At 71.5% G+C, this 45,537-nt stretch carries 46 protein-coding genes; 28 read left to right on the top strand and 18 right to left on the bottom strand.

Annotated features, from left to right (window positions below; translation table 11 throughout):
- The 8 genes from ABZ806_RS32275 to ABZ806_RS32240 all read left to right on the top strand — a co-directional run.
- Positions 1–942, top strand: a 942-nt coding sequence (locus ABZ806_RS32275; protein WP_500221227.1) for a branched-chain amino acid ABC transporter permease, incomplete at its 5' end; no start/stop codon positions are given.
- 3 nt (positions 943–945) lie between these two features.
- A complete protein-coding gene (locus ABZ806_RS32270; RefSeq protein WP_500221226.1) occupies positions 946–2,076 on the top strand; it encodes a branched-chain amino acid ABC transporter permease in 1,131 nt (376 codons plus the stop codon).
- Positions 2,073–2,918 (top strand): ABC transporter ATP-binding protein, encoded by an 846-nt coding sequence (locus ABZ806_RS32265; protein WP_500221225.1) that lies wholly within the window; start codon positions 2,073–2,075, stop codon positions 2,916–2,918. The genes ABZ806_RS32270 and ABZ806_RS32265 overlap by 4 nt, the downstream gene beginning before the upstream one ends.
- Positions 2,915–3,685 (top strand): ABC transporter ATP-binding protein, encoded by a 771-nt coding sequence (locus ABZ806_RS32260; RefSeq protein ID WP_500221224.1) that lies wholly within the window; start codon positions 2,915–2,917, stop codon positions 3,683–3,685. Before ABZ806_RS32265 ends, ABZ806_RS32260 begins: the two co-directional genes overlap by 4 nt.
- Positions 3,682–4,260 carry an NADPH-dependent FMN reductase gene (locus ABZ806_RS32255; protein ID WP_500221223.1) on the top strand — a complete coding sequence of 193 codons (579 nt, stop codon included), beginning with the start codon at positions 3,682–3,684 and terminating at the stop codon, positions 4,258–4,260. The genes ABZ806_RS32260 and ABZ806_RS32255 overlap by 4 nt, the downstream gene beginning before the upstream one ends.
- Complete coding sequence (locus ABZ806_RS32250; protein WP_500221222.1) at positions 4,257–5,384, top strand: alpha/beta hydrolase family protein; 1,128 nt, start codon at positions 4,257–4,259, stop codon at positions 5,382–5,384. The genes ABZ806_RS32255 and ABZ806_RS32250 overlap by 4 nt, the downstream gene beginning before the upstream one ends.
- The gene (locus ABZ806_RS32245; protein ID WP_500221221.1) at positions 5,381–6,961 is read left to right on the top strand and encodes an AMP-binding protein; all 1,581 of its coding nucleotides are present in this window, start codon (positions 5,381–5,383) and stop codon (positions 6,959–6,961) included. The genes ABZ806_RS32250 and ABZ806_RS32245 overlap by 4 nt, the downstream gene beginning before the upstream one ends.
- Positions 6,962–6,971: 10 nt before the next feature.
- The gene (locus ABZ806_RS32240) at positions 6,972–7,751 is read left to right on the top strand and encodes an IclR family transcriptional regulator (protein WP_500221220.1); all 780 of its coding nucleotides are present in this window, start codon (positions 6,972–6,974) and stop codon (positions 7,749–7,751) included.
- Between the two features lie 109 nt (positions 7,752–7,860).
- Here ABZ806_RS32240 and ABZ806_RS32235 read toward each other — a convergent pair whose 3' ends face one another.
- From ABZ806_RS32235 to ABZ806_RS32225, 3 genes are all read right to left on the bottom strand, one after another.
- Positions 7,861–8,241, bottom strand: coding sequence for a nuclear transport factor 2 family protein (locus tag ABZ806_RS32235; RefSeq protein WP_500221219.1), 381 nt, complete (start codon positions 8,239–8,241; stop codon positions 7,861–7,863).
- Positions 8,238–8,804 (bottom strand): VOC family protein, encoded by a 567-nt coding sequence (locus ABZ806_RS32230; RefSeq protein ID WP_500221218.1) that lies wholly within the window; start codon positions 8,802–8,804, stop codon positions 8,238–8,240. Before ABZ806_RS32230 ends, ABZ806_RS32235 begins: the two co-directional genes overlap by 4 nt.
- Positions 8,805–8,898: 94 nt before the next feature.
- On the bottom strand, positions 8,899–9,624 hold the full coding sequence (locus ABZ806_RS32225; protein WP_500221217.1) for a GntR family transcriptional regulator: 726 nt from the start codon (positions 9,622–9,624) through the stop codon (positions 8,899–8,901).
- 107 nt (positions 9,625–9,731) lie between these two features.
- Between ABZ806_RS32225 and ABZ806_RS32220 the strand changes: the two genes are divergently transcribed.
- The 3 genes from ABZ806_RS32220 to efeU all read left to right on the top strand — a co-directional run bounded on the left by ABZ806_RS32220 (position 9,732) and on the right by efeU (position 12,872).
- Positions 9,732–10,907, top strand: a complete 1,176-nt coding sequence (locus ABZ806_RS32220) for an enolase C-terminal domain-like protein (protein WP_500221216.1) — start codon at positions 9,732–9,734, stop codon at positions 10,905–10,907.
- A complete protein-coding gene (locus ABZ806_RS32215; RefSeq protein WP_500221215.1) occupies positions 10,907–11,848 on the top strand; it encodes a ketopantoate reductase family protein in 942 nt (313 codons plus the stop codon). Before ABZ806_RS32220 ends, ABZ806_RS32215 begins: the two co-directional genes overlap by 1 nt.
- A gap of 160 nt (positions 11,849–12,008) precedes the next feature.
- Positions 12,009–12,872, top strand: coding sequence for an iron uptake transporter permease EfeU (gene efeU, locus ABZ806_RS32210; RefSeq protein ID WP_500221213.1), 864 nt, complete (start codon positions 12,009–12,011; stop codon positions 12,870–12,872).
- A 6-nt stretch (positions 12,873–12,878) separates the two neighbouring features.
- Here efeU and ABZ806_RS32205 read toward each other — a convergent pair whose 3' ends face one another.
- From ABZ806_RS32205 to ABZ806_RS32185, 5 genes are all read right to left on the bottom strand, one after another.
- Positions 12,879–13,241 carry a hypothetical protein gene (locus ABZ806_RS32205; RefSeq protein WP_500221211.1) on the bottom strand — a complete coding sequence of 121 codons (363 nt, stop codon included), beginning with the start codon at positions 13,239–13,241 and terminating at the stop codon, positions 12,879–12,881.
- Positions 13,242–13,321: 80 nt separating this feature from the next.
- Positions 13,322–14,509: an ABC transporter permease gene (locus ABZ806_RS32200; RefSeq protein WP_500221210.1), complete on the bottom strand. Its 1,188-nt coding sequence runs from the start codon at positions 14,507–14,509 to the stop codon at positions 13,322–13,324.
- Positions 14,506–15,222, bottom strand: coding sequence for an ABC transporter ATP-binding protein (locus ABZ806_RS32195; RefSeq protein WP_500221209.1), 717 nt, complete (start codon positions 15,220–15,222; stop codon positions 14,506–14,508). Before ABZ806_RS32195 ends, ABZ806_RS32200 begins: the two co-directional genes overlap by 4 nt.
- Positions 15,219–16,259, bottom strand: a complete 1,041-nt coding sequence (locus ABZ806_RS32190; RefSeq protein WP_500221208.1) for a peptidoglycan-binding protein — start codon at positions 16,257–16,259, stop codon at positions 15,219–15,221. Before ABZ806_RS32190 ends, ABZ806_RS32195 begins: the two co-directional genes overlap by 4 nt.
- The gene (locus ABZ806_RS32185) at positions 16,256–16,534 is read right to left on the bottom strand and encodes a hypothetical protein (RefSeq protein ID WP_500221207.1); all 279 of its coding nucleotides are present in this window, start codon (positions 16,532–16,534) and stop codon (positions 16,256–16,258) included. The genes ABZ806_RS32190 and ABZ806_RS32185 overlap by 4 nt, the downstream gene beginning before the upstream one ends.
- Before the next feature lie 462 nt (positions 16,535–16,996).
- Between ABZ806_RS32185 and ABZ806_RS32180 the strand changes: the two genes are divergently transcribed.
- Complete coding sequence (locus ABZ806_RS32180; protein ID WP_500221228.1) at positions 16,997–17,422, top strand: VOC family protein; 426 nt, start codon at positions 16,997–16,999, stop codon at positions 17,420–17,422.
- 201 nt (positions 17,423–17,623) lie between these two features.
- On the opposite strand, the gene ABZ806_RS32175 is transcribed toward ABZ806_RS32180, so the two are convergent.
- The 3 genes from ABZ806_RS32175 to ABZ806_RS32165 all read right to left on the bottom strand — a co-directional run bounded on the left by ABZ806_RS32175 (position 17,624) and on the right by ABZ806_RS32165 (position 19,168).
- A complete protein-coding gene (locus ABZ806_RS32175) occupies positions 17,624–17,812 on the bottom strand; it encodes a DUF397 domain-containing protein (protein ID WP_500221206.1) in 189 nt (62 codons plus the stop codon).
- A 286-nt stretch (positions 17,813–18,098) separates the two neighbouring features.
- Entirely contained in the window at positions 18,099–18,287 is a 189-nt protein-coding gene (locus ABZ806_RS32170; RefSeq protein ID WP_500221205.1) for a DUF397 domain-containing protein, read from the bottom strand.
- Positions 18,284–19,168, bottom strand: a complete 885-nt coding sequence (locus tag ABZ806_RS32165) for a helix-turn-helix domain-containing protein (protein WP_500221204.1) — start codon at positions 19,166–19,168, stop codon at positions 18,284–18,286. The genes ABZ806_RS32170 and ABZ806_RS32165 overlap by 4 nt, the downstream gene beginning before the upstream one ends.
- Positions 19,169–19,493: 325 nt before the next feature.
- Between ABZ806_RS32165 and ABZ806_RS32160 the strand changes: the two genes are divergently transcribed.
- The 3 genes from ABZ806_RS32160 to ABZ806_RS32150 all read left to right on the top strand — a co-directional run bounded on the left by ABZ806_RS32160 (position 19,494) and on the right by ABZ806_RS32150 (position 23,269).
- On the top strand, positions 19,494–20,108 hold the full coding sequence (locus ABZ806_RS32160; RefSeq protein ID WP_500221203.1) for a TMEM175 family protein: 615 nt from the start codon (positions 19,494–19,496) through the stop codon (positions 20,106–20,108).
- 108 nt (positions 20,109–20,216) lie between these two features.
- The gene (locus ABZ806_RS32155) at positions 20,217–21,053 is read left to right on the top strand and encodes a hypothetical protein (RefSeq protein WP_500221202.1); all 837 of its coding nucleotides are present in this window, start codon (positions 20,217–20,219) and stop codon (positions 21,051–21,053) included.
- Positions 21,054–21,139: 86 nt separating this feature from the next.
- Positions 21,140–23,269 (top strand): CHAT domain-containing protein, encoded by a 2,130-nt coding sequence (locus tag ABZ806_RS32150; RefSeq protein ID WP_500221201.1) that lies wholly within the window; start codon positions 21,140–21,142, stop codon positions 23,267–23,269.
- Positions 23,270–23,303: 34 nt separating this feature from the next.
- Here the strand turns inward: ABZ806_RS32150 and ABZ806_RS32145 are convergent, their stop codons facing one another.
- Both ABZ806_RS32145 and ABZ806_RS32140 read right to left on the bottom strand, forming a co-directional pair.
- Positions 23,304–24,782, bottom strand: coding sequence for a CATRA conflict system CASPASE/TPR repeat-associated protein (locus tag ABZ806_RS32145; protein ID WP_500221200.1), 1,479 nt, complete (start codon positions 24,780–24,782; stop codon positions 23,304–23,306).
- Positions 24,766–25,101: a CATRA system-associated protein gene (locus ABZ806_RS32140; protein ID WP_500221199.1), complete on the bottom strand. Its 336-nt coding sequence runs from the start codon at positions 25,099–25,101 to the stop codon at positions 24,766–24,768. Before ABZ806_RS32140 ends, ABZ806_RS32145 begins: the two co-directional genes overlap by 17 nt.
- Positions 25,102–25,204: 103 nt before the next feature.
- On the opposite strand from ABZ806_RS32140, the gene ABZ806_RS32135 reads away from it, so the two are divergent.
- Positions 25,205–25,867, top strand: a complete 663-nt coding sequence (locus ABZ806_RS32135) for a response regulator transcription factor (RefSeq protein WP_500221198.1) — start codon at positions 25,205–25,207, stop codon at positions 25,865–25,867.
- Positions 25,864–27,072: a sensor histidine kinase gene (locus tag ABZ806_RS32130; protein WP_500221197.1), complete on the top strand. Its 1,209-nt coding sequence runs from the start codon at positions 25,864–25,866 to the stop codon at positions 27,070–27,072. Before ABZ806_RS32135 ends, ABZ806_RS32130 begins: the two co-directional genes overlap by 4 nt.
- Here the strand turns inward: ABZ806_RS32130 and ABZ806_RS32125 are convergent.
- Positions 26,999–28,804 carry an AMP-binding protein gene (locus tag ABZ806_RS32125; RefSeq protein WP_500221196.1) on the bottom strand — a complete coding sequence of 602 codons (1,806 nt, stop codon included), beginning with the start codon at positions 28,802–28,804 and terminating at the stop codon, positions 26,999–27,001. The two genes, ABZ806_RS32130 and ABZ806_RS32125, sit on opposite strands and share 74 nt — an antisense overlap.
- Positions 28,805–29,001: 197 nt before the next feature.
- On the opposite strand from ABZ806_RS32125, the gene ABZ806_RS32120 reads away from it, so the two are divergent.
- The 5 genes from ABZ806_RS32120 (at position 29,002) to ABZ806_RS32100 (ending at position 35,836) form a co-directional block, all read left to right on the top strand.
- A complete protein-coding gene (locus ABZ806_RS32120; protein ID WP_500221195.1) occupies positions 29,002–30,204 on the top strand; it encodes a thiolase family protein in 1,203 nt (400 codons plus the stop codon).
- Positions 30,201–32,288, top strand: coding sequence for a 3-hydroxyacyl-CoA dehydrogenase NAD-binding domain-containing protein (locus ABZ806_RS32115; protein ID WP_500221194.1), 2,088 nt, complete (start codon positions 30,201–30,203; stop codon positions 32,286–32,288). Before ABZ806_RS32120 ends, ABZ806_RS32115 begins: the two co-directional genes overlap by 4 nt.
- Before the next feature lie 184 nt (positions 32,289–32,472).
- Entirely contained in the window at positions 32,473–33,957 is a 1,485-nt protein-coding gene (locus ABZ806_RS32110; RefSeq protein WP_500221193.1) for an amino acid permease, read from the top strand.
- An 81-nt stretch (positions 33,958–34,038) separates the two neighbouring features.
- The gene (locus ABZ806_RS32105; RefSeq protein ID WP_500221192.1) at positions 34,039–35,388 is read left to right on the top strand and encodes an FAD-dependent oxidoreductase; all 1,350 of its coding nucleotides are present in this window, start codon (positions 34,039–34,041) and stop codon (positions 35,386–35,388) included.
- Between the two features lie 82 nt (positions 35,389–35,470).
- Positions 35,471–35,836, top strand: coding sequence for a hypothetical protein (locus tag ABZ806_RS32100; protein WP_500221191.1), 366 nt, complete (start codon positions 35,471–35,473; stop codon positions 35,834–35,836).
- Positions 35,837–35,875: 39 nt separating this feature from the next.
- Here ABZ806_RS32100 and dxs read toward each other — a convergent pair whose 3' ends face one another.
- Positions 35,876–37,819 (bottom strand): 1-deoxy-D-xylulose-5-phosphate synthase, encoded by a 1,944-nt coding sequence (dxs, locus tag ABZ806_RS32095; RefSeq protein ID WP_500221190.1) that lies wholly within the window; start codon positions 37,817–37,819, stop codon positions 35,876–35,878.
- A 150-nt stretch (positions 37,820–37,969) separates the two neighbouring features.
- On the opposite strand from dxs, the gene idi reads away from it, so the two are divergent.
- The 5 genes from idi (at position 37,970) to ABZ806_RS32070 (ending at position 42,452) form a co-directional block, all read left to right on the top strand.
- Complete coding sequence (gene idi / locus ABZ806_RS32090) at positions 37,970–38,545, top strand: isopentenyl-diphosphate Delta-isomerase (RefSeq protein ID WP_500221189.1); 576 nt, start codon at positions 37,970–37,972, stop codon at positions 38,543–38,545.
- Between the two features lie 107 nt (positions 38,546–38,652).
- Entirely contained in the window at positions 38,653–39,960 is a 1,308-nt protein-coding gene (locus ABZ806_RS32085; protein ID WP_500221187.1) for an ABC transporter substrate-binding protein, read from the top strand.
- The gene (locus ABZ806_RS32080) at positions 39,957–40,919 is read left to right on the top strand and encodes a carbohydrate ABC transporter permease (protein WP_500221186.1); all 963 of its coding nucleotides are present in this window, start codon (positions 39,957–39,959) and stop codon (positions 40,917–40,919) included. The genes ABZ806_RS32085 and ABZ806_RS32080 overlap by 4 nt, the downstream gene beginning before the upstream one ends.
- The gene (locus ABZ806_RS32075; protein ID WP_500221185.1) at positions 40,916–41,764 is read left to right on the top strand and encodes a carbohydrate ABC transporter permease; all 849 of its coding nucleotides are present in this window, start codon (positions 40,916–40,918) and stop codon (positions 41,762–41,764) included. The genes ABZ806_RS32080 and ABZ806_RS32075 overlap by 4 nt, the downstream gene beginning before the upstream one ends.
- Positions 41,765–42,038: 274 nt before the next feature.
- The gene (locus ABZ806_RS32070; RefSeq protein ID WP_500221184.1) at positions 42,039–42,452 is read left to right on the top strand and encodes an ASCH domain-containing protein; all 414 of its coding nucleotides are present in this window, start codon (positions 42,039–42,041) and stop codon (positions 42,450–42,452) included.
- A 27-nt stretch (positions 42,453–42,479) separates the two neighbouring features.
- On the opposite strand, the gene mug is transcribed toward ABZ806_RS32070, so the two are convergent.
- Genes mug through ABZ806_RS32055 form a run of 3 tightly spaced genes read right to left on the bottom strand, consistent with a single transcriptional unit; the run spans position 42,480 to position 44,738 of the window.
- Positions 42,480–43,052, bottom strand: coding sequence for a G/U mismatch-specific DNA glycosylase (mug, locus tag ABZ806_RS32065; RefSeq protein ID WP_500221183.1), 573 nt, complete (start codon positions 43,050–43,052; stop codon positions 42,480–42,482).
- Entirely contained in the window at positions 43,052–43,771 is a 720-nt protein-coding gene (locus tag ABZ806_RS32060) for a sulfite exporter TauE/SafE family protein (RefSeq protein WP_500221182.1), read from the bottom strand. The genes mug and ABZ806_RS32060 overlap by 1 nt, the downstream gene beginning before the upstream one ends.
- A 37-nt stretch (positions 43,772–43,808) precedes the next feature.
- Positions 43,809–44,738: an aldo/keto reductase gene (locus ABZ806_RS32055; RefSeq protein WP_500221181.1), complete on the bottom strand. Its 930-nt coding sequence runs from the start codon at positions 44,736–44,738 to the stop codon at positions 43,809–43,811.
- Positions 44,739–44,820: 82 nt separating this feature from the next.
- Here ABZ806_RS32055 and ABZ806_RS32050 point away from each other — a divergent pair, with 82 nt between their 5' ends.
- A complete protein-coding gene (locus ABZ806_RS32050; protein WP_500221180.1) occupies positions 44,821–45,441 on the top strand; it encodes a LysE family translocator in 621 nt (206 codons plus the stop codon).
- Positions 45,442–45,537 lie beyond the last annotated feature (96 nt).

Here is a 45,537-nt window from a genome sequence, read left to right as displayed (position 1 = left end):
GGGGCCGATCCGGCCCCCGCCCCCCGGCTCCACTCCCACACCCCGACCGAGGATTCCCAGATGACCCTCTTCCTCCAGCTCGGTTTCCAGGGCGTCGCCCTGGGGCTGGCCTACGGGCTGATCGCGCTCGGGTTCGTGATCATGTTCAAGGGCTCCCACACCTTCAACTTCGCGCACGGCCAGTTCGTGGCCATCGGCGCCTACGCCGTCCTCGTCCTGATCCCCCGGATGCCCTACGCGCTGGCCTTCCTCGGGGCCGTGGCGCTCACCGTCGGCCTCGCGCTGGTGGTCGAGCGGATGCTGGTCCGCGGACTGATCGGACGCTCGGTGACCGTCGTGGTGCTCGCCACCCTCGGCATCTCCACCATGCTGCACAACGCCATCCTGATGGTGTGGGGCGTCGGCACCCACGACTCGGTGGGGCCGATCGGCGCCGGCACCACCTCGGTGGGCGCGGTCGTGCTGCCCAACAGCGCCCTGGCCACCGTGGCCGTGTCGGTCGTCGTCCTGGCCGCCGTCGCCCTGTTCTTCCAGCGGACGCGCTACGGGCTGGCGCTGCGCGCGACCGCGAGCAGCCAGGAGGCCGCCATGGCCCAGGGCATCGACGTGGGACGGATGTTCGCGCTCTCCTGGGCGCTGGCGGCCTTCCTCGCGGTGACCGCGGCGGTCTTCCTCGCCTCGTTCCCCCGCGTGGTCTCCCCCGACCTCGGCGACCTCGCGCTCATCGCGATCCCCGCGATCGTCATCGGAGGCATGGACTCGCTGGTCGGAGCCGTCGTCGGCGGCCTGGTCGTGGGGCTCACCCAGGTCCTCGGATCCGGCTACCTCAGCGACATCGGCGGCGGGCGCCTGCACGACGTACTGCCCTACGTGCTCATGCTCCTCGTCCTCCTGGTCAGGCCCTATGGCCTCTTCGGCAGCCGCAGCATCGAAAGGGTCTGAGCCGTGTCCGTCCTCACCAGCCCGCCCGGCCCCCGCGACACCGCGGTCCCCCGGCCGCGCCCGAACGGCCTCCTCACCAGCGGACGCGCCGGCGTCGGCCTGGGGATCGCCGCCATGCTCGTGCTGCCGCTCGTGGTCCGCTCCGAACTGTGGCTCGGCATCGGCATCCTCACCCTGATCGCCGGCATCGGCGCCCTCGGCATGCAGGTGATCACCGGGCTGGCCGGCCAGATCTCGCTGGGCCACGCCTTCTTCATGGGGATCGGCGCCTACAGCTCGGCCTGGCTCGGCACCGACATGGGCCTGCCCTGGTGGCTCTGGCTGCCGGCGTCCGGCCTGGTGGCCGCCGCCGCGGGCGCCCTGGTCGCCCCCGTCGCGGTCCGCATCCGGGGCCTCTACCTGGCCGTCGCCACCCTCGCCCTGGTCTTCATCGGCCTCTACGCGTGGGAGACGTGGACGAGCCTCAGCGGCGGCGTGAACGGGCGTCCGGCGGCACCGGTCCTCTTCGGCGACCAGGACCTCAGCCTGGGCGTCATGGCCGGGGACCGGGTGATCCTCGACGCCTTCCAGGCCTGGTGGTACTTCGCGCTGGCGATCCTGCTGGTGGTCATGCTCCTCACCCACAACCTCAAGCACTCGCGACTCGGCCGCGCCTTCATGGCCGTGCGGGACAAGGACGTGGCGGCCGCGGTGGTGGGCGTCCCGGTGACCTGGACCAAGACGGTCGCGTTCGTCATCTCCTCCTTCTTCGCCGGCGTCTCCGGGGCGCTGCTGGTGTCCTACATGGGCTACTTCACCCCCGGCCAGTGGCACCTGATGCTCTCGGTCGACTTCATCGCCATGATCGTCATCGGCGGTATGGGCACGGTCTCCGGGGCCCTGCTGGGCGCGCTGTTCGTCCGGGCGATGCCCGAGGTCGTGAACCAGACCTCGGCCTTCCTGCCCTTCGTCCGCAAGAGCGCGAGCACGGACGGCGGCATCACGGGACCGCTCCTGTCCGGCTTCGTCTACGGATTGGTGATCGTGTTGATCCTGCTCTTCGAGCCCGACGGGATCCGGGCGCTCGCCCTCCGGGGGTGGCGGCGCCTGCGCGACCCGCTGGGCGGCTCACGCGAAAGGCGGAAGACGTCATGAGCGGAAACGCCCCGGACGCGGCCGACGGCCCGCCGGCCCCGCAGAACCCGGCCCCGCAGACCCCCGCTTCGCAGACCCCGGCCCTGCGGACCACGGCCGTGTGCGCCGGCTACGGCGCGGCCGAGGACGCCGTGACCGAGCTGACCCTGCGGGTGCCCGAGGGCCAGGTCGTCAGCCTGCTCGGCCCCAACGGGGCGGGCAAGAGCACCACGATGCGGGCCGTGTCGGGCCTGCTCGGGCTGCACCGCGGGCGCGTCACCGGCGGGCGGGTGGAGCTCTTCGGCAAGGACATGACCGGATCCCGCGCGTCGCAGCGCGTCCGCGCCGGGCTCGCGCAGTGCCTGGAGGGCCGGATGGTCTTCCCCGGGCTCAGCGTCGCCGAGAACCTCGCCAGCGGAGCGCACGTGCGCCGCCACCGCGGTGCCGCGCTCACCGCGGCCCGCGACGAGGTGCTCGCGCTGCTGCCGCGGCTGCGCGACCTGCTGGACCGCAAGGCGGGCTACCTGTCGGGCGGCGAGCAGCAGATGCTGGCGATCGCGCGGGCCCTGATGTCGCGGCCGAAGCTGCTGCTCATGGACGAGCCGAGCCTGGGGCTCGCGCCCCGGATCGTCGAGCAGGTCCGCGACATCATCGTGTCCATCAACGAGCAGGGCACCTCGATCCTGCTCGTCGAGCAGAACGCGCGCATGGCCCTGTCGATCTCCCACTACGCCTACCTCCTGGAGGGCGGACGGGTCTGCGCGGAGGGCACCCCGGCGGCGCTGCAGCAGGACACCGACATCGCGGCCGCCTACCTCGGCGCCGGCACGGCGCCCAGCGCCCCCGAAGGAGCCGGCTCATGAGCACCGCGCTGATCGAGATCGAGGACCTCGCCCTGTCGTTCGCGGGCGTCCGGGCGCTGGACGGGGTCACCTTCAGCATCGATGAGGGCGAGCTCTTCGCCGTGATCGGGCCCAACGGAGCCGGCAAGTCCACCCTGTTCAACTGCATCTCCGGCATCTACCGCCCGGGGGCCGGGAGCATCAGGTTCGGGGGCAGGGAGCTCCTGGGCACCGCCCCGCACCGGATCGCGAAGGCCGGGATCGCCCGCACGTTCCAGAACGTCGACGTCTTCCCGGCCATGACCGTGCAGGAATGCCTGCTCCTGGCCCGGCACCAGCACCTGCGCTCCGGGCCGGTGGCGGGCATGATCCGGTGGGGCCGCAGCGCGCGCGAGGAGCGCGCGGCGCTGCGGCACGTCACCGAGGTGGCCGACCGCTTCGGACTCGGCGGCCTGCTGCGGCACCGGGTCGGCCCGCTCCCCCACGGCGTGCAGAAGCGGGTCGAGCTCGCGCGCTCGCTGTGCATGGAGCCCCGGCTGCTGCTGCTCGACGAGCCGGTGGCGGGGATGAACCACGAGGAGACCGCCGAGATGGCGGCGACCCTGCGCGAGGTGAACACCGACCTGGGCATCACCATGCTCCTGGTCGAACACGACATGTCGATGGTGATGGGCATCTCGGACCGGGTCTGCGTGCTCGACTTCGGGCGCCGCATCGCCCTCGACACCCCGGCCAACGTCGTCCGTGACGAGGCCGTCATCGACGCCTACCTGGGAGGAGCACTGTGAGCACGGCGGACGTCACCGTCTACGGAATCGTCGGGAGCCTGCGCAAGGGCTCGTGGAACCGGATGCTGCTGGAGTCGGCGGCCCGGCTGGCACCGGACGGGGTCACCGTCACCATCAGCGAGCTGGTGGGCCGGCTTCCGCTCTTCAACGAGGACCTGCTCGGCCAGGAGCCGCCGGCGGTCGCCCGGATGCGCGCGGAGGTCGCCGCCGCGGACGCGCTGATGATCGCCACCCCGGAGTACAACGGCGGGGTCCCGGGCGTGCTGAAGAACGCCTTCGACTGGATCTCCCTGCCGCTGGGCGCCTCGGTCCTCCAGGGCAAGCCGGTCGCCCTGATCGGCACCTCGCCGGGACGCCTGGGCACCGCCCGGTGCCAGTTCGAGCTGCGCAACATGTTCGTCTTCTCCCAATCCCCGGTGATGCCGGGACCGGAGGTGGTCATGCCCTTCGCCCATGAGTGCTTCGACGAGACCGGGCACCTCAAGGACCCGGTGGCCACCGAGCGGCTCGGGGTCCTCTTCGGCAAGCTCCGCGCCCACGTGGCCGCGAGCCGGCTGGAGGTGGCGGCCCGATGACCACCCGCACCTTCGTCTCCCGCCCCTCCGCCGGCGCCCCGCGCGCGGGTGCCGGCGGGCACCCCTGCCAGGGCCTCTACCACGCGCCGGACGGCGCGCGGCCGAAGGTGGCGATGATCGCCACCCACTACCAGATCGACTTCGCCGAGCACTACCTCGCCGATCTGATGGCCGAGCGCGGCATCGGCTTCCTCGGCTGGAACACCCGGTTCCGCGGCTACGAGTGGAACTTCCGGCTCGACCAGGCGCTGGTGGACATCGGCGTCGGCGTGCGCTGGCTGCGAGAGGAGGCCGGGGCCGACTCGGTCGTCCTGCTGGGCAACTCGGGGGGCGGCTCCCTGATGGCCGCCTACCAGGCCCAGGCCGTCGACCCGACCTTGCGGCCCCCGATCGACCACGACCCCGTCCCCGGCGTGGACGAGCTGCCCGCCGCGGACGGCTACGTGTCCCTCGCGGCGCACCTGGGCCGTCCCGACGTCCTCACCTCGTGGATGGACGCCGCGGTGGTCGACGAGTTCGACCCGGTGGCGACCGACCCTTCGCTCGACCTGTTCAATCCGGAGAACGGCCCGCCGTACAGCGCCGAGTTCGTCGAGCGCTACCGGAAGGCACAGGTCGACCGCAACCACCGGATCACCGCGTGGGCCAAGGCGGAGCTGGCCCGGCTCACCGAGGCCGGCTACTACGACCGCCACTTCACCGTGCCCCGGACGTGGGCCGATCCGCGGATGGTCGACCCGGCCCTGGAGCCCACCGACCGGAAGCCGAACAGCTGCTACCGCGGCTCGGTCGAGGCCGCCAACCGGGGCGACCGCGGGATCGCCGGGGAGACGACCGTGCGCAACTGGCTCAACATGTGGAGCCTGAGCGAGTCGCCCTGCCGCGGTGAGGGCAACCTGGCCAAGATCACCGTCCCGGCGCTGGTCGTCAACCCGACCGGGGACACCGGGGTCTTCCCGAGCGACGCCGACCGGATCGCCGACGCCCTGGCGAGCGAGGACAAGACCCGCCGCGACCACGCCGGGGACCACTACTTCCTGGACCCTCCGGGCGCCCGGGACGCGGTCGCCGACACGATCGCCGGCTGGCTCGCCGCGCGCTTCGGGGGCGGGGGCGCGCGGTGACGGCGTCCGCGCCGATCGACGGCGCCCGGGGCCAGCACTGGGTCGCCCACCTGGCCCGGCACGCCCACGCCCGGCCCGCGGCGACCGCGCTGCGGTGCGGCGGGGTCTCCCACACGTGGCGCGGGCTCGCCGACCGGGTGCTGCGGATCGGCCGCGGACTCGCGCGGCTGGGCATCGGTGCCGGCGACCGGGTCGCCTTCGTGATGGGCAACGGGACCGAGTACGTCGAATCGCTCCTGGCGGTCAGCGCCGCCGGTGCGATCGGGGTGCCGGTGAACCCCCGGCTGGCCACCGCCGAGGTGGCCTTCATCCTCCGCGACTCCGGCGCCTCCCTGGTGATCACCGACGGCGCCTTCCACCGGCTGGCCGCCGGCGCGGCCGAGGAGGACGGCGTCCAGGTGGTGGACGTCTCCGGGCAGGCGGGGCGGCCCTACGCGGACCTGCTCGACGGCCCCGCCGCGGACTCGCCCGCCGGCGAGCTGGCGGCGATCACCGTGGACGAGTCCGCGCCGGCGCTGATCATGTACACCTCCGGCACGACCGGGCGTCCCAAGGGCGCGGTGCTCACCCACCGGAACCTGCTCGCCCAGAGCCAGACCAACCTGGTCGCCTTCCGCTTCGAGATGTACGACGAGGTCTACCTCTGCGCCTCGCCGATCTTCCACATCGGCGCCATCGGAGGTCTGGCCCCGGCGCTGCTCGTCGGCGCCTCGGTGGTCGTGATGCCCACCGGCGCGTTCGATGCGGGCGAGCACCTCGACGCGATGGCCGGGCACCGGGTCACCTCCACCTTCCTGGTGCCCACCCAGTGGCAGGCCCTCGTCGCCGAGCAGCGGCGGCGGCCTCGCGACCTGTCGCGCCTGCGCGTCGCCGCGTGGGGGGCCGCCCCGGCCACCGACACGCTCCTGCGGGAGATGGGCGAGGTGTTCGGCGACGCCGACCTGCTCGCCCTCTTCGGCCAGACCGAGATGTCACCGGTCACCTGCGTGCTGGAGGGCAAGGACGCCCGCCGGAAGCTGGGCTCGGTGGGACGGCCGGCGCCGGGCGTGTGGGCGCGCGTGGTCGACACCGCGATGAACGACGTTCCCCCCGGCGGGATCGGCGAGATCGTCTACCGGGGGCCGGGCCTGACGGCGGGCTACTGGAACCTGCCCGAGGCGACCGCCGAGGCCTTCGCCGGAGGCTGGTTCCACTCCGGTGACCTGGTCCGGGTCGATGACGAGGGGTTCGTCTACGTCGTCGACCGGCTCAAGGACATGATCATCAGCGGCGGCGAGAACGTCTACTGCGCCGAGGTGGAGAACGTGCTCGCCGCGCACCCCGACGTCGGGGAAGTGGCGGTGGTGGGCCGGCCGCATCTAAAATGGGGGGAGACTCCGGTCGCGGTGGTCGCGCCGGTCCCCGGACGGCCGGCGCCGTCGCTCCAGGAGCTGCGCGACTACGCCCGGCGCAGGCTTGCCCCGTACAAGCTGCCGACCGGCATCGAGGTGGTCGAGCGGCTCCCCCGCAACGCGTCGGGGAAAGTACTCAAGTTCGAGCTGCGAGATGGAAGGACCGATGACCGCGTCCCCGGATAAGGTCCGCTGGGTGAACAACCCCTCTCCGGCCCAGCCTCGCAAGCCGCAGTATCCGATCGAGTCGGTCGACAACGCGCTGCGCATCCTGCTGCTGCTGGGCGAGCGCAAGAGCCTCCGCCTCACCGAGGTGAGCGAGTACCTCTCGGTCGCGTCGTCCACCGCGCACCGGGTGCTGGCCATGCTGCAGTACCGGGGGTTCGTCCGCCAGTCGAACAGCTCGCGGGCCTACGAGCCCGGCCCCGCGCTCACCGAGATCGCCTTCTCGGTGCTGCGGCAGATCGACGTCCGCGAGCAGGTCCGCCCGCTGCTGGACGAGCTCGCCAAGCACTACGGCGAGACCGTCCATCTCGCCCGCCTCGACGGCTCGCTGGTGTCCTTCGTCGACGCCGTGGAGAGCAGCCGCGCCGTGCGGGTCGGCTCGCGGATGGGCAAGACCCTCCCGGCCCACGCCTCGGCGTCCGGCAAGGTGCTGCTGTCGCTGCTGCCGGACGAGGCCGTGGTCGCGCTCTATCCGCGGGAGGAACTGGAGCCGCTCACCCCGCACACCCACTCCACTCGGACCGCGCTCCTGGAGGACCTGGACCGCATCCGGAAGCGGGGCTACGCCACCGGGCTGCAGGAGAGCGAGGACGGGGTCATCGCGGTAGCCGTGCCGCTCGGCACCTATGCGGGCGCCCGGTACGCGGTGAGCATCTCGGCGCCCAGCCACCGCAAGGACGAGTTCACCGAGGTCGCCGTGGCCGAAAACCTGCTGCGCTTCGCCGAGCAGAGCCGCAGCTTCTTCTCCTGAGACTTCTTCTCCTGCGCCGGTGCCCGGCCGGGGGCGTCGCCCCGAGCGGGCACCGGGTCCAGAGCCTCGGTGCGCGGGCCGGCCTCGGTGTGCGGGCCGGCCTCGGCGCTCAGGCCGCGAGGACGGCTTCGAGCTTGCTGCGGTCGAAGTACTCCTCGATCCGCCGGATCCTGCCGTCCTCGACGTAGACGCGGAGGACCGCCGGGATCGACGCCGACCGCCCGTTGCGCTCGACCTCGATCACGTGCTGGCGGAGGAAGCCGTCCTCCAGCGCGGTGTGCCGCGGCTGGGCGTAACCGAACTTGTCGTAGCGCTGGGCGATGCCGCCCAGCGTCGCGAGGTTCTGCTCTTTGGACTGGTCGACGTCGTCATAGTTGTGCCAGACGGTGACGTCGTCGTGGTAGAGGGCGGAGACGGCCTCGATGTCGCCGGCTTCCACCAGCCCGAAGAACCGCTCGGCGTAGTCCAGCATCGACTGCGCGCCGCTCATGCCGACGCCCCCTCGGTGGCCGGGACGCCCGCGGCGGTCATCGGCGCCAGGTTGACGTCGTCCTCGTTCAGCTCGCGCGTCCACGCGGCGAACTCCAGCAGCACGCCGTCCGGGTCGAAGAAGTACATCGAGCGGACGAAGACGCCCTCGTGGAACGTCTCCGCGACACCGCGCGGGCTGTCGTCGTGCTCGAGGACGGGCCCCGTCTCAACGCCCTTGGCGTCGAGCTTGGCCTTGTACTCGTCGAACTTGTCGAGCGGGATCTTGAAGGCGACGTGGTTCATCGAGGCATGGGCCGTGGCGATGTCCCCGAGGCCGGGCAGCACCGCGGAGGAGGCGATGCCGGGGGCCCGCTTCGGCGCGTCGGGGAACCAGAAGAAGGCCAGGAACTGGTCGCCGCCCATGTCGAAGAAGAAGTGCTGCCCTCCGTTGGGCAGCCTGATCGTCTTTCTCAGCTTCATGCCGAGGACGTTGGTGTAGAAGTCGACGGTGCGCTCCATGTCCTCGCAGACCAGCGCGAGGTGGCAGAGCCCTTGGAGCTCGAACTCAGGGTTGGCCTCCATGGTGTCCCTCCTGTCAGGCGATCCGCCGCCACGCTACCGGAAGTAGTTTCTGGACACCAGACTTTTCCCCAAAAGGTCTAAACAATTAGGCTGGTCAGCCGTGCCCGCGCTCCAGATCCACGGCGTACTCGAACCGTTCGGCGGGGTGCACCGAGACCGTGATCTCGAAGGGGTCCCCGGCGCGGTCCAGGTAGCGGCGCGTCATCCGCAGCACCGGCGAACCGGCCGCGGTGTGCAGCAGGTCGACCATGGCGTCCGGGACCGTCGCCGCCCGCATCCGCTGCTCGATGGTGTGCACGGTGCGTCCGGTCGCCTGCTCGACCATGTCCGAGATCAACCGCTTGGGGTCGAGCACCTGGTCGCCGACGACCTCGGCGATGCCGGGCTCGAGGTAGACGTCGGTGCAGCACAGCGGCCAGCCGTCGTCGGCGGGGTCGATGCGCAGCATCCGGATCTTGGTCCAGCGCTGCCCGGGCCGGCAGCCGAGGACGCGGGCGTCGGCCTCGTCGACCACCACATCGGCGATCGACAGCACCTGGCGGTCCGTCTCCACGGAGTACTGCATCAGCTCGTCCACCGAGTGCAGCGACCGGGCGAAGATCGAGTGCGGCCTCAGCCGCTCGACGCAGGTACCGCGCCGGGGCCGGCGGGAGACCAGTCCCAGCTCCTCCACGATGTCGAGCGCGGCCCGCATCGTGCCCCGGCTCACGTCGAACTCCGCCGCCAGGTCCACCTCGGGCGCTAACCGGCCGCCGATCGGCCAGCGCTCCGACTGGATCTGCCGGACCAGCTCCTCGGCGACTTCCTCGTACCGCTTCACGGCCCTCTCCCGTCCTCCGGTCCCGGCCGGCCCTCACACGGGTGCCGTGGAGGTACCGCTTCCATTAGTCTAGACAATTCGATCGGTCTGGATCAGAGGTTGGGGTCATGCGCATCACCGACGTCCGCGAGGTCGCGGTCCCCCTCCGCGGGGACATCAAGAACTCCGTGGTGAACTTCGCCGCGCACACCGTCTCCCTGGTGGCCGTGCGGACCGACGTACGGCGGAACGGGGCTCCGCTCACCGGCATCGCGTTCAACTCGATCGGGCGCCATGCCCAGGGCGGGATCCTCCGCGACCGGATGATCCCGCGGCTGCTGGCCGCCGACCCCGGCACCCTGCTCGACCCGTCGAGCGGGCTGCTGTCCCCCGCCCGGGTGCTCCAGTGCGCCATGCGGGACGAGAAGCCCGGCGGCCACGGCGACCGCGCCGCGGCGGCCGGCGCCGTCGAACTCGCGGTGTGGGACCTGCTGGCCAAGTACCACGACGAGCCGGCCCACGCCGTCATCGCGCGAGCCTTCGGCCGGGAGCCCGCGCCCACCGGCACGCCGGTCTACGCCGCGGGCGGCTACTACCACCCCGACGACTCCCTGGACCGGCTCCGCACCGAGCTCACCGGCTACGCCGACCAGGGCTACCGCATGGTCAAGATCAAGATCGGCGGCGCGGCGCTCCCCGACGACCTGGCCCGGGTCGAGACCGCCGTCGAGGTGATCGGCGGCGGGGACGGGGTGGCCGTCGACGCCAACGGGCGCTTCGACCGCGACCAGGCCCTGGACTACGCCGCGGCCCTGGCCGGTCTCGGCCTGCGCTGGTACGAGGAGGCGGCCGATCCGCTCGACTACGCCCTGAACCGGGAACTGGCGGAGGTCTATCCCGGAGCCATCGCCACCGGCGAGAACCTCTTCTCCGTCCAGGACGTGCGCAACCTGCTCAGCTACGGCGGAGTGCGGCCCGACCGGGACGTCTTCCAGATGGACGCCGGCCTCAGCTACGGGCTGACCGAGTACGCCCGCATGATCGAGGCCATGGAGTCGCGCGGCGTCGACCGGGCCCAGGCGTTCCCGCACGGCGGGCACCTGATCAACCTGCACATCGTGACCGGGCTGGGGCTGGGCGGCTGCGAGGCCTATCCCGGGGTCTTCGAGCCCTTCGGCGGCTACAGTCCGGACTGCCGGCTCTCCGACGGCCTGATCCACCCGGGCCAGGCCCCCGGGTTCGGTCTCGAGGCCAAGCCCGGCCTCGGCGACGAGATCGCCGGCCTCCTCAAGGACCTGAACTGATGGCGCGAGGATCGGGGACGATGAAGATCTGCGTCGTCGGCTGCGGGGCCATGGGCTCGGTGTACGCCGCGCGCCTGGGCCGGGCGGGCCACGAGGTGTCGGTGGTCGACGCGTGGCAGGCCCACGTCGAGGCCATCGCCCGCGACGGGCTGCACGTCAGCGGACCCGACGGGGAGTTCCGCACCGCGGTCGCGGCCCACACCACCGCTCCCGCCGACCCCGTCGACCTCGTGGTGCTCGCCGTCAAGGCCGCCGACGTGCCCGCCGCCGCAGCCGGGCTCGCACCGCTGCTGCGGCCGGGGACGACCGTCCTGACCATCCAGAACGGCCTCGGCTCGGCCGATGCCGTGGCCGACGCGGTAGGGGCCGAACGCCTGGCCATCGGGATCGCCAGCGGATTCGGCGCCGGCCTGCGCGGGCCGGGCCGGGTCCACCACAACGCGATGCGGGCCCTGCGGTTCGGCGCCCACAGCTCCCTGGCCCCCGCGCGGGTCGAGGCGGTGGCCGCGGCCTGGCGGGCGGCCGGGTTCGACGCGGCGGCCGTGGACGACGTCATCGCGATGCAATGGGAGAAGCTCATCTGCAACGTGGCCTACAGCGCCCCGTGCGCCCTGACCGGGCTGACCGTGGGCGAGGTCCGCGACCACCCCGAGCTGTCCCGGACAAGCCAGGCCGCGGCGACCGAGGCATGGGAGACCGCCCTGGCGCGCGGGGTGGCCATCGACGTCCCGGACCCCGTCGGCCTGGTGCGCGAGTTCGCCGCCCGGATGCCCGGCGCCAAGCCGTCGGCGCTGCTGGACCACGAGGCCCGCCGGACCAGCGAGATCGACGTGATCAACGGCGCGGTGCCGCGGGAGGCCGCCAAGGTGGGCCGCACGGCACCGGTCAACCAGGCGCTGACCGCCCTCGCCCGCCACCGCGAGGCCGCCTGGCGGCGGTGACCCGCCCGTCCGGCCGGATGCCCGTCGGGCCGGATGCCCTCTCCGGGCGAGGACATCTGCGGTGCCTCTTGCCGGGGGCGGATGCCGGGCGCAGAATTGCTTAGGTTAGCTTTGCCTAAAAGGCTTGCCTGAGATCTGTGCCATCCGGAGGAGTGCGGCGATGCTACTGGGCAACTTCCTCATCGGTCTGCGGGAGGGGCTCGAGGCCGCCCTGGTCGTGAGCATCCTGATCGCCTACCTGGTGAAGACCGGCAACCGCCGCGCCCTCGTCCCCGTCTGGACGGGGATCGGCGTCGCCGTCGCCCTCTCGTTCGGGTTCGGCATCGCGCTCAGCGCCGCCTCCTCGGAGATGCAGTTCAAGACGCAGGAGCTGTTCGGCGGCATCCTGTCGATCATCGCGGTGGGGCTCGTCACCTGGATGGTCTTCTGGATGCGCAAGACCGCCCGGTTCATGAAGGCGGAACTGGAGGGGAAGCTGGAGGGCGCGCTGAACGTCGGGCCGCTCGCCCTCGCCGCCGTCGCGTTCCTCGCCGTCGGGCGGGAGGGCCTGGAGACCGCGCTGTTCCTGTGGACGAACATCTCCAACTCCTCGGGCGGCTCCACCGAGCCGATCGTCGGCGCGTTCCTCGGCCTCGCCGTCGCGGTCGCGCTCGGCTACCTGCTCTACCGCGGCGGCCTCAAGATCAACCTGAAGCGGTTCTTCACCTGGACGGGCGCCGCGCTCATCGTCGTCGCCGCGGGCGTGTTCGGCTACGGCTTCCACGACCTGCAGGAGGCCGAGGTCTTCCCGGGCCTGAACGCGGTGGCGCTGGAGCCGCACGTGTTCTTCGCCAAGTTCGGCGGCGCGGGCGACTGGATGCAGACGGTGTTCCAGGGCGTCCTGAACGTCACCCCGCAGATCACCTGGCTGCAGCTGGTCATGTGGGCGGCCTACCTGGTCCCGGTGATGTTCCTGTTCCTGCGCGACCCGTCCACGCCCAGGCCCGCGCCGGCCAAGGCGACGGAGCCCGCCGCCACGTCCTGAGGGGACCTACAGGTCGGGCAGCGGGTCGCGGGGCAGGCTGTCGCGGGCGAAGATCTCGGCGTCGGCGGCGTTGACGACCGGGACGTACTCGTCGTCCACCTCGAACACGGCGCCGGCGAACTCGAACGACGCGCCGGCGCCGGTCTCCACCGGCCCGATCCGGGTGCCGCGCGGGTAGCTGCCCCAGATCGTCTTCGGGGCGCTGCGGCTCACCGCACCGGTGCTGATCACCGCGACCTGGTCGTCGGTGACGACGAAGATGAAGCCCGCGCCGCCGCCGTAGGCCATCGCGGGGAAGATGTAGCGGATCTCCCCGTCGATCCCGAGGAACTCCCGGGAGCGCTCGCGGAGCGGGCGTGGGACCGGCATGGCTGTTGAGGCACCTCCCCCGGGGGCGGAACACGGCTGCCGTGACAATCATGCACCGCCCCGGCGGAGCGTGACCAGAGTCAGACCGACGCCAGCGCCGCCGTCGGCGGCAGCCGCGCGGCGCGCACCGCCGGGTACAGCCCGGCGGCCGTCCCGATCACCAGCGTCGCTGCGAGCGCGCCGCCGAGCGCCCACACCGGCACGACGGGCGGCCACCCCTTCCACAGCGCGAACCCGGCGGTGACGGCGGTGCCGAGCACCGTCCCGGCGGCGCCGCCGAACGCCGACAGCAGCAGCGACTCGGCGAGGAACTGGGTGCGGACCTGCCCGCGGGTCGCGCCGAGCGAGCGGCGCAGCCCGATCTCGCGGCGCCGCTCCAGCACCGAGATCACCATCGTGTTCGCGACGCCGACCCCGCCGACCAGCAGCGCGACCGCGCCGAGCCCGAGCAGCAGCCCGGTGAACGCGCCGGCCGCCGCGGCCCTGGCCTCCAGCGCGTCCGAGGGGCGGCTGACCGCGACCTCCTCGGGGTGCTCGGGGCTGACCGTCCGGGCGAGGACGTCCCGGACGTCGTTCACGGACGCGTCGGTGGAGCGCTCGTAGATCGTGGTCGGGTGCCCGTCGAAGCCGAGGTAGCGGCGGGCCGCGCCCCAGCCGACGAGCGCGGACCGGTCGATCTCCGGCGCCAGCTCGGCGGGCCGAAGCACCCCGAGCACGACGAACCACCGTCCGCCGATCCACACCCTTCCCTGCTCCACGCCCAGCCGTTTCGCGGCCTCGGAGCCGAGCACGACGCCGGGATAGCGCCCCGTCGCGGCGTTGAGCCAGCCGCCGCTCGCGGTCTCCACGCCGAGCGTGCCGAGCAGCTCCGTCGTGGCGGCCTGCACGGCGATGCCCTGGGTGACCTCCGCGGGGATCTTGTCGGTCCGGCGGACGGTCGCGTCCACCGACCCCGTGGCGCCGACGGCGGTGACCGGCCCGATGCGCCGCACCATCTCCGGCGCCGTCTCGGGCAGCTCCGCCTTGTCCCCGAACAGGGTGTCGCCGGGTTTGGCGGTCAGCAGGTTGGTGCCAAGCCGGTCGAGGCGCCGCAGCAGGTCCTCCCTGCTGGACGAGGAGATCCCGATGACCGCGACCATCGTCGCGATCCCGATCGCGATGCCGAGCGCGGACAGCACGACCCGCGTCGGCCGGGCCCGCAGTCCGCCGAGACCGACGCGGAGCACGTCGTTCGCCCCGAGCTTCGCGGGCGCGAGCGCCGTCTTCATCGGCTGCCCACCTCCGCCCGCTCGTCCGCGACGATCAGCCCGTCCCGGACCCGCACCTGTCGCGGCGCCCGATCGGCCACCTCCAGATCGTGCGTGATGATCGCGACGGTGGTGCCGGCGCGGTTCAGCTCGTCCAGCAGGCCGAGCACCTCGGCGCCCGCCGCCGAGTCGAGGTTGCCGGTGGGCTCGTCGGCGAGGAGCAGGTCCGGCTCCCCCACCACGGCCCGCGCGACCGCGACCCGCTGCTGCTCGCCGCCCGACAGCTGGTGCGGCCGGTGCCCGACCCGGTTGCCGAGCCCGACGCGTTCGAGCGCGACCCGAGCCCGCTCCCGCCGCTCTTTCAACTTCTCGCCCCCGTACAGCAGCCCGTCGGCGACGTTGTCGAGCGCGCTCACGCCCCCCGCCAGGTGGAACTGCTGGAACACGAACCCGAGATGCCGCGCCCGCAGCGCCGACAGCTCCCGGTCACCGAGCGCGCCGACCTCGTGCCCGGCGACCCGCACGCTGCCCCCGGTCGGCCGGTCGAGCGTCCCGATCATGTGCAGCAGCGTCGACTTGCCCGACCCGGACGGCCCGACGATCGCGACCATCTCCCCCGGCGCGACCACCAGGTCGACACCCTTCAGCGCGGCGACACCGCCCGCGTACTCCTTGGTCACCCCGGCCAGCTCGACGATGTCGTCGCCGGGTACGTCCATGCCCAGCGCGTTCATTCGGCGGGCACCCCGACCTTCGCGCCTTCGCGCACACCGGTGACCTCGACCCGACCGCCACCGAAAGCCCCGACCTCCACGGGGACGAGACGCCGCCCGGTTTCGTCGACGACCTCGACGCCGAAGCCGCCCTCCCGAAGTGCCAGCAGCGCCTCCACCGGCACCGACAGGACGTCCTTCTTCCGCTCGCTCTCCAGCTCGACGCTGACCGGCGCCTCGTCCAGCCGTCCCGTCTCGGCGCCGCCGATCGAGATGTCGACGCCGACCGTGGTCTTCTTCTCCTGCCCCGACCCGGTGCTCTCGGCGACACCGCTGACCTCAGCGATCTTCCCCCTGACGGTCTTGCCGCCGGGAAGCTCCACCGAGACCTCGGCGCCTTCCTTCGCGAGATCCTGCTTGTCGGCGTCGAGATCGACATGGACGACCCGCTTCGTCCCGGCCACCGCCAGCACAGGCTGCCCCTGCCCGACTCGCTTCCCCTCGGGAGCCTTGACCTCCCTGACCCGCACGGCCCCGCCGAGGAAGACGACCTGGCTCGCGTCGACCGTGCCGCTCTGCGCGAGCCCCCGATCGTCTTGCCAGTCCTGGACCGCCGCCTCGGTCGCGCCGGTGAACTCGTCGTCCACGGTCATGCCGCCGTACCCGAGCGCCCGCAGGTTCTGTTCGAGCTGCCGGACGTCCTTGCCCGACATGCCGTCCCTCAACGTCCGGTACATGGGGCTGCCGCCGTACATCAGCGTGACCGGTTTGCCCGCCACCTTGAGCAGCGTCCCGCCTCGCTTGACCGTCGCGCCCTGCTTCGGCGCCCAAGTCACCACACCGGACGCACCCGTCCACACCTCCCGGACGTCGTCGTAGGTGAGCTTGCCGTCCACCGTCTCGGTATCGACGAGATCTCCCCTGCTCACAACGGCAGTGCCCAGCCTGACCCCATGCGCGCTGGTCGCCTCCCCATCGCCCGCCGTCCACGCCAGCACGCTCCCGCCGCCGACGACCACGACGACGGCGACTCCGCCGGCGACGGCGATCCGCCTCACTGTCCGAACCCCGGCATGACGCCCTTGCACGCCTCCCGCGCCTTCTGCAGCGCGCCCGGGTCGATGTCCCCGGTCGGCAGCTTGAACTGGCCGTCCGGCCCCGGGTCGGGGATGTCCACCCCGTGCTCGCGCATGCACTGCGCGAGCTTCACGAACTGATCGCGCACCTTCGGGTCCTTCAGGTCGGGCATCTTCCCGCCCGCCTGCAACCACTGTCGGCACTTCTCCAGCGCGTCCTGCAGCTTGGTCCGATCGGTGCCCTTCCCGAGCCGCATGGCCCGCTGATCCCCACTACCGGGATCCGGGACATCAACCCCGTTCTCCCGCATGCACTGCGCGAACTTAAGCTGTGCGTCCTCCGCCGAAAGCGACGCACTGGGCGAAGCCGACGCGGAAGCCTTCCCCGCCGCCCCACCAGCAGAGGCGACCCGGCCCCCACCGTCGTCACTCCCGCACGCAGAAAGCCCCAAGACCAGCGGCAAGACCACCCCGGCCACCCACACTCGATTCCCCATCTCGTCCTCTCCGCCGAGACAACGCGCCCCAGCGAAAAGCCATGAGACCGCCCTCCGGGTTAAACCCGCATTAGCCGTGGCGACTCTGAGCGGCACAGTCGCAGCCGCGCCGAAGTGGAGCGGAGAGGATGTCGAGAGCGGTCTATCGGCTCCGTCTCACGGGTAGATGCCGGCCAACGTGGCCGTAGCAAGACAGGGAGGGTCAGCGTGGCGATCCAGCGGATGGACAACGTCCTCATTGTCGTCGACGATCTTGAGGCGGTCATCGCCTTCTTCGTCGAACTCGGCATGGAACTGGAGGGAAAGGGGCCGATTGAAGGGAGGTGGGCGGAGCGTGTCATCGGGCTTGAGGACGTCCGTCAAGACGTCGCCATGCTGCGGATCCCGGACGGCCACGGACGAGTCGAGCTGGCAAAGTTCCACAGGCCGAGGGCCATCCACCCCGAGCCGAAGGACGCACCGGCGAACACGCTGGGCATTCGCCGCATCATGTTCGCGGTTGACGACATCGAGGACGTTATCGCCCGCCTGCGCACGCACGGCGCCGAACTCGTGGGCGAGCTGGAGCAGTACGAGAACCTCTATCGCCTCTGCTACGTGCGCGGTCCTGAGGGCATCATCGTGGGACTCGCCGAGCAACTCGACTGAAAGCTACCAAAGGGATCTTTAGCTTCCATAGGTGGTGCGGGACAGACTCGGCAACCCATGTCCCGTCGGCGGCCTGCCGGTTTCGTCGGACCGTCGGTGGCGTCAATCCCTTCAGGCTGAATAGCTACTTCCTGTGTCGATTCGCGGGAAGCAACGGCCGAGCCCGTGTCTGACGGGCTCGACTGAGGTCGTCTTCCGGGGCTAGGCGGAGCGGATGGCCTGCATGAACGTGGCCCACTCGCGGGAGGTGAATTCGAGGGTTGGGCCTGCGGCGCCCTGCTTGGTGTCACGTACGCCGATGGCGCCCTGGGGGGAGCGACCAACTTCGACACAGTCGGAGTCCGGCACGCTGTGGGACGACTTGCGCCAGTCGTTGTACTGCTGCTTCACGTTACGGGCCTGCCTGTTCGCTCAGCCGGTCGGCCGTGTCCGTCAGAAGAGAGAGCCTCTCCAAGGCGGCAGTGCGGCCTGCCGGAGACGGTCATGTGGACGTTCATACTCTGCCGCCTTGTCCGGGGGTTGGCATGGGAGGCGCAATGGCGTACGCACGCCGAATGATCAGAAAGTCGTCGACTCCGACGGCGGTTCCGTCTTTGCGGCCATGGACTCGGCCCGCCCTCATCACTGCACGGCTGAGCCCGTGCCTGACGGGCTCGACTGAGGTCGTCTTCCAGGGCTAGGCGGAGCGGATGGCCTGCATGAACGTGGCCCACTCGCGGGAGGTGAATTCGAGGGTTGGGCCTGCGGCGCCCTGCTTGGTGTCACGTACGCCGATGGCGCCCTGGGGGGAGCGACCAACTTCGACGCACTCAGTGTCTGGATTGCTGTAGCTGGACTTACGCCAGTTGCTGTACTGCTGCTTCACGTGTCGTGTCCTGCCTGTTCACTCAGCCGATCGGCGGTGCCCGCAAGAAGCGAAAGACTCTCGAGCGCGGGGAGCGTGGCTTCTCGGAGGCGGCCGTGGAGACGCTCATATTTTGCCACCTCTTCGGGGGTCGTGTGTATGAGGTCCGTGTTTGTGTTCTCCGCCACGACCATCGGTTGATCAACAGGGTCGGGAAACGTGTAGATCATGTATGTCGACGGTGGCAGACGGCCGGGTGAGAGCCGTGCGTCCAGTGGGAGTACCAGAAGGGTGAAGCGAGGCTGACGAGATACCACGTCAACCATGTGTCGGAGCTGCGCCGCCATCGTCTCCGCAGGGACAGCGAGGCGCTTCAGTACGAACTCATCGAGGATGATCTCCGCCATCGGGCCGGAGGTCTGGAAGAAGGTTTCCTGCCGTTGAAGACGAGCCTGAATCGTGCGCGCTGGTACGTAGCTGATCCCTGACCCTTCCGCAAGGTCCAGATCGATGAGTGCCTGAAGGAACTCTGGTGTCTGCACGAGACCGGGAATCGACATCTGGTTATAGCCGTGGATGGTCGCTGCGCCCGACTCAAGGTCGGCGTACATGCGCTGGCGGGCGCCCATGGCGTCGCCGTAGGAGTCCCACCAGCCGCGGTCGGAGGCGTCACAGGCGATCTTGAGGATCTCGTTGAACTTCTCGCCGGTGACGCCGAGGATTTTCATGATCTTGATGATGTCCCGGACGTCGGGGCGGCAGCGAGCGTTCTCCAGTTTGGACACCGTCATGCGGGAGCGGTAGATCTGGCCGGCCAACTCGTCGGCGGTCATGCCGCTCTGCTCGCGGAGGGTCCGCAACTCCGTGGCAAGGCGGCGTCGGCGGACGAACGGGCTGGTCACCGGGAACCTCCTGGGGCGGCCGGGGGTGGCGCTGACCGGGGGAGCCAGCGCGTCAACTCTGTGTTATCACTTGATTCCTGAGCGTGTCAGCGACTGGCGGCCCACTCGAACACGAAAGTGAGATCTCCCCGTGCGGCTTGGTGGCGTTCCGGATATGAATGCTCGCTGGTGGAACAGTTCGTTCGGTTTACGTAAACGGGGCGAACGTTCGGACCGGGCGTGTGCCGAGGTATCCGGCGCTGCCGGTGGCGGTCCTCAGCGCGCGCTTGGCCCGGTAGCGGCTCTTCCTGGGGGCCTGATGGGGGGCGTGAGTAGGATCTCGGGAATGTCGCGCGTGATCTCCCGGGAGCCGGATCGGCTGGTCTTGTTCACCGATGCGGTGGTGGCCATCGCCGGGACGCTGCTGGTTCTGCCGTTGGTCGATGTGGTGCCCGAGGTGGTCGGGGAGCATGGGCGGTCAAGCGAGGTCTTTACCGGGCATCAGGCGCAGATCTGGAGTTTTCTGCTCAGTTTCGCGGTGATCTTGCGGCTGTGGTTCGCGCACCATCAGTTGTTCGAGCACATCCGGGGCTATACGCGGGCGCTGATGGTGTGGAACGCGGGATGGCTGCTGGCGATCGTGGTCCTGCCGTTCTCCACGGAGATGGTCGGGGCGTACCCGTCGGACGACCGCTTCACCCTGCTGTTCTACCTCGGCAACGTCCTCGCGGCGACCGCGTGCCAGGCCGTGGTGGCGCTCCTCGCGTACCGCGATGCGGAGGTCGCTTCGGAATCGGACCCTCCCCCGGTCGAATCGGTCCGGGGCAGCCTTTCCACCGTGCTCCTGCTCGCCGTGGGGCTTGCCGTGGTCGCGGCCGTCCCGAGCGCTTCCTACTTCGTGCTGCTGCTCCTGTTCCTGGAGCCGCTGGTCAGTAGGTTCTGGGCGTTCGTCGGCGTCTGACCGCCTCGGTCCCCTGGCGGAGATTTCTTCTTCCGTTGATAAAGCCGGGGTGCGGAGTGTGGCCTCACGGTGGATTACTTCGTGTGCGCGGTGCGTCATAATCCCGGCGTGTCCAGTGCTCCGCCGTTGAACGAGGACTTCCGGCTGGTCGAGGCGCTCATGGCGCAGCGGCCGGGGGCGGTCGGCCATGTCTACAACGTGTACGGGCCCGAGCTGGTCGAGTACGCAGAGGGGCTGCTCGGCGGGCATGAGCGGGCGGTCGAGGCCGTCCGGGAGGCGCTGCTCGCGTTGCGGGACGCGGACGTGCCCGATGCGGGGACGTTCCGGGACTGGCTCTACGAGCTGGTGCGCGACCAGTGCCGCGCGACGCCGGCGTGGAAGCGGGGGCGGGGGCGGCTGGTGGTGATCGGGGGCGCGGCGGCGGCCGTCGCGCTGACCGGTGGGATGCTCGTGCTGTTCGAGTCGACGGAACCGGAGCCGAGGCCCTCGGCCGCACCGCCGGTGGCGATGGTCACGCCCGCGACCCCGGCACCCTCGGCCACATCCACGCCGACGCCCAAGGACAGCGTCAAGAAGGACGAGCCGAAGCCGACGAAGAAGGCCGCCGCGCCGAAGAAGTCGCGCAAGGCGCCGAGCGGGCCCGGACGGTTGTCGGTCGACGACGGGGGCTGCCACGGGGTGCGGGCGGCCGGGCTGCCGACGCGGTGCTACATCAGGCTGACGGCCGTCGGCGGGCCGGTGCGGTGGTCGGTGTCGTCGGTGCGGGACCGGGCGGGCCGCGTCAGCGCGGATGGCGGCGGGACGCTCGCGGCCGGACGGTCGGCCTCGGTCGCGGTGACGGTGCGTCCGACGGTGCTGTGCTACATCGGCGGGCGCGGCACCGGCACGGTCACGTTCGAGCCGGGCGGTACGGCGACGGTGACATACACCTGCTGGCGCCGGTAATACCGGAGATACACCGAATGCTTTACACAAAGAGGATGTTTTACTCTTCACCCTTTATGATCTTGAACGGCTGCTAGCGTCCCGGCATGTCATATGTGTACATCGTCCAGGACGAACAGCCTTCCCACCAGCATTCATTGGCCAGATACCACGCGAACAAGAGGAAATTTCACCCTTTCCGGCGTGGTTCCTTCGCGCTGTTCCGGCGCGGGACGAAACGCCATGCCCGCTGGCGTGCCGGAGACGGGGCACTGGACGCGCTGAAGCCCGCGATCGAGGACCTGAGCGCGGCGGTGTGGGGACGTGGCAAGAACAACTCCGGTATCGACCGGGAACAGCGCAGGTGGGGCCTGTACGCGAACAACCTCGGTGTCGCCCTGTTCGACGCGTACGGGCTCTCGAAGAAGCCCGGTGTGCTCGACGACTCCATCGAATACCTGCGGGCCGCGGCCGAGGCGCTGCCGGACACCGGCCCCGCGCGGGCCCGCGCGCTGGCGAACCTGATCAGCGTCCTCGACGCGCATCCGGGCTCGTCGCGGGCCGGGCGTGAGCTCCCCGACCCGCAGGAGCTGCGGCGCGAGCTGAGCATGATCACTGCGGCGCCGGTGCACGAGCGGCTCGCCGCCGCCGCGTCGTGGGGCTACTCGGCCGCGGAGGCTTCGGGGCCCGCCGAAGGGCTGGCCGGCCTGGCGACGGCCGTCGAACTGCTGCCGCAGGCCGCATGGTGGGGGTACGGCCGGACGGAGCGCGCTGAACTGCTCGCCGGCCACACCGGCCTCGCCACCGACGCCGCTGCGTGCGCGATGGCCTCCGGCCGTCCCGCGCGGGCCCTGGAACTGCTCGAAGGCGGCCGTGCCGTCCTGTGGACGCAACTGCTGAAGACCCGCGGCGACCGGAGCCGGCTCCGCGACGTCGCGCCCCGGCTGGCCAAGAAGATGGACCGGGTCGCCCTCGCCCTGGAGAACGACGGCGGCATGTCCACCGATGCCCGGGTGGCGCTGGTGAAGCGGTGGTCCCGGCTGGACGGCCGGGCGAACGCCAAACTCCAGCGGGACTGGAGCAGGCTCGCCGAGCGTGCGCAGCGGCTGGTACCGGACGGCTCATTCACCACGCCCGTCTACACCGCCGATATCGGGCCGGCCGGCGCAGAGGGCCCGGTGGTCGTCGTCATCGTCAGCCGCCTGTCCTGCGGCGCCCTCGTTGTGCACGATCGCGACGCCGAACCACTGCCGGTGGAATTGCCCGACCTCGACTTCGACGACGCCCACACCCGTGCGCAGCGGTACATGACCGCGCTGGCCGAAGGCGAAGGCCGGGAACGCGAAGACGTCATCGGCGAGACCCTCGACTGGCTCTGGCGGGTCATCACCTCCCCCGTGCTCGACGCGATTGGGCAAAAGGGCATCGCCGAGATCGGGGCGGACGACGCGGACCCGCCACGGCTGTGGTGGTCGGCGACCGGGCCGCTGGGCACGCTCCCGCTCCACGCCGCCGCGCCCCGCGAGAGCCGGGACGGAAGGCCCGTCCTCGACCAGGTCGTCTCCTCGTACGCGCCCGCCCTGCCGATCCTGGTCCACGCGCGCGAGCGGCGCGACGCCGCAGCGGCCGGCGGCGCACCCGCTCCCCGGCTGCTGTACGTGGGCGAGGACCGCGGCCCCGGGCAGGCGGCACTCCCCGGTGCCGCCAGGACGCGCGCCCTCATCGAGCGGCTCGTCCCCGAAGACCGCCGCACCATGCTCACCGGGGGTGCGGCCATCCGCGAGTCGGTCGAGGCGCAACTGCCCCGGCACACGTGGACGCATTTCGACTGCCATGGCGTCCAGGACTTGGAGGTTCCGTTCGAAAGCGGCCTCGTCCTGCGCGACGGGTTCTTGACCGTCTCCGATCTGACGAGGCTGCGCAACGAGCGGGCCGAGTTCGCCTTCCTGGGCGCCTGCGTGACGGCGGCCATCGGCACCGCGCTGCCCGACGAGGTCATCACCCTGACGTCGGCGTTGCAGTGCGCGGGATATCCGGCCGTCATCGGCACCCTGTCATCGGTGCCGGACAGCACCACGGCGCGCATCGCCCAGTCGGTCTACACGGATCTGACCGGTTCCGGCGGTATGGCGGCGACCGGCAGCGCCCACGCGCTGAACAACGCCGTCCGGGAAGAACGCACGCGCCGCCCCCATCACCCGAGCGCCTGGGTGTCGTTCCTTCATCTCGGGCTGTGAGCGGCGGCCGTCCTGGGGCCCGGCGAAGTGACCGTCAGCGTCCGGCCGTGGAACGCAGCCGACGCGGAACGGACGCGCCCAGTACCCCCGCGACGAAGCCGGCACCGGCGCCCAGCAGCGCCCAGCCGGGGCCGGCCGCGGCACCCCCGGCAGCGGATGCCACGACCCAGCCGAGCGACGCGCCGACACCTCCGACCGCGGCGCGCACCAGGACCTTCGGCCACCGCCGGTCCGGGACCACGACCCGCAGCACCACCAGCGAGGCGAGCAGGGCGGAGGCGCCGAGCGCGGTCACCACGGCGGGCTCGACGGGCGCGGGCAGCGGGACGTCGTACCCGAGGGACTGGATCGCCGCCAGGACCATCAGCACCGCCCCGACGACGCCGGTGAGCGCCAGGTTGACACTCTCCTGGCGGCGCTGCCGGTCGCGGAGCAGGAGCTGGTCGGCGAGCGCGCCGACCTGCCCGGCCCGCTGCGACGCCGCGTCCAGGTAGGCGATCTCGTCGTCGAGCCGCCGGCCGAACCATTCCGCCAGGCCGCGGTCGTCGGCGAAGAGGCCGCCGAGCCGGGTGCCGCCGCCGAACGCGGCCAGGTTGGCCGCCGCGATCGCGACCGTCCGCGACATCTCCCGCAGCCGCGCGGTCCGGTCGGCCAGTCCCATCGCGCGGGTCTGCAGCGACACCAGTTCCCGCGACGCGTCGATCAGTTCGGTCTCGCCGTGGCCGCGTCCGGCGGACGCCGCCGGCACGGTCGCCAGCAGCCGTCCGACGACGGCGTCGGTGTCCTCGCGGAGCCGCCGCGTCCCCTCGCCGTCGTCCCAGATCCGCAGCTGGAACCGCAGCCTGGCCGCGTTCAGCAGGTAGCCGGCCAGCGGCGGGAGCACGGCTCCCGGGCCGATCCACGTCCAATCGCTGAGATCGCGTTCGCCCTCCTGGCGGGCGATCACCACGACCCTGCGCTCCAGGCGCCGATCGTCCGGTACCGACGCCTCCCACACCATGAACCCGTCGGGGACGGCGACGCCCCGCTCCGGCCACAGGGCGGACGCCCCCGCATCAGCGGGCACGTCCGCGACGAGTTCGTCGGCGCGGACGCGGTCCGTCGCGTCCGCGCCCAGCCGCGCCACGAACATCCGCACCGTCCCGACGGTGCCCCGGGTCGGCTCCGCGAGCGCCCGCGACCACCGCGCGTCCAGCTCGGGCCAGCCGATGCCCTCCGACGGGTCGGGCTCCAGGATGACCGACAGGCAGAACACGTCGCGTTCACGCCGCAGGATCGCCTGGTACACGCCGCCGCCCGGACGCGTCCGGGCGGCCAGCACCCCGGACGACGCCGACGGCGCGTCCCAGCCCGCCGGCGGGTCCGCGTCGAGGCCGGCGACCCGGTCGGTCATGCCGAGGACGTCCTCGCACGCCCGCCACACATCGTGCAGGTACCGCCGGTCCTCGGCCCCGCTGCTTCCCTCGGCCGCGACGAACACGTGCGCGACCAGGGCCTCAGCCTGCAGCAGCATCGTCCTCCGAACCGGACGGAACCTGTGCGGAAGTCGTCTCCGTAGAGGATTCCAGCCGGTGGACGAGTTCGCCCACGCGCTCCCGGGTCGGTGGCGGAGGCGACAGCACCAGGACATCTTCGATCCGGGCCGCGCGTTCCGGGCCGGACAGTTCCAATGCGTAGACGGCGTTTCGCAGATTCGCCGGATCGGCTCCGGCCAGTGCGCCGGAGACGTCCTCCAGCCTCCGCTCCACCTGTTCCCAGCGGACGCCCGGCAGCCGCCACTCCAGCACTTCGCGCAAAATCCCGATGGCTTCGGCCTTCAGGGGCTCCTCCATGGCCACGATGATAGGGAGAACCATCCGGATCCGCCGGAAGAAAATGGTTCCGCGGCCCGCAGGCTTATCGGGGTTTAACCCCTCGGACGGCATGCTCGGCGGCATGCGTGTTCTGGTCGTTGAGGACGAGCGGGTACTTGCGGACGCCATCGCCGAGGGCCTCCACGAGGAGGCCATGGCCGTCGACGTGGTCTACGACGGCGATGACGCGCTGGAGCTGACCTCCTACAACGGGTACGACGTCGTCGTCCTCGACCGGGACCTGCCCACCGTGCACGGCGACGACGTGTGCCGGGAACTGGTGGCGCGGCGGAGCCCGGGGCGGATCCTGATGCTGACGGCCTCCGGCGACGTCGACGATCGGGTGGACGGCCTGTCGCTCGGCGCCGACGACTATCTGCCGAAGCCGTTCGTGTTCAGCGAGCTGGTCGCGCGAGTACGGGCGCTGGCGCGGAGGTCGGGGGCGCCCGTGCCGCCCGTACTGGAGCGCAGGGGTATCCGGCTCGATCCCCACCGGAGGAGAGTGGCCAGGGACGGGCGTGAGCTGCGGCTGACGAAGAAGGAGTTCGCCGTGCTGGAAGAGCTGATGCGGGCCGAAGGCGGCGTGGTGTCCGCCGAACGGCTTCTGGAGCGGGCGTGGGACGAGAACATCGACCCGTTCAGCAATATCGTCCGGGTCACGATGGCGACGCTCCGCAGGAAGCTCGGGCAGCCGCCGGTGATCGAGACGGTGACGGGCTCCGGGTACCGGCTGGAGGCGCGGTGAACAGGCCGGCCGTCGACAGGCTCAGCGTCCGGACGCGGCTGACGCTGGTGTACGGGTCGCTGTTCCTCGTCACGTCGGCAGTGCTGGTCGCGGTCACGTACCTGCTGACCGTCCGGACGATGGACACCCGGTTCTCCGCGCGCGACATCGACCCGGAGGCGCTCACGCGGCTGCGGGCCATGGCGTTCGACGGCGACATGAGCCAGCTGATGGCGTTGAAGGCCGACGCCGACCGGCAGATGGAGCAGCAGAAGCACGACGTGCTGGCGCAGCTGCTGCAGAGTTCGCTCGTCACGATGCTGGCGGTCGGCGTCCTCGCGGTGGTGATCGGCTACCTGGTGGCCGGGCGGGTGCTGCGGCCGCTGCACCGGATGACGGCGACGGCGCGGCGGCTGTCGGAGAGCAACCTGCACGAGCGGATCGCCCTGGACGGGCCGCAGGACGAGATCAAGGACCTCGCCGACACCTTCGACCGGATGCTGGACCGGCTGAACCGCGCGTTCGACGCCCAGCGGCGGTTCGTCGCGAACGCCTCGCACGAGCTGCGCACGCCGCTGACCATCAACCGGACGGTGCTGGAGGTCGCGCTCGCGAGCCGGAAGAGCCCGCCGGAGACGAAGGCGCTCGCGGACGTCCTGCTCGGCAACACCGCCCGGCACGAGCGGCTCATCGAGGGCCTGCTGCTGCTCGCGAAGTCCGAGCGGGAACTCGGCACCCGGACGGGCACTCCCCTGCCGGACGTGGTCCGCAGCGCGCTCGACCAGCTCGACGACCCGGCGGTCGACGTGGAGGCGCGGCTCGCGCCCGCGGTGGTGGCCGGCGATCCCGTCCTGCTGGAGCGGTGCGCGGTGAACCTGCTGGAGAACGCCGTGAAGTACAACGTGCGGGACGGCCGGGTCTGGGTCCGCACCGGGGAGCGGGACGGGGAGGCGTTCCTCCAGGTCGTCAACACCGGGCGGCCCGTCCCGGCCTACGAGGTCGCCGGGATCTTCGAGCCGTTCCGGCGGCTGCGCGCCGACCGGACGGGGTCCAGGGACGGCGCGGGGCTCGGCCTGTCGATCGTCCGGGCGGTGGTGCACGCGCACGGCGGGACGATCGAGACCGTGCCGCGCCCGGACGGCGGCCTGTCGATCACCGTCCGGCTGCCCGCGGACGCGGCCACTCCACATGCCCTTCCGGCCGCGGAGCACTCGGGCGCGCGCTGAGCCAGCGGTGCACGACCTTGCCGGTCGCGTTGCGGGGCAGCTCGGGGATGAAGTACACGTCGCGCGGCGCCGCGTACCGGGCGACCTGCGCGTGCACGTACGCGCGGACGGCGGCGGCGTCGAGCCGGGCGCCGGGCCGCAGCACGAGGTAGGCGGCGAGCCGCTGCCCCCACTCGTCGTCGGGGACGCCGGTCACCGCGGCCTCCTGGACCTCCGGGAGCCGCAGCAGCGCGTCCTCCACGTCCTTCGGCAGGACGTTCTCGCCGCCGGACACCACCATCCCGTCGCTGCGGCCCTCGACGAACAGCAGGCCGCGGTGGTCGATGTGGCCGAGGTCGCCGGTGGCGAGCAGCCCGTCGCGGACCTCCATCGGCTCGCCGCCCGTGTACCCCTCGAACAGCAGCTCGTTCGCCGCGAAGATCTGCCCGCGGGTGGAGCGGCCCACCCTGCGGCCCTCGCCGTCCACGATCGCCAGCGCGGTGTTGCGCGGCGGGCGCCCGGCGGTGCGCGGGTCGAGCCGCAGGTCGTGCGGGGTGGCGATGGACACCCACGACGCCTCGGTCGACCCGTAGACGTTGTAGAGGCAGTCGCCGAACGCGTCCATGAACCGGGTGGCGAGGTCGCCGGGGAGCGCGGCGCCGCTCACCGCGAAGACCCGCAGCGAGGACGGGTCGAAGCGGTCGCGGACCTCGGGCGCCAGCTCCAGGATCCGCTGGCACATCACCGGGACGGCGAACACGGTCGCGTCGCGGTGCGAGGTGACGGCCCGCAGCGTCTGCTCGGGGTCGAACCGGCGGTGCAGCACGACCGGCGCCCGCAGCGCCCAGGCCATCTGCAGCGCGGCGTACCCCCAGGTGTGGAACAGCGGCGCCTCGACGATCATCGTCTGCCGGGCGCGCAGCGGGATCCGGGACGTCATCGAGGCGAGCGGCCACAGGCCCGGCCGGGGCGGCCGGCGGGCGCCCTTGGGGCGTCCGGTGGTCCCGGAGCTGAGCATGATGGTGCGGCTCTGGATCTGCGGCGGCCCGGCCCCTTCCCCGGGCACGGCGGCGGCCGGCACCGAGGCGATGACCTCCTCGATGCTCGGGCCCGTCCCGGCGGCGGGGCGGGGCGCCGGGTCCGCGTCCGGTCGCGGCAGCGGCAGCGGGGGCAGCGCCGTGAGCGGGACGGGCGCGGCGAGCGGCATCCCGGCGGGCGGGCGGCGGTCGGCCCACAGCACGGTCCGGCGCAGCGCGATGGGGATGTTCGCCAGCAGCGGCGCGAACTCGGCGTCGGCGACGATGAGGGCGGGGCGCAGCTCGCCGAGCACGGCGCGGATCTGGCCCGTCCCGAAACCGGTGTTGAGCAGCACGACCTCGGCGCCGCGGCGGGAGCAGGCGACGAGCGTCAGGGCCATGCCCCGGTGGTTGCGGCACAGCACGCCGACGCGCGGGCGGGGGCCGCGCAGGGGCAGCCCGGCGGCGAGGCGGGCGGCCAGCCCGTCCAGCTCGGCGAAGGTGAGGACGCCCTCGTCGTCGATCAGCGCGGGACGGGACGGGGAGCGGACGGCGGACGAGGCGACGAGCCCGGCGAGCGTGGTGCCCCAGCGCCGCAGCGTGCCGAGCTGGCGGAGCAGCCGGCGCGGCCCGCCGCCGAACAGCAGGCCGGTGCGCAGCAGCAGGGCGGCGAGATCGCGGATATGCCCGATCCGCCGGCGCGTCCCCGGCCGGTACGCGGGCCTCGCGTGCGTCACCGTGCCTCCTCTCTCGCCACGGTACTCATCGGCCAATGCCCGAACAAGGGCACCGCGGCGTCAGTGGTTACTGACTAGTAGCATTGATGGTTACCAGCAAGTAGCCTCGCTGCCGCGGGCACTCGTGCCGCCGTCCGAAGGCAGGGGCGGCACGAGGCTCGACGACCGCCACCGAGCCCACGCAGGGAGGACATCCCGTGCCTCGCACCGCACGCGACGTCGTGTTCGTCGACGGCGTCCGCACACCGTTCGGCAAGGCCGGCCCGAAGGGCCTGTACGCGCAGACCCGCGCCGACGACATGGTCGTCCGCGCGATCCGCGAGCTGATGCGCCGCAACCCGTCCCTCCCGCCCGAGCGGGTGGACGAGGTCGCCGTCGCCGCCACCACCCAGACCGGCGACCAGGGCCTGACCATCGGGCGGTCCGCCGCCGTGCTGGCCGGGCTGCCCAAGAGCGTCCCCGGCTACGCGATCGACCGGATGTGCGCGGGCGCGATGACCGCGGTGACCACGTCCGGCGCCGGGATCTCGTTCGGCTCCTACGACGTCGTCATCGCGGGCGGCGTCGAGCACATGGGCCGGCACCCGATGGGCGAGGGCGTCGACCCGAACCCGCGCTTCCTCACCGACCGGCTCGTCGACCCGTCCGCCCTCGTCATGGGCTCGACCGCCGAGAACCTGCACGACCGGTTCCCCGGCATCACCAGGGAGCGCGCGGACGCCTACGCCGTGCGCAGCCAGCGGAAGGTCGCCGCCGCCTACGCCGCCGGGAAGATCCAGCCGGACCTCGTGCCGACCGCGATCCGCTCCGCCGAGAAAGGATGGGGCCTCGCCACCGAGGACGAGCCGCCGCGCCCCGGCACCACGCTGGACGACCTCGCCAAGCTGAAGACGCCGTTCCGGGTGCACGGCAACGTCACCGCAGGGAACGCCGCCGGCCTGAACGACGGCGCCACCGCCTGCCTGCTGGCGGCCGAGGACGTCGCCCGCGAGCTCGGCCTCACGCCGAAGATGCGGCTGATCGACTTCTCCTTCGCCGGGGTGGAGCCGGAGGTCATGGGCGTGGGGCCCGTCCCCGCGACCGAGAAGCTCCTCGCCCGCAACGCGCTGACCATGGACGACATCGGCCTCATCGAGATCAACGAGGCGTTCGCCGTGCAGGTGCTGGCGTTCCTGGAGCACTTCAAGATCGCCGACGACGACGCGCGGGTGAACCCGTGGGGCGGCGCGATCGCGCTCGGCCACCCGCTCGCCTCGTCCGGCGTCCGGCTGATGAACCAGCTCGCGCGCCAGTTCGAGGAGCGCGCCGACGTGCGTTACGGGCTGACCACGATGTGTGTGGGCATGGGCATGGGCGGAACCGTCCTCTGGGAGAACGTCAACTGGGGGGTAAGCAAGTGAGCAGCCTTCGAGAAGTATTCGCGGACGAGGTCGTCACCCACGCGTACGTGCGCGACGTGACACTTCCCTATGGCGCGGGCACGCTCGCGCTCATCACGCTCGACAACGGCCACGACCACACCAAGCCGAACACGTTCGGCCCCGGCGGCCTCGCCGAGCTGGACGCCGCCATCGACACGATCGCCGGGCGCGGCGACATCGCGGCCGTCGGCGTCACCGGCAAGCCGTTCATCTTCGCGGTCGGCGCCGACCTCAAGGGCGTCCCGCTCATCACGAGCCGGGAGGACGCGCGGGCCATCGGCAAGCTCGGCCACGACGTGTTCCGGCGGCTCGGCGAGCTGGACGTCCCGTCCTTCGCCTACTACAACGGCGCGGCGATGGGCGGCGGCGTCGAGATCGGCCTGCACTGCACCTACCGGACGATCTCGTCCGGCGTCCCGGCGTTCGCGCTGCCGGAGGCGTTCCTCGGCCTGGTGCCGGGCTGGGGCGGGACGTACCTGCTGCCGAACCTGATCGGCGCCGAGAAGGCCCTCAAGGTCGTCATCGAGAACCCGCTCGCGCAGAACCGGACGCTGAAGGGCGAGCAGGCCCACGAGCTGGGCATCGCCGACGCGATCTTCGACTCGGCCGACTTCCTGGAGGAGTCGCTCGCCTGGACGGCCCGCGTCCTCAACGGCGAGATCACCGTCACCCGGCCCGAGGCCGACAAGGGCAAGGCGTGGGACGACGCGGTCGCGATGGCCCGCTGGAACGTCGACGGCAAGCTGCACGGCGCCGCACCGTCCTACACGCGCGCCCTCGACCTCGTCGCCGCCGCCAAGGACCGCACCCGCGACGAGGGCTTCGCCGCCGAGGACGAGGCCCTCGCCGACCTCATCATGAGCGACGAGCTGCGCGCCGGCCTGTACGCGTTCGACCTCACCCAGAAGCGCGCGAAGCGTCCCGCCGGGGCACCGGACAAGTCCCTGGCGCGCACGGTCACCAAGGTCGGCGTCGTCGGCGCGGGCCTGATGGCCTCGCAGCTCGCGCTGCTGTTCGCGCGCCGCCTCGAGGTGCCGGTCGTGCTGACCGACCTCGACCAGGAGCGCCTGGACAAGGGCGTCGGCTACGCGCACGGCGAGATCGACAAGCTGCTCGGCAAGGGCCGCCTCTCCGCCGACAAGGCGAACCGCCTCAAGGCGCTCATCACCGGCTCGCTGACGAAGGACGCGTTCGCCGACGCCGACTTCGTCATCGAGGCCGTGTTCGAGGAGATGTCGGTCAAGCAGAAGGTGTTCGCCGAGGTCGAGGAGCACGTCTCGGCCGAGTGCGTCCTCGCGACCAACACCTCGTCCCTGTCGGTCACGCAGATGGCGTCGAAGCTGAAGCACCCCGAGCGGGTCGTCGGCTTCCACTTCTTCAACCCGGTCGCGGTGCTGCCGCTGCTGGAGATCGTCCGGGGCGAGAAGACCGGCGACGCCGCGCTCGCCACCGCGTTCGCGACCGGCCGGGCGCTGAAGAAGTCGTGCGTGCTGGTCGAGGACGCCCCGGCGTTCGTGGTCAACCGCGTCCTGCTGCGGCTGCTCGCCGAGATCGTCCAGGCGGTCGACGAGGGCACCCCGATCGAGACCGCCGAGCGCGCCGCCGCGCCGCTCGGCCTGCCGATGCCGCCGTTCGTGCTGATGGGCCTGGTCGGCCCGGCGATCGCGCTGCACGTGGGCGAGACCCTGCACGGCGCGTTCCCGGACCGGTTCCCGCTGTCGGACAACCTCGCGAAGATGGTCGCGGCGGGCAAGTCCGGCGTGTACCTGCCGGACTTCTCGCTCGACCCGGAGGTCGTGGCGATCTTCGGCGGCGGGACGAGCCCGTCCACCGAGCAGCAGGTCCTGGACCGGGCGCTCGCCGCGCTCGCCGACGAGATCCGCATCATGCTGGACGAGGGCGTCGTCGCGGCGCCCGAGGACATCGACCTGTGCATGATCCTCGGCGCCGGCTGGCCGTTCCACCTCGGCGGCATCACCCCGTACCTGGACCGGTCGGGCGTCGCGGAGCGGACGACCGGCCGCCGCTTCCTGGAGCCGGGGGTCGCCTCCCTGCCCGCCTGACACTCCGCCACGCACGGAAAAGAGGCGTTCCGAACCGCGTTCGGGACGTCTCTTTTCCGGCATCCCCGCACGTCACGGACGCGCCGTCGGCCGGCTTGATCATAAGCCGCGCACATCTGGGCATACGGCAGACGGCCGGGCACGCCGCCATGACGAGCACCAGGGGACGCGGAGGGACGCCAGGATGAACCTGCTGCGCACGAAATCGGTGGAGCAGTCGATCCGCGACACCGAGGAGCCCGCGCACCGGCTCCGCCGCGAACTGTCCGCGCTCGACCTCACCGTCTTCGGCGTCGGCGTCATCATCGGGACCGGCATCTTCGTGCTGACCGGGCAGGTCGCCCGGGAGAAGGCCGGTCCCGCGGTCGCGCTGTCGTTCATCATCGCCGCGGTCGTGTGCGGGCTCGCGGCGCTCTGCTACGCCGAGTTCGCCTCCACCGTCCCGGTCGCCGGCTCCGCCTACACCTTCTCCTACGCCACCATCGGGGAGTTCCCCGCCTGGATCATCGGCTGGGACCTCATCCTGGAGATGGCGCTCGGCGCGGCCGTGGTGTCGGTCGGCTGGTCCGGATACTTCGCCTCGCTGCTGGACGACATCGGCGTCACGATCCCCGAGTCGCTCGCGGCCCCGCCGGGCGAGGGCGGCACGGTGAACGTCCCCGCCATCGCCCTCGTGGTCGTGGTGACCGCGCTGCTCGTCCTCGGCGTCAAGATCTCCTCGCGGGTGAACGCGGTGGTCGTCGCGGTCAAGGTGTCGATCGTGCTGCTGGTCATCTTCGCCGGGCTGTTCTTCGTCAAGGGCGCCAACTACAAGCCCTTCATCCCGCCGTCGAAGCCGACAGAGGAGGGCAGCGGCTTCACCGCGCCGCTGATGCAGGTGCTGTTCGGCTTCACGCCGTCCAGCTTCGGCTGGCTCGGCATCTTCGCCGCCATCGCCATCGTGTTCTTCGCCTACATCGGCTTCGACATCGTCGCCACCGCCTCCGAGGAGGCCCGCAACCCGCAGCGGGACGTGCCCATCGGGCTCATCGGGTCGCTCGTCATCACCGCGGTCCTGTACGCCGCCGTGTCGACCGTCGTCGCCGGCATGCAGAACTACACCGAGCTGAGCACCGCCGCCCCGCTCGCCGACGCGTTCAAATCCGTCGGGCACCCGGTGTTCGCCACCATCATCGACGTCGGCGCCGTCATCGGCCTCACCAGCGTCGTGCTGATCCTGCTGCTCGGGCAGAGCCGCATCTTCTTCGCGATGGGGCGGGACGGCCTCATGCCGCCCTGGCTGTCGGCCGTCCACCCGCGGTTCCGCACCCCCTACCGCTCGACCATCCTGATGGGGGCCGTGGTCGCGGTCCTCGCCGGGTTCATCCCGCTCGCCAAGCTCGCCGAGCTGGTCAACATCGGCACCCTGTTCGCGTTCCTCGTCGTCTCGATCGCCGTGGTGGTGCTGCGCCGCACCCGCCCCGACCTGCCCCGCGCGTTCCGCACGCCGTGGGTCCCGGTCGTCCCGATCCTGTCGGTGCTCGGCTGCCTGTTCGTGATGCTCAACCTGCCGGTGGACACCTGGCTGCGGTTCCTCGCCTGGATGGTGATCGGCGTCGTCCTCTACGGGCTCTACGGGTACCGGCACAGCAGGGTCGGCCGCGCGGAGTCGGCGCCCGCCGAGTCCTGACCCCGGGACCGACCTCGTGACCTGACCTCGTGACGGGGGTCACGGTGTCATTTCGATCCGCGGGTGGGCACAATGGCCCGCATGGCTTCTCCAGTGCTCGTCGCGGTGATCGGTTCCGGCCCTGCGGGGATCTACGCCGCCGAGGCCCTCGTCAAGCAGACCGACGGCGACGTCCGGGTGGACGTGTTCGACCGGCTGCCGACGCCGTACGGGCTGGTCCGCTACGGTGTCGCGCCCGACCACACGTCCATCAAGTCGATCGCCCGGTACCTGCAGAAGGTCCTGGAGAACCCCGCCGTCCGCTTCTTCGGCTGCGTCGAGCTCGGCCGCGACCTCACCCGCGCCGACCTGCTGGACTGCTACGACGCCGTCATCTATGCGACCGGCGCGATGGTCGACCGGCAGATGCGGATCCCCGGCGAGGACCTGCCCGGCAGCATCGCCGCCACCGACTTCGTCAACTGGTACTGCGGGCACCCCGACGCCGCCGACCACGAGTTCGACCTGTCCGTGGAGGAGGTCGCGGTGATCGGCGTCGGGAACGTCGCCGTGGACGTCGTCCGCATCCTCGCCAAGTCGGCCGGCGAGCTGCGCGACACCGACGTCCCCGAGCAGGTCATGGAGGCGCTGTCGCGGAGCCGGGTCAAGCGCGTCCACATGATCGGGCGGCGCGGTCCCGCGCAGGCGAAGTTCACCACCAAGGAGGCCCGCGAGCTCGGCGAGCTGCCCAACGCGAGCATCCACGTCCGTCCCGAGGACATGGACCTCGACCCGGCGAGCGCGGAGCTGGCCGCGAGCGACCGCAAGACCGGCGGCAACATCAAGGCCCTCGGCGCCTGGACGGGCGAGCCCGCGGCGGGCCGGGCCCGGCACATCGACGTGCGGTTCTGGCGCGCGCCCGCCGAGATCCTCGGCACCGACCGCGTCGAGGGCCTGAAGCTGGAGCGGACGGAGCTGGACGAGACGGGCCGCGTCGTCGGCACCGGCGAGTTCGAGACCCTGCCCGTCGGCATGGTGCTGCGGTCGGTCGGCTACCAGAGCGTCCCGCTGGAGGGCGTCCCGTTCGACGAGCGCTCCTACGTCGTCCCGAACGACGGCGGCCGCATCCTCGCCCCGGACGGCGCGCCCGTCCCCCGCGAGTACGTCGCCGGGTGGATCAAGCGCGGCCCGTCCGGTGTCGTCGGCACCAACAAGTCCGACGCCGCCGAGACCGTCCGCAACCTCCTGGCGGACGCCGCCGGCACGGACGCGGCGCCGAAGCGCACCATCGAGGAGCTGCTGGAATCGCGCGGGCTCCCCGTCGTCACCTACACCGACTGGCTGCGCCTCGACGCCGCCGAGATCGCCCTCGCGCGCAGCCTCGACCGCGGCGAGCGGGTCAAGCTGGCCCGCTGGGAGGCGATGACCTCCGCCTGCCGCGACGAGGAATGACGCCGCTGTAGTTCGCCTCCGCCGGAATTCCCCACCGGGAAGGTAGTGACGGGCAGGTGACGCGGGCGCTACGGTGCGGCGTGTGACCGGCGGTCCAGAACTGTACGGGTTCCCCCCACCCGAGACGGTCCCCGACCTCAGGTGGCTGGGCCCCGACTATGTGTCCGTACTCGTGTACGACCTGACGCAGGGACTCCTGCGCCAGGACCCGCGCACTTCCATCATGGGCGTGCGCTGCGAGGGCGAGCCCCGGCTCGACCCCTCGGTCGACCCGGCGGGCGTCATCCGCGCGCACGACGCCTGCTTCCCGCTGCAGGTGTTCGTCCAGGACGGCGCCGGGCGCCCCTGGCGCCTGCGCGGGCGGTGGACGTACTCGGGACGCGAACTCGGCACGTCCGCCGCGTCCATCACCCACTTCTGGCGCCTGGTGTCCGCCGACGGCGTGTAGCCGCCGGCGGACCCGGGCGAGGCGGGCGGGGCCGGACGGTCAGGGCTTCTCGTCGGACGTCTCGGCCGCCTTCGACGTCGCCGCGGTCTCGGCCTCCGTCGAGGTGATGCGGGCCACGTACTCGGTGATGTCGCGGGCGAGCGCCTGCGGCGTCAGGCCGATGTCGGTGAGGATCTCGCCGCGGGACGCGTGGTCGAGGAACTCCTGCGGGATGCCGAACGTGCGGATCGGGACGTCGACCTCGGCGTCGCGCAGCAGCCGCGCGACGGCGTCGCCGACGGCGCCGGTGCGGCCGTTGTCCTCGGCGACGGCGACGAGCGCGTGGTCGCGGGCGAGGTCGAGCAGCGCCGGGTCGAGCGGCTTCACCCAGCGCGGGTCGACGAGGGTGACGCCGATGCCCTGCGCGGCGATGAGCCCGGCGGCCTCGACCGCGGGCGTCGCCATCGACCCGGCCGCGACCAGCAGGACGCGGGTGCCGTTGGAGCCGTCGTGGCGGGCGAGCACGTCCATCTCGCCGACCTTGTCGATCGCCTCGATGTCGTCGGCCGCCGGGCCCTTGGGGTAGCGGATCGCGGTCGGGCCGTCGGAGACGGCGACGCACTCGCGCAGCAGTTCGCGCAGCCGCGCGCCGTCGCGCGGGACGGCGACGCGCATGCCCGGGACGAGCTGCAGGATCGACATGTCCCACATGCCGTTGTGGCTGGCGCCGTCGTCACCGGTCACGCCGGAGCGGTCCAACGCGAACGTGACCGGCTGCCGGTGCAGCGCCGCGTCCATCAGGACCTGGTCGAACGCGCGGTTGAGGAACGTCGCGTACACCGCCACGACCGGGTGCAGGCCGCCCAGGGCGAGCCCGGTGGCGGAGGTGACCGCGTGCTGCTCGGCGATGCCGACGTCGAAGACGCGGTCCGGGAACGCCTCGGCGAACGGCGCGAGCCCGGTCGGGTGGAGCATCGCGGCGGTGATGCCGACGACGTCGCGGCGCTCCCGCCCGATCGCCACCATCTCCTCGCCGAAGACCTTCGTCCAGGCGGGGCCGCCCTTCTTGGCGACGAACTTGCCGGTGGCGGGGTCGAACGCGCCGCCGCCGTGCATGCAGTCCTCGGTGTCGTTCTCCGCCGGGGCGTAGCCGCGCCCCTTGGTGGTGATGCAGTGCACGATGACCGGGCGGCCGAACCCGCGGGCGCGGCGCAGGGCGCGCTCGACGGCGTCCTCGTCGTGGCCGTCGATCGGGCCGACGTACTTCATGCCGAGGTCCTCGAACATGGCCTGCGGCTGCAGGACGTCCTTGAGGCCCTTCTTGATGCCGTGCAGCGCCTCGTAGGTGAGGTTCCCCACCACCGGGGCGCGCGGCACCGTCTTCTTGATGAGGTCGAGCGCGTGCTCGTAGCCCTGGGTGACGCGCAGGTCGGCGAGGTGGGACGCGAGGCCGCCGATGGTCGGCGAGTAGGACCGGCCGTTGTCGTTGACGACGATGATGACCGGGCGGTCGACGCCGGCGGCGATGTTGTTGAGCGCCTCCCAGCACATGCCGCCGGTCAGCGCGCCGTCACCGACGACCGCCACCACCGCGCGGTCGGACTCGCCGCGCACCTGGAACGCCTTGGCGAACCCGTCGGCGTACGAGAGGGCGGTCGAGGCGTGCGAGTTCTCGATGACGTCGTGCTCGGACTCGGCCCGGCTCGGGTAGCCGGACAGCCCGCCGCGCCGGCGCAGCATCTCGAAGTCGTGCCTGCCGGTGAGCATCTTGTGCACGTAGGACTGGTGCCCCGTGTCGAAGAGGATCTTGTCGTGCGGCGAGTCGAAGACGCGGTGCAGCGCGATCGTCAGCTCGACCGCGCCCAGGTTGGGCCCCAGATGCCCGCCGGTCCTGGAGACCGCCTGGACGAGGAACTCGCGGATCTCCTCCGCGAGTGGAGACAGTTGAGCGGCGTCCAGTCGTTTGAGGTCGTCGGGACCTTTGATCGACTCAAGCAAGCTCACTCGTTTCAACTCCTCCATCGGGGATCGGGTCTCCCCTGGCTCGGGCCGTTCCGAGTTTAATCCCGGTTCGCCCGCGACGCGCCGAGGGGCACCCGCGCGCCGGGTGTGAAAAGACTGACCCCGGAGGCAGGGATGGGGTAGGAGTAGAGCATGGCCGTCGAAGAGATCGTGCTGCTCAACGCGGACGACGAGGCAGTCGGAACCGCCCCCAAGAGCACCAGCCACCATAGGGACACGCCGTACCACCTGGCCTTCTCCTGCTATGTGGTGGACACGGAAGGTCGCGTTCTGATCACTCAGCGCGCGTTGGACAAGCGCACGTTCCCCGGTGTCTGGACGGGGAGCTGCTGCGGTCACCCCGCGCCGGGCGAGAAGCTGCGCGACGCGGTGCTGCGCCGGCTGCGGGACGAGCTGGGCATGCAGGCGACGTCGCTGACGTCCGTCCTGCCGCGGTTCCGGTACCGGGCCGTCGCCGCGGACGGGACCCTGGAGCACGAGCGGTGCCCCGTCGTGCGCGCCACCGTGGCCGACGGGGCCGTCCACCCGAACCGCGCGGAGGTCGAGGCGGCCGAGTGGTGGACGTGGGAGCGCTGCCTGGAGCTGGTGGAGCGCCCCGAGTCCTCGCCCTGGTACCGGCTGCAGCTGGCCGAGCTGGCGCCGCTCGGGGCCCCGCTCGACTGGCCGGACGCCGGCCCGGAGGCGCTGCCGCCCGCACTCGCCTGGTGACGCCGGGGAGGCGCGTCACCGCTTGATCACTTTTCCGTCCGCGGTGTTGACCGGCGCGCGCGACCGGACGGACGCTGGCTGTCCCGGGGTTACCGAAGGGACGGACGATGCGAGTACGCGCTTTCCCGCGCCGCTGGACGGTCTTCGCGGCCGTGGCCATGACCGGTGCCCTCGCCATGTCGGGCTGCGGCGGTGACGACGGCGGTGGCTCGAAGAACGACAGCTCCGAGGTCGAGGTCTTCTCCTGGTGGACCGGTCCGGGCGAGGCCGACGGCCTGAAGGCCATGCAGGCCGACTTCGAGAAGAAGAACCCCGGTACCAAGTTCGTGAACGCGGCCATCGCCGGCGGGTCGGGGACCCAGGCGAAGGCCGTGCTGGCGAGCCGGCTGCAGAACCGCAAGCCGCCGGACTCCTTCCAGGGCCACGCGGGCGCCGAGCTGCTCGACTACATCAAGGCCGGGCAGATCGAGCCGCTCGACGACTTCTACCAGCAGAACAACCTGAAGTCGGTCTACCCGCAGCAGCTCCTCGACCAGATCACCTACAAGGGGCACATCTACTCGGTCCCGGTGAACATCCACCGTTCCAACGTGCTCTGGTACAACCCCGACATCCTCCAGGACGCCGGAGTCGCCGGGCCGCCGAAGTCGATCGCCGACTTCATCACCGCGCTGAAGGCCGTCAAGGACAAGACGAAGAAGGTCCCGCTGTCGCTCGGCGCGCAGTGGACGGCCGACCACCTGATGGAGAACGTCCTGCTCGGCGACCTCGGCACCGACGGCTACAACGCGCTGTGGAAGCCGGGCGCCGACTGGAGCACCCCCGAGGTCACCAAGGCGCTGAACGACTTCGGCGAGATCATGAAGTACACGACGCTGGAGGCCGCGTCCACCGACTGGCAGGGCGCCGCGAAGGCCGTCGTGGACGACAAGGCCGCGTTCAACATCATGGGCGACTGGGCGTACGGCTACTTCGTCGGCGCCGCCCCCAACGGCCTCGGCAAGAAGCTCGACACCGACTTCAAGTACGCGCCGGCCCCGGGCACCGAGGGCACCTACATGTGGCTCTCGGACAGCTTCACCCTGCCCAAGGGCGCGCCGCACCGCGCCGGGGCGATCGCGTGGCTGAAGGAGGTGTCCAGCAAGGAGGGACAGGACCTCTTCAACCCGAAGAAGGGCTCCATCCCCGCCCGTAAGGACGCCGACAAGAGCCTCTACACCGGCTACCTGCAGACGGCGTTCGAGGAGTGGAACAACCCGCAGACCAAGCTCGCGGGCTCGTTCTGGCACGGCGTGAACGCCAACAACAAGTGGCACACCGACATCGACACCGCGATCGGCCTCTTCCTGCAGAACCGGGACGTGGCCAAGCTCCAGCAGGGGCTGGTGAGCGCGGCCAAGAACAGCGGACAGTGACCGCCTCGCACGAGGGCCTGAAAGCAGCCGACCCCGGTCGCCGGAACGCGTCGCAGGAACGCCCGTCGTTGCTGCGGCGCAGCCGCAGGTGGCTGCCGGGGCTGCTGCTGGTCTCGCCGTCCATCGTCGCCATCGGCCTGTTCGTCTACGGGCTGCTGTTCTGGAACACGCGCGTCGCGCTGAGCGGCAAGCACGACGAGGTCTCCGAGTACGGGTTCGACAAGGGAAGGAACTTCGTCGACCTGTGGAGCCAGCCGAGCTGGCCGGGCGCGGTGAAGCACGCGCTGCTGTTCACCGCCGTGTTCGTCGTCGGCGCGCTCGTCCTGGGCGCGTTCCTGGCGTTCCTCATGGACAAGGGGGTCCGCGCGGAGGCGGGCTTCCGCGTCGTGTACCTGTTCCCGATGGCGGTGTCGTTCATCGCCAGCGGGGTGGTGTGGCGGTGGCTGATGAACCCGGCGCCGCCGCAGCGGGCCGTCGGGTTCAACCAGCTGTTCGACAAGCTCCATCTGGGCTTCCTGTCGAACAGCTGGTGGCAGGACCCGGACTGGGGAATGGCGGCGATGGCCCTCCCCGCCATCTGGCAGATGTCCGGCTATGTCATGGCGCTGTACCTGGCCGGGTTCCGCAGCGTCCCCGAGGACCTGCGCGAGGCGGCGCGGGTGGACGGCGCGTCCGAGTGGAAGGTGTACCGGTACGTGGTGTTCCCGCAGCTCCGGCCGGTGACGCTGTCGGCGCTGATCATCCTCGGGCACATCTCGCTCAAGGTGTTCGACCTGATCATGGCGATCGCGGGCAAGCAGATCATCACCTACGTGCCGGCCATCGCCACCTACGTGGAGATCTTCGACCGGCACGACCCGGCCAACGGGGCCACCATCGCCACCTACATGCTCGTCGCGGTGGCCGTGCTGGTGATCCCGTACCTGGTCTGGTCGGTGCGCTCGGAGCGGACCCGATGACCGCCGTCGGCGCGCCGGGCCGCTCGTCCGGCACCGTGCAGGCGGTGAAGCTGGTCGTCCTGCTGGCGTTCGTGCTGCTGTTCCTCATCCCCGTCTACGTCCTGATCATCACCAGCTTCAAGCCGCTGGACGAGGCGGACCCGAGCAGCGCGTGGAGCCTGCCGAGCCACTGGAGCACGTCCGGCTGGGGCTCGGCGTGGGACGCGCTGAAGCCGGGGCTGGAGAACAGCGTCAAGATCGCGGTGTCCGGGTCGGTCATCTCGGCCGTGCTGGGGTCGTTGAACGGCTTCGTCCTGTCCAAATGGCGCTTCCCCGGCGCGGACGTCGTCTTCACACTGTTCCTGTTCGGCATGTTCATCCCGTACCAGGCGGTCATGATCCCGCTGGCGGGCCTGCTGACGGACATGGAGCTGGCGGGCACGATCCGCGGGCTCGTGCTGGCGCACGTCGTGTACGGCATCCCGATCTGCACGCTCATCTTCCGGAACTACTACGTCACGATCCCGGACGAGCTGATCGAGGCGTCCCGCGTGGACGGCGCCGGCATGCTGCGCACGTACTGGTCGGTGATCCTCCCGGTGTCGGCCCCCGCGTTCGCGGTGACGCTGATCTGGCAGTTCACCTCGATGTGGAACGACTTCCTGTTCGCGGTGTTCCTCGGCGCGCCCGACAGCTGGCCGGTGACGGTGATGCTGAACAACACGGCGGGGTCGGGCGCGGTCGCCGTCCAGTACAACCAGCAGATGGCCGAGGCGCTCCTGGCGTCGCTGCCGACGCTCCTGGTCTACCTGCTGCTGGGACGGTTCTTCATGCGCGGCCTGATGGCGGGAGCCCTGAAGGGATAGGCCCTGATGAAGGAATAGTCACAAACGCACGTCAACCGGACGCCCGTCTCAGGCGTCACACTCATGATCGAAGGAGATCCGCGTGGAACCCGGCGGCCCGGCAGCCGTCCCATGACGGATATCAACCCTTTCGACCCGTCCGTTGGCAATTCAGCCGGGATGCGCCTAGCCTCTCGGGCATCGTCGCACGGCCCACCGGCGTCCCGCCGGGGCCTCGGCGATCCCGGGCGGGCCCGCGACGGGGACGACCAGTGGAGGTGGCCGCGTGCAGGCGATGAGTGTTCAGCAGCCCTGGGCCTTCGCGATCGCGCGCGGGGGCAAGTCCGTCTCGAACCAGAGCCTGCCCACCGCCTACCGCGGCCCCCTCCTCGTCCACGCCTCCATGCGCGTCGACCTCAAGGCGTGCGACTCGCCGCTGATCCAGGCCGCCGGCTGGGACCCGCGCGACCCGCTCGCCACGATCGGCGCCGTCATCGCCGTCGCCGACCTCGACCACGTCTGCTCGGCCGCCGTCCAGGGCGGCCCCTGCGACTGCGGCCCCTGGGCGGAGCGCGGCCACCACCACTGGCACCTCACCGCCGTGCGGCCGCTCCCCCGCCCCATCGTCGCCCTCGGCCGCACCGACCTGTGGCAGCCGCACCCCACCCTGGTGTCCGAGGTCGAGACGATGTTCGCGCTGAACCCCTGAGTTCGCGCTGAACCCCTGAGTTCGCCCTCAACCCCTGAGCGCGTCGGCCGCCTCGCGGAGGCGGCGGAACTCGGCGGCGAGGCGGTCGAGCTGCCAGCTCGCGTTGAGTCCGCTCGGGTTGGGCAGGACCCAGATCCTGGCGGCGCCGAGCGCCTGGTCCTGCGGGCCGATCCGGCTGCGGGGGCGCGCGAAGGCGGTGCGGTAGGCGGTGACGCCGGCGATGGCCAGGTAGGCGGGGCGGTGGCGTTCGACCAGGGCCTCCAGGCGGCGTCCGCCCTCGCGGAGCTCGTCGCCGGTCAGTTCGTCCGCGCGGGCCGTGGCGCGGGGCACCAGGTTCGTGATGCCGAGGCCGAGGCCGGCGAGCAGGTCCTGCTCGGACGGCGCCAGGAGCCGGTCGGTGAAGCCGGAGCGGTGCAGGGCCGGCCAGAAGCGGTTGCCGGGACGGGCGAAATGGTAGCCGGTGGCGCTGGAGTAGAGGCCCGGGTTGATGCCGCTGAACAGCACGCGGAGCGTCCCGCCGTCCGGGGGCAGGACATCGGAGAGGATGCGGTCGCGGGCGGCCTCCAGATCGGCCTTCGTCGGACGCGTCGTGGAGCGCATCAGACCAGATTACGGACGATCAGCACCACCGCGGACGTCCCGACGACGATGAGGAGCGCCAGGCGGAGGCGTCCGGCGTCCAGGTAGCGGCGCAGCGGTCCGGCCACCAGGAACCCGGCGATGACGAACGGGACCAGTTCCAGGCCCGCGACGACCTGCCGCGCCGGGAGCCGCCCCGCGGCGGCCAGGGTCGACAGGGACAGCAGCGCGCCGGCGACGAAGAAGACCGCCAGCGTCGCGCGGACGCGGGGGCCGGTCTCCCGCTGGTAGAGCAGCGCGATGGGCGGGCCGCCGATGCCGGACGCGGTCCCGGTCGTGCCGGAGACGACCCCGGCGGCGGCGAGCGTCCCGCGGTTGCGCGGCACCTCCCGCGACCACGTCGTCACCGCGAGGGCCGCGAGGACGACGAGGCCGATCACCACGCTGAGGACGCGGTCCGGGACGGCGGCCACCAGCCACACGCCGAACGGCGTCCCGACCAGCCGGCCGCCGAACGCCCAGCCGAGCCCGCGCGGCTCGACGTGCCGGACCTCCTGGGCGAGCGTCGCGACGGGCAGGACAAGCGCGACGACGAGGATCGCGCCCGGCATCAGCGACGGGTACAGCATCGTCACGATGGGGGTCGCGACCAGGCCGACGCCGAGGCCGACGCTGCCCTGCACGATCGCGCCGGCCAGCGCGGCCAGCCCGCCGAACAGGAGGAAGTCGAGAGGCGGCATGCCGAGTGACGCTACATCCCGACTTATCCGGTCTGCATCAGGCGGACGCCTCGGTGAGCCGCTTGAGCTGCCCGTCGGTCAGCGTCGTCCGGGCGGCCTCGACGAGGGGCGGCAGCTGGTCGAGGGTGCGGGCGCTGGCGATGGGCGCGGCGACGGTCGGCTGCGCGGCGAGCCAGGCGAGCGCCACGGTCGCGACGGCGGTCCCCTGCTCCTCGGCGACGATGTCGAGCGCGGCCAGCACGGCGCGCCCGCGCTCGGTCTCCAGGTGCTCGGCGGCCCGTCCCGCGCGCACGCTGTCCACCTTGGCGTCCGGGCGGTACTTGCCGGTCAGGAAGCCGGAGGCGAGGCCGTAGTACGGGACGGCGGCCAGCCCGTACCGTTCGGCGATGTCGCGGCGCGGCCCCTCGTAGGTGTCGCGGGACACGAGGTTGTAGTGCGGCTGGATGGCCACGTAGCGCGCCGTGCCCGCCCGCTCGCTGAACTCCAGGGACGCCTCCAGCCGGTCGAGGTCGATGTTGGAGACCGCGATCTGCCGGACCTTGCCCGCGGTGACCAGCTCGTCCAGGGCGGTCATGATGTCCTCGACCGGCACCGACGGGTCGTCGAAGTGCGTGAAGTACAGGTCGATGCGGTCGGTGCGGAGCCGGCGCAGGGAGTCGTCCGCGGCCGCCTTGATGTTCGCCGGGGCGAGCCCGCGCCGCTCGGGGTGCCGGCCGACCTTGGTCGCGATGACGATGTCGTCCCGGTTGCCGCGCGACGCCGTCCACTCCCCGATGATCGTCTCCGACTCGCCGCCGCTGTTGCCCGGCGCGGACGCCATGTAGGAGTCGGAGGTGTCGACGAAGTTGCCGCCGGCCGCCGCGTAGGCGTCCAGGATCTCCAGCGAGCGCTCCTTGCCCGCGGTCCAGCCGAAGACGTTGCCGCCCAGGCAGAGGGCGAAGACGTCCAGGTCGCCGATCTTCTTCATGCCAGCCATCCCCCGATCCAACCAGACGCTCCCGCACGTCCCTTCCCACCGCACCCCGGAACACTCCTGGCAGTATTTCCGTATGCTCACCGCTTGTCTCGCTTTCGCCGCCGTGGCGGCGCTGCTGACGATCACTCCCGGCGTGGACACGATGCTCGTCCTGCGCAGCACCGTGACCGGTGGGCGGCGGACCGGGCTGCTCTCCTCGGCCGGTGTGGTCACCGGCCTGCTGTGCTGGGCGATGACGAGCGCGGTGGGCCTGACCGCGCTGCTGGCCGCGTCCCGCCTGGCGTTCGACGTCCTGCGCATCGCCGGCGCCTGCTACCTCCTGTGGCTCGGCGTCCGCGCGCTCTGGACGGCCCGCCGCGCAGGGCGGCACACGGCCGAGCCTCGGGAGAGCCGGAAGACCGGCCTGACCGCCTTCCGCACGGGCCTCACCACGAACCTGCTCAACCCCAAGGTCGGCGTCTTCTACATGAGCCTGCTGCCCCAGTTCGTCCCCGATGGCGCCTCGGTGCTCTGGACGAGCGTGCTCTTCGCCGCCGTCCACGCCGCCGAGAGTTTCCTGTGGCTCGTCCTGCTGGTCGGCGCGGCCGCGGCCGCCCGCCGGACCCTGTCCCGTCCCACCGTGAAGCGCCGCCTCCAGCAACTGACGGGCGCGGCGTTCCTGGCCTTCGGCCTCCGCCTGGCCATCGGGCACTAGCTGTACTGACCACAGAGGTTGTGGACGTGGCGACATGCTGCCGATGATCTTGGCGTGAGGGAGGGCCTCCGGGTTCGGTGTGGATTGCGAGATCTA

The sequence above is a fragment of the Spirillospora sp. NPDC047418 genome, from assembly GCF_040643275.1.
In the GTDB taxonomy this organism is placed as follows: Bacteria; Actinomycetota; Actinomycetes; order Streptosporangiales; family Streptosporangiaceae; genus Spirillospora.
This window is presented reverse-complemented; position numbering and strand designations above follow the sequence as displayed.

What these genes read in the sequence shown, in the direction of transcription:
- ABZ806_RS32235 (WP_500221219.1), bottom strand. Translation starts at nt 8,241, where the DNA reads ATGAGCGGCGCGCAGTCGATGCTGGACTACGCCGAGCGGTTCTTCGGG.
- efeU (WP_500221213.1), top strand. Translation starts at nt 12,009, where the DNA reads ATGCTACTGGGCAACTTCCTCATCGGTCTGCGGGAGGGGCTCGAGGCC.
- ABZ806_RS32140 (WP_500221199.1), bottom strand. Translation starts at nt 25,101, where the DNA reads ATGGAGGAGCCCCTGAAGGCCGAAGCCATCGGGATTTTGCGCGAAGTG.
- mug (WP_500221183.1), bottom strand. Translation starts at nt 43,052, where the DNA reads ATGCGCTCCACGACGCGTCCGACGAAGGCCGATCTGGAGGCCGCCCGC.
- ABZ806_RS32085 (WP_500221187.1), top strand. Translation starts at nt 38,653, where the DNA reads ATGCGAGTACGCGCTTTCCCGCGCCGCTGGACGGTCTTCGCGGCCGTG.
- ABZ806_RS32205 (WP_500221211.1), bottom strand. Translation starts at nt 13,241, where the DNA reads ATGCCGGTCCCACGCCCGCTCCGCGAGCGCTCCCGGGAGTTCCTCGGG.
- ABZ806_RS32135 (WP_500221198.1), top strand. Translation starts at nt 25,205, where the DNA reads ATGCGTGTTCTGGTCGTTGAGGACGAGCGGGTACTTGCGGACGCCATC.
- ABZ806_RS32265 (WP_500221225.1), top strand. Translation starts at nt 2,073, where the DNA reads ATGAGCGGAAACGCCCCGGACGCGGCCGACGGCCCGCCGGCCCCGCAG.
- ABZ806_RS32150 (WP_500221201.1), top strand. Translation starts at nt 21,140, where the DNA reads ATGTCATATGTGTACATCGTCCAGGACGAACAGCCTTCCCACCAGCAT.
- ABZ806_RS32230 (WP_500221218.1), bottom strand. Translation starts at nt 8,804, where the DNA reads ATGGAGGCCAACCCTGAGTTCGAGCTCCAAGGGCTCTGCCACCTCGCG.
- ABZ806_RS32250 (WP_500221222.1), top strand. Translation starts at nt 4,257, where the DNA reads ATGACCACCCGCACCTTCGTCTCCCGCCCCTCCGCCGGCGCCCCGCGC.
- ABZ806_RS32105 (WP_500221192.1), top strand. Translation starts at nt 34,039, where the DNA reads ATGGCTTCTCCAGTGCTCGTCGCGGTGATCGGTTCCGGCCCTGCGGGG.
- ABZ806_RS32050 (WP_500221180.1), top strand. Translation starts at nt 44,821, where the DNA reads ATGCTCACCGCTTGTCTCGCTTTCGCCGCCGTGGCGGCGCTGCTGACG.
- ABZ806_RS32110 (WP_500221193.1), top strand. Translation starts at nt 32,473, where the DNA reads ATGAACCTGCTGCGCACGAAATCGGTGGAGCAGTCGATCCGCGACACC.
- ABZ806_RS32220 (WP_500221216.1), top strand. Translation starts at nt 9,732, where the DNA reads ATGCGCATCACCGACGTCCGCGAGGTCGCGGTCCCCCTCCGCGGGGAC.
- ABZ806_RS32180 (WP_500221228.1), top strand. Translation starts at nt 16,997, where the DNA reads ATGGACAACGTCCTCATTGTCGTCGACGATCTTGAGGCGGTCATCGCC.
- ABZ806_RS32055 (WP_500221181.1), bottom strand. Translation starts at nt 44,738, where the DNA reads ATGAAGAAGATCGGCGACCTGGACGTCTTCGCCCTCTGCCTGGGCGGC.
- ABZ806_RS32200 (WP_500221210.1), bottom strand. Translation starts at nt 14,509, where the DNA reads ATGAAGACGGCGCTCGCGCCCGCGAAGCTCGGGGCGAACGACGTGCTC.
- ABZ806_RS32185 (WP_500221207.1), bottom strand. Translation starts at nt 16,534, where the DNA reads ATGCGGCTCGGGAAGGGCACCGATCGGACCAAGCTGCAGGACGCGCTG.
- ABZ806_RS32215 (WP_500221215.1), top strand. Translation starts at nt 10,907, where the DNA reads ATGGCGCGAGGATCGGGGACGATGAAGATCTGCGTCGTCGGCTGCGGG.
- ABZ806_RS32145 (WP_500221200.1), bottom strand. Translation starts at nt 24,782, where the DNA reads ATGCTGCTGCAGGCTGAGGCCCTGGTCGCGCACGTGTTCGTCGCGGCC.
- idi (WP_500221189.1), top strand. Translation starts at nt 37,970, where the DNA reads ATGGCCGTCGAAGAGATCGTGCTGCTCAACGCGGACGACGAGGCAGTC.
- ABZ806_RS32260 (WP_500221224.1), top strand. Translation starts at nt 2,915, where the DNA reads ATGAGCACCGCGCTGATCGAGATCGAGGACCTCGCCCTGTCGTTCGCG.
- ABZ806_RS32195 (WP_500221209.1), bottom strand. Translation starts at nt 15,222, where the DNA reads ATGAACGCGCTGGGCATGGACGTACCCGGCGACGACATCGTCGAGCTG.
- ABZ806_RS32075 (WP_500221185.1), top strand. Translation starts at nt 40,916, where the DNA reads ATGACCGCCGTCGGCGCGCCGGGCCGCTCGTCCGGCACCGTGCAGGCG.
- ABZ806_RS32160 (WP_500221203.1), top strand. Translation starts at nt 19,494, where the DNA reads ATGTCGCGCGTGATCTCCCGGGAGCCGGATCGGCTGGTCTTGTTCACC.
- ABZ806_RS32060 (WP_500221182.1), bottom strand. Translation starts at nt 43,771, where the DNA reads ATGCCGCCTCTCGACTTCCTCCTGTTCGGCGGGCTGGCCGCGCTGGCC.
- ABZ806_RS32070 (WP_500221184.1), top strand. Translation starts at nt 42,039, where the DNA reads ATGAGTGTTCAGCAGCCCTGGGCCTTCGCGATCGCGCGCGGGGGCAAG.